Here is a 47,287-nt window from a genome sequence, read left to right as displayed (position 1 = left end):
CATTCATGGGCTTTCTAAAAGGTAAGAGCAGTATCATGATCTATGAACGATGGGGAGACATGAAATTTAAATATAGGGGAAGGCAGTTTTGGTGCCGAGGCTATTACGTCGATACAGCGGGAAAAAACGCTAAAAAGATTCAGGAATACATTCAAAATCAGCTGAAAGAAGATCAAATAAGTGAGCAACTAACCTTTGACACGACGAACCCCTTTAAGGGGTAGCCGAGTAATGTTAGCACGGGCAGACCACCGACGCCCTTCAGGCGCAGCTAGTAATGCAGGCCCTTTGGGCCGAAAAAGGAAAACCCCCGGCTACGCCGGGGGATGTTTATTTTGTGTACGGATCTTGTCATGAAACTGTCATCTTTTTGTAGTCTTTAGGCAATAGACGGTGGCGGATTCTCTGTTATAATAAACCTCGTGCTCAAAAGAGTTACAAAATAGTAACGAAAGAAGCCTCGAGCTTCAAATCCATAGAGAAAGCGAGACATTCATGAACAAGATCAGACGAACAATTAATGTAGGCGCCCTGGCGGCAGTGATGGCGGCAGGCATGGTGCATAGCCCGGTAGTTGCTGCATCGGTAGCGGCGGAAAATCCCACGCCCATGGCTGCGGAAGCGGAAAAAGCCGCAGAGGCCGTGAAGGTCAGCGTCGGCGATGCAGTCTTTTACTTAAAAAACGCCGCCGATTACGACGCCCTCATGGCGAAATTAGAAAACCATTTTAAGGCAAAAGGCGCCACCGTGCGCCGCATGGCCATTGAACCTGAAATCAAGGCCGAAGCCGTGAAGACCGAAGAGAAGATCCTCACCGTAGATGAAGCCTTCAAGCTTCTCTTAACCGGCGGCCGGGAAGAGGCGGTTTATGTAGCCGAGGAAACGGAATCTTTGGCGTCCGTGGCCGAGAAATTCAACATGACCGTCGATGAAATCAAGGCCTTAAACGCCAATTGGCAAGATCCCCTGCACAAGGGATCGAAAATCACCGTCTTGAAACCGGCGCCTATGATCACCGTCACCTTAGAGCAGGAAATGAAGGCCCAATCACCGGTTGCTTTTAAAACCGTGACGAAGGAAGATCCCAATCAAGTGAAGAGCGTGAAAAAGGTGGCACAGGCGGGCAAAGCCGGGCTCTTAGAGACCACCACCTGCGTGAAATCGGAAAACGGTAAAATCACCTCTTCCGTCACCGAATCCAGCCGTCTGATTCAGGAGCCCGTCGATGAAATCGTCGCCGTAGGCACGAAAGAAGGCCTGGCTACGGGCAGCTTCATGACCCCCACCGTCGGTCGCCTCACCTCCCCCTTCGGTCCCCGCTGGGGCCGCTTCCACTACGGCGTCGACCTGGCCAATGCCACGGGCACCAATGTCGTGGCCGCAGACGGCGGCGTCGTCACCCGCGTGGGCATGGCGGGAAGCTACGGCAACCTCATCATCATCGATCATCAAAACGGCACCTCCACCCGCTACGCTCACTTAAGCGCCTATAACGTGAAAGTCGGCGACGTGGTGCAAAAAGGCCAATCCATCGGAATAATCGGCTCCACCGGCCGTTCCACCGGTCCCCACCTGCACTTCGAAGTGCGCGTCGGCGGCGTGGCGAAAAATCCCTTGGACTTTATCAAGCTGTAAACCGGGGCATATTGAAAAACGACCTTTTAAAACAGGAATAAATCCTGTATAATAGATTCGTTAAGTCAATATGCGAGGAGCGGTATCGAAGTGGTCATAACGGGGCTGACTCGAAATCAGTTTGCCTTCACGGGCACGTGGGTTCGAATCCCACCCGCTCCGCCAAATGAAAACGACGCGTTGCCAAAAAAGCAAGCGTCGTTTTTTGTTACTCCTGAGAAAGAGGATTGCAAAAACGTACAAGATCTTGTACAATGAACGAAAGAGGTGATAAGATGTTGGCAGTTAATTACAGCGATTTGCGCAACAATCTTAAGGAGTATTGCGACAAGGCGGTCAACGACATGGAGACGGTGCTCGTGACGCGGAAAGAGGATCGTCACGTGGTGATGATCAGCCTGGAAGCCTACAATAATCTCGTCGAAAACGATCATATTATGAAAGATCCGGTTCACTACAAGGAGTTAATTCGCCGAGCCGAAGAGGTGGAACGGGGACTTTTTAAGGAACAGAAGTTATTGGACGAGTAGATGAAGATTGCATTTCACGACGGGGCCTTTGAAGAATATATTTCGTGGCAAACAAAGGACAAAAAAACGCTGAAGCGAATCAATTTGCTTATTAAGGACATTCTTCGGACGCCTTTTGAGGGCATCGGTAAGCCGGAGCCATTAAAGTATGAATTGACAGGCTATTGGTCTCGGCGCATCAATACGGAAGACCGGTTGATTTATAAGGTGGAGGAGGAGTGGTTGATTATCCTGTCCTGCGCCCATCATTATGAGAACAAATAAAAGCACCCATTTGGGTGCTTTTGTCGTTATTGATGAAAAGGAAGCTTGTCGTAAAGGATCTTCGCGCCTTTGGCGGCTTCGGCGCCGAGCTTGTTCAGCCCCGGGCCCATGTCGTCCCAGGCCCAGGTGGCGGGGACTTTTCTGAATTTGTAGTCGCCGAGAATTTTCATCAGGCCCATGTGGCCCGTCTTGATGTAACCCGCCACCCCGGCCATGTCTCGCCAGCCGTCGAGAAAGTGGCAATTGGTGTCCGATTGAAAGAACACCTTCGGCACATCTTCGCCGAGGCTGTCCAAATAATAGAGGTAGGGGGTTTCGAAGCCCAGGTGGGTGTAAAGCTCCGTCTCCGGGGAGAAGGATGCGCTCACGCCGGTGATGTAGACTTTTCTCGTAAATTCATCGCGCTTAAAGTGGGCGTGGAAAATGCCGCGAAAGCCCGATGCCTTTAAGCGGGGATGGACGAGGCCGATGAGCTCGGGAATCCATTTCTGTTTCAAATAAGTGGCCTCTCCGACAAATTCGGGGTACTGCCGCAGCACCTGCGCCGTGACAAAGCCCGAAAGTTCGCCGGCTTCCGCGTAGTAGAGGGAGGCGGTGTAATTGTCACAGGCCTCGCCGGGCACGTAGCGCTCGGCGTAGAAATCCGCCGGTTCGATTTTCTCGAGGGCACGGGAAAAGGCAGCGGCGCTTTGGATGTATTGAATCGGCGCCTCTTTTTTTCCGTGGCGGGATTTGATTAAGCAGGGAAAGCCCAGGGTCGTGGCGATGTCGATGACTAATTGATCCGGCGCTTTATTAAGGCCTTTTTCCGGGGGCATAAGTTCGCGAAAAAGAGCGGTAAGGCCGGCGGAGGACAGGGCCTCGGCCGTCGGGGCGGGGAAGCGGAAGTGGTCTTTTAGCAGGGAAAAATGCCGCGCCATAAAATCCACATGGGCGGAAGATGTGGGAAAGAGCACCGGTCGGCCGTCTGAAAGGGCGAGGAGGGCCTCTAAAAGGGCGTCGTCGCCGGGATGTTTTGTCAGCACGGCATCTTTTACGTAGCGGCTGATGCCGTAGTCGGAAGGCGCCGCGTCCAGGGTGCGAAAAACCACGCCGCGGCGGCCCAGGTTTCGGATGACGGCCAAGGCTGCGGGGGTGTGCCCGTCGAAGACGAGGGCGGTAGCTTGTAGGGTCATAATGCCTCCTTTATCTCCTTACTATCATACCGCATCGTCGGGCATTTGGCGCAAAAGACGGAAAAAATAAAATCTCCGGCAGATTTTCTGTTAGTTTCCCGAATTTTAGGATATACATAAGATATATGATTTATGAACTTTAGGAGGTACATCATGTCCAGAGAAAATATTACATTCGGCGGAAACGCCATCAACATTTTAGGTAAAGAAATTAAAGTCGGCGACACTGCGCCGGATTTTGTAGCGGTAAACAACGATTTAAGCCCCTTTGAATCCAAGGAATTAAACGGCACCGTACGCATTTATTCCGTCGTACCGTCCATCGACACCGGCGTTTGCTCCATTCAAACAGGCAACTTCAATCAAATGGCCACCGATCTCGGCGACAATGTGCACGTCATCACCATTTCCAACGACCTGCCCTTCGCACAAGAACGCTTCGGCGCCGCTGAAGGCATCGACCGCGCCAAACTCGTCAGCGACTATCAAATCTGCGATTTCGGCAACAAATACGGCTTCTTAATCGAAGGCCTGCGCCTCTTAACCCGCGGCATCGTTATCGTCGGCGCAGATGACAAGGTAAAATACGTGGAATACGTCCAAGAAGTGACCAATCACCCGGATTACGACAAAGCCCTTGAAGCAGTGAAGGCGCTGATCTAAGGTGCAACTAAAGGTTCTGGCCCTGGGAAAATTAAAAGATCCCGCCCTGAGCGCCTTGGTTTCGGAGTATGTGAAGCGCCTGCGGCCCTATACGCCCACAGAGGTGGTGGAGCTGAAAGACGAGCGTGCGCCGGAAAGTTTATCTGAAAAAGAGGCACAAGGGGTGCTTGAGCGGGAGGGCGAGGCCCTTTTGGCAAAAATAAATCCGCGGGATACGGTAATCGTGTTGGCCGTGGAGGGAAAGCAGGTGGATTCACCGGCCTTTTCCGAAAAATTATACGATTTTATTGAAACAACCGCCGGGGACGTGGTCTTCGTCATCGGAAGCAGCATGGGTCTTTCTCCCGCCGTGAAGGCGCGGGCGAATTGGCTCTTGTCCTTTTCGAAAATGACTTTGCCACATACATTGATGCGCGTCGTTTTAATGGAACAGATTTATCGAGCTGCGCGAATTCACGCCGGCCATGTGTATCACAAATAGGAGGCTATAGTGGCTAACAAAGAAGAAAAAGCAAAAGCAAGAAGAGAACAAGAAAATCAAAACGACAAACACGCTCCGGCATCGGACATCTACGGTAAGGTAGCCGGAAAAGATCCGGAAACCGGCGTTGAAATCCCGACGGATGAAGCGGTAAAAGAATCCATGAAATGGATCAACGAAAACGCAAAATAAGCGTTCAATGCATGAGGTACCGGCCAACGTCGGTACCTTTTCTATTTACAAATGGGGGATGGCATGGGCGAGAGAAATCGGGCCTATTATTTACACACGGATCAGCTGCCGGATGAGACGGGCTTTTTGCCCGTGGAGGCGGCTTATTTGGCGCGCTTGAAAGCGGGAGACGGCCTATGGCTCATGGGCGATGGGCGGCGCTTTTATTTGGTCGACGGCATCACCGATAGGGGCGTCTATTTATCGGAGGCCGAGGGAAGTTTTGCCGAGGGCGGGGATGTGAATCTCCCTGCCATGCGCACCCCCGGCGTCCTTTTGCCCGCGGACAAAAAGCCCTTGGTCGTGGAAGTGGAACACGCCGATGTCACAGGCCCCGGGGAAATGGTCATCGAGCTCTACGGAAAAGACGAGGGCGGGCTGTTTAAAACCGCGGGAAACGAAGAAGACGCCGCTTTGGCGGAGTCCCTCAAAGGCCTATTGCGTATGCAGATTAAAACCATGGAATCCACGGCGGAAATCGGCAATTTGTGGATTCGCCGACTGAAAGAGAAACAGAGGAGGAAGTAATGGCAGATAAAACCCTTTTTGATAGACCATTAAACCACGTGACCATTCGGGAATTTACCGATGCGCCGGTGGATCCGGCATTGGTGGAGACCTTCAAAGACGTCGCCAATCGCACGGCCACCTCTACGGGGATGCAGTCTTATTCCATTATTCGCATCGTCGATGAGGCGAAGAAAAAGGCCCTGGCCGACATCGGCGGGCAGGAATACATCGCCCGGGCGCCGGAGCTGTGGGTCTTTGTCGCCGACGTCTACAGAAATAGCCGCATCGCCCGGGAACAAGGGGTGGAACTTCCAGCCGAGGCAGACAGCGATCGCTTCTTCCAAGGCGTCACCGATGCGGTTCTCGCGGCACAAAATGTCACCAACGCCATTGAGGCGGCGGGGCTTGGCGCCGTGTATCTGGGAAGTATTTTAAACGACGCCCGCGCCGTCATCGAGCTGTTAAATCTGCCCAAGCTCACCTTCCCCGTTTTCGGTTTAGGTTTCGGCCATCCCAATCAATCGCCGCAGCTGAAGCCCCGCATGTCCATGGATCTTAAGTGCTTCACAGACAGCTACGTGGTTTTGGACAATTACATGGAAGCCATTAAGGATTACGACGAAGAAATGCAGACCTACTACGACCTCAGGGATGCCAATCGCCGGGTAGATTCTTTTTCCAAGCAAGTGGTTTCTCGCCTAAAAGGCGCCACGGCGAATCGGGCGGCTCTTATAGAAATCGCCGAAGAACAAGGCTTTTGCCTAACGAAGGAGAAATAGTATGTTTCACTTACGAGAAGGCATAAAAGAAATTTCCGTGGACGCCCTGGAATTCGAGTACGAGCCGGGCTGGGGCGTGGGTACGGGTTTCAGTGCCGATTATTTAATCTGCAAGATTCAGGGCACAGACGGCGAGGTGGACTTTGAGGCGGAAGACAGCTTCTTTAAATTCGAAGAGCTCGTGGCCATTTACGACGAGTGCATCCGCATCTTAGACGGGGACAGCTACGGCTTTGAAGCCGTCATCGAAAACAAACAGCTGGCCTTTTATGTAGAAATCGAAGAGGGCATGCTCTCGGTTACCTTTAATTACCTCCTCGACGACCTCTTTTCCGTCAACGAAAAGCAGACGCCGGTGGAATTTCGTGAAATGACCAGGGAAATTTACGACACCCTTCGTCAATTTATGGATCTGTAAAAATTTGGTGGGCAATAGATAAAGAACCCTTGACGGAATCGGCAATTCATGTGATAATATACCTATCGATGGGCGAACGTGCCGACTTACTCCTAGCTATAAGTTTTATTACTTAGAGTTGTTTCTTACTTACTGTTGCTTACCAAAAATCGGAATGGCATACCATCGAGACGGCTTGAAAAAGCCGGAAAAGTGGCCCGCGGGTCACTTTTTTTTTGAAAAATTTACGAGGTGATCCATGCAATCCAATCGAAGCGTCTTGCGCACCGCCCTGCCTTTGTACTTTACTTACTTTATTCACGGCATCGGCGTATCTATCTTGTCTCAGTACAAAACCGCCCTGCAAAGCGCCTGGGGCGCGGCGGATATTTCTGCCGTCATCCAGGTTATCGCCGCCCTGGGCTTGGGCCGACTCGTGGCCCTGCCCCTTTCGGGCTACGTCTCCGACAAATGGGGGCGAAAGACATCGGGCCTCGTGGGCGTCTTCCTGTACGCCCTGTATTTTTTCGGCATCGCCTTTTGCACCTCCGCCTCCGCCGCCTACGCCGCGGCCATTATCGGCGGCATGGCCAATTCCTTTTTAGACACCTGCGTCACGCCGACGATTCTCGAGCTCTTTAAGGAAAAAGGCGCCAAGGCCAATATGTTTACGAAATTCGCCATGTCCTTGGGCCAATTCGTCCTGCCCTTCATGATCGGCTTTGCCGCGGCCCGCACCTTCTCCTACACAGCGGTATTCGCCTTTTTGGGCGCCCTCATCGCCGCCGACGGCCTCTTGATCTTCACGGCCCCTTTCCCCGCCATGGAAAAAGCCGATGGGAAGGCGAAGTCATCGGCGGGCATTCGCCGAGGCATCGCGCCCGTGGTGCTCATGGGCTTTACCGCCACCGCCACCTTTACCCTGTGGCTCAATTGCAATCAGGAGCTGGGAAGCCTTTACGGCATGAATGATCCTTCCATGATTCAATCCGTCTACGCCGCGGGCACCATCGTCGCCATTTTGGCCACGGCCTTTGTGGTGCTTAAGAAAATCGACACGGAAGATGTCCTCGTCCTTTACCCGACCATTTGTTTTGCGGCCCTGGCCTTTACCTACGTGGTGAAAAGCCCCGTCTCGCCCTTAATCGGCGGCTTTTTCATCGGCTACGGCGGCGCCGGCGGCGTCTTGCAGCTGGTGGTGGCCGAAGCCAACGGCCTTTACGAGGAGCATAAGGGGAAAATCACCTCCGTGGTTATGATGGCCTCCTCCCTCGCCAATTACGTGGTCCTCGCCGCGGCGGGGGCTGTGACGGCCACAGGGGGCATGGATGCACCGAGGCACGTCGTCCTTTTAAACATGGCCATCACCGCCGCAAGTGTCGTCCTCGCCCTGTGGATTCGGCAGGGCAAAAAGGCGTAAAACATTTGAATAGAGAACAAAAACGGAACCGACGGAAAAATATCCGCGGTTCCGTTTTATTTCTTCAGGCAGTCCGGGCAAATCCCCTCCAGCTGAAAGCGGTGGCCTGTAATGGCGTAGCCCGTGGCGCGCATAATGTGTTCGTCTAAGGCGTCGATGGGGCAGTCGTCGATGGGGGCGAGCTTGCCGCAGCGGGCGCAGACGATGTAGTGGTGATGATCGCCCTTCATTTCGTAATAGGTGCTTTCTTCCTGCTCCAGAGAAACCTGTAAAATCCCCGCCTCGGTGAGCTGATTTAATATCCGATACACCGTGGACAACGAGGCGCAGATGGCCCTCTGCGTTTCGTTAAACACGTCCATGGCACACATGGGCACACGGGCCTGTTGTAAAATCTTCAGCACTTCCAAGCGGCCCTTCGTGACCTTTAAGCCTTTTTCTCTCAGTAATTTTTCCATGGCATACCTCCTCGCTCCATCATAAGCCATGGGAAGAAAAAAGAAAAGCGGTGAAAAAAATTTATGATAAAACCTCCCAAAAAGCGGGGAGAAGTGGTATACTTAGATCCGTTAAATAACAATGATTTCTATTTAGGAGGATACGATGAAAATAAAACAACTCGTCGCTTTGGCTACAGCCGCCTTGATGCTCACCGCCTGCGGCGCAAAAACCAACAACAACGACAATAACAATAACAATAACAACAACAAAGCAGTGGCCACCGACAGCCAAAAGCCCAAGGGAGAAGGCTTGAAGGTCGTCACCACCACCTACATCCTCAGAGACCTGACCCAAGAAATCGCCGGGGACAAGGCCACGGTTACCTGCTTGATTCCCAAGGGCCAAGGGGTTCACGGCTTCGAACCCTCGCCGAAGGACATGAACCAAGTAAACGAGGCAGACCTCTTTATCTACAACGGCGCCGGCCTGGAATCTTTTACGGATCGCTTTAAAGAAACCACAGAAGGCGACGCCACCTTTGTGGAAGCCTCCGAAGGCATCGAGCTCTTAAAGGGCGGCCACCATCACCACCACGATGAAGACGCCGATCACGACCACGATCACGATGCCGCCGATCACGACCACGATCACGATGCCGCCGATCACGACCACGATCACGACGCCGCTGAACACGACCACGAACACGACGCAGCTGAACACGATCACGAACACGAAGGCATGGATCCCCACGTATGGATGTCTCCGGAAAATGCCGAAGAAATGGCAAAAAATATCTGCGAAGCCCTGTCGGCCAAAGACCCCGACAACGCCGCTTTCTATAAGGCCAATTACGAAAAACTCAGCGAAAAATTCGATGCCTTGAACGATTCCTTCGAAAAGGTGCTTTCCAAAGCCAAATACAAAGACATCGTCGTCAGCCACGAAGCCTACGGTTACCTGGCCAAAGAATTCGGCTTAAATCAAATCCCCATCGAAGGCATTAACTCCGAATCGGAACCGGATCCCAAAGCCATGAAGACCATCGTCGATGAAATGAAAGCCAAGGGCATTAAAACCGTCTTTACGGAACCCCACGAAGATGATAAAATAGCTCAAACCATCGCATCGGAAGCCGGGGCACAAGTAAAAGAACTGGATCCCATGGAATACGAAAGCGATAAAAACTATTTCGAACGCATGGAAAGCAATCTGAAAACACTGGAGTCTGCATTGCAATGAAAGAAATCTATCGGGTCAGTGACCTGCGATTTTCCTACGGGAAAAACGATGTGTTAAAAGGGGTAAATCTCTCTGTTAAACAGGGAGATTTTCTCGCATTTATAGGGGCCAACGGCTCGGGAAAATCCACCTTAATCAAACTCCTTTTGGGCATCGAGAAGCCCACATCGGGCACCATCGAATACGACGGCAAGCCCCTGGGAAAGGACACGGATTTTTCCCGCATCAGCTACGTGCCCCAGCTCATGGTCGCCTCCTACGACTTTCCCATTACTGTGGAAGAGTTGGTGGATTTGGGCCTTTACGGAGAAAAGCTAAATGAAGAGGAGCGCAAAAGCCGCATCGACGATGCCCTGTCCCTCGTGGATTTAGAAGACTTTCGCCATCGCCTCTACGGCGCCTTATCCGGCGGGCAAAGGCAGCGGGTGTTAATCGCCAAGGCCCTGATCTCCATGACCGACGTGCTGATTTTAGATGAGCCCACCACAGGCATCGACTTTAAGGCGCGGGAAGAGCTCTTCCACATCTTGCGCCACCTTCACGACGTGCACGGCATTACCATTTTAATGATTACCCACGAATTGCATTTGGTGGAAGAAATAATCGACGGCATTTACGTCTTAGAAGACGGCGTTTTGGAAAAGAGGTGAGTCAATGGCGCTATTTCAATACGATTACATGATACGGGCCATGGTCGTAGGCCTTCTCCTTTCCATCGTCATTCCCGCCATGGGCGTGGTGATTGTGAATCGGCGCTTGGCCATGATCGGCGACGCCCTTTCCCACGTGTCTTTGGCCGGGGTCATGTTCGGGCTTTTAATCGGGATCAATCCCATATTAGGCGCCATCATTACCTGCGCCGCCGCGGCACTTTCCATGGAATGGATTCGCCGCCGCTTCCCCTCCTACGGGGAAATTTCCACGGCGGTCATTATGTCCACCGGCGTGGGCCTGGCATCGATCCTCTCGGGCTTCGTCAAAGGCGGGGCCAATTTCGAATCCTTCCTCTTCGGTACCATCGTGGCCATTACGGATTTCGAATTCTACATGATCCTTGCCGTCTCCTGTGGCGTAGTGCTCTTTCTTATCTATAATTACAGAAGACTTCTCTACCTCTCCTTCGACAGCATCTCCGCCCGCCTGGCAGGCATCCATGTGGATCGACTGAGCGGCATCTTCGTCCTCTTAACCGGCCTTACCGTGGCCATTTCCGCCCGCACCGTCGGGGTCTTAATCATCTCCTCCCTTTTGGTGCTTCCCGTCTCCTGCGCCCTGCAGTTGAAACTCAGCTACAAAAAAACCCACGTCGCCGCCATTTTCTTCGGCATCCTATTTACCGAAGGCGGCCTCGCCCTCTCCTACTACCTGGGCCTTAAGCCCGGCGGGAGCATCGTCCTCTTCGGCGTGGCCATGCTCGTGATCCTGTTGGCAAAAAATCAGCTTACAGGTGCCGAAAAATAAAAAAGCTCCAATGGCGCGGCCCTCGTTGACTTTAAACGCCGTAACACGTAATATAATGACAAACGGAAATTTCCTGCAGGGAGATTCCGGCGGAAAAAGAGAAAAATCAACGCCATAAGGAGCGACTCATGATAAAATTATTTACCGACGACGGTGCGGATATTAATTTCACCATCACCGGGCGATACGACATCGTCCAGCTGCCCATCGCCGTCTCCGACGGAGAAAACGAATTTGAAACGGGCCATGCCATGGACATTTCAAACTTCTACGACAACATGCGGGCAGGCACCACCTACAGCACCTCCCGCGTCATGCCCCAAGTCATGGAAGAGGCCTTTCGAAAGGCCCTGGAAGAGGGAGACGAGGTCTTATACATTAGCCTCTCCTCCGGCCTTTCCGGTTCCTACGAAGGGGCGGAGATGGTAAAAGCCGCCTTGGAGAAGGAGTATCCGGGAAAAATCGAAGTGGTGGATTCGAAAACCGCCACCTTCGGCGAAGGGATTTTGGTTTTGAAGGCCGCCCTCCTCAGGGACCGCGGGGAAAGCCTTAAGGCCATTGCCGATTACTTAAACAAAATCAAAACCACCTCCTACGAATTCTTTACCGTAGGCAGTTTGGAATACCTCCATCGCGGCGGCCGCGTGTCCAAGACGGCGAAAATCGCCGGTGGCGTGCTGCAACTTTGCCCCATTCTCGACGTCAACAAAGCAGAGGGCACCTTGGCCCTTTTAGACGTGTACCGGGGACAGAAAGCCTTTTTGAAAAAGCTGAAGAAATACCTGAACGAGAAATCCGTCGGCGGTACGTTCAATCCCAACCAACGGGTCTATGTCTATTCCGGCGACTGGCCCGAGCGGGTCTTGCTGGTCAAAGACTTTTTAATCAAAGAGATGGGTATGGAAGAGAAAAACATCGACATCGACCAACGGGTGGGCTGCGTCATCGGCGCCCACACAGGTCCGGAAGTCTGCGTCGTCACCTTTAGCGGCGATCCCGACGAACGTTCCCTCATGAACGAATAAATTTTCGCACAAAAAAACCGGCTGTCATGGCCGGTTTTTTGCATTAAGAAAGACTTTCTTCCGTCGGTTTCGGTTGCTTCAAAATGTGTTTGTAGTACACTTTTTCCACGAGCATGGAAATGGCGTTGTCGCCGGCTACGTTGGCGGCGGTACCGAAGGAGTCTTGGGTTAAATAAAGGGAAATCAAAATCGATGCCATCGGCGAGTTGGTAGCCACGCCGACGATGGGCAAGAAGGGCAGTGCGCTCATAACCGCGCCGCCGGGTGCGCCCGGTGCGGCGACCATGGCCACGCCTAAGACGGCGATAAATTGAATAATCAAGCCGAAGCCGTGGGGCATGTTGTACATATAGAGCAAGGTGTAGACACAAGCCGTTAAGGTAATCATGGAGCCGGGCAAGTGGACCGTGGCGCAAAGGGGAATACAGAATTCCCGAATTTGGCGGCTGACGCCCATTTGCTTATTGCATTCCACATTGACGGGAATGGTGGCGGCGGACGATTGGGTACCTACGGCGGTGAAATAAGCCGGGAACATCTTCGTAAAGGTCTTGAAGGGATTGCGCTTCGTCGCCGTGCAGGCCACGAGGAACATGGCGAAGACGTAAAGCAGGTGCAGAACCAAAATGCAGCCGAAGATCCGAATAAAGACGGAGAGAATGGCGAAGACGCTGCCGGAGTAGGCCATGTTGGCGAAGTTACCGAAAATGAAGAAGGGAAGCAAAGGAATAATTGCCTTGGATAAAACCAGATTAATCATTTCGTTAAATTCGTTAATGAGCTTGTAGAACGTGTCGCCGCTGTTTTTTTGACGTAAAATCGACACGCAAAGGCCCACCATAAAGGCAAGGATCAAGGCGCCGGTTACGTCGATGGCGGGATCCAGAGGGATCTCAAAGAGGGCGCTTAAATTCTTTTCGGAGGCCGATTTGATCTGCTCGACCATTTCCGTGGAAATGAACGAGGGGAAGATGCCATGGGCCATGGTGTAGGACAAACTCCCGGCGATTAAAGTGGAGCAGTAAGCCATGCCCACCGTGGCGAGGAGCAATTTGCCCGCGCCTTCCGACAAGTCGGCGATGCCCTTGGACACAAAGGCGATAATCATCAGGGGAATGACGAAGTTCAAAAACTTACCGAAGTTTGCCGAGAACGTGACGGCGATTTTCGTCACCACTTCCGGCAGGTAGGAGCCTACCAAAATACCCAGAACAATGGCAATGATAAGCTTGGGGATGAGGCCCAGAGTAAAGGCCTTTTTCTCAGACATAAAAACCTCCTTGAATAAAAAATGATTGGATTGGTGCTATTATATCAAAATGGAGCGAAAAAGGGGGAAAAAGCCTAAGAAAGCGTGTCAAATCGGTGAAAAGATTCTTTTCAAGGGCGGGCGGTTGTGATACTATTTCTATAAATAGAAGCAACCCCTTAGATTGGAGGAATATCGTGAATAACGACAAGCGCAATTATCTTACATCCATCAGCTTCGGTGTTGCGACGGTGTGGTTCTCCACCCACTGCGGCGCAGGTTTCGCATCGGGGACGCAAGAACTTCAATTCTTCGCAAACCACGGATGGTTCGGCACCCTAATGCCGATTCTTACTTTTATCCTGATCGCCATTACTTATTATGTCGGCCTTGAAACGGCGCGGCAAACGGATAAATGGGGCTACGATGCCTGGTCCAAGGAAGCCTACGGCAAATACGCCAAAATCTTTACCCCGGCCATGGACGTCAGTGTCATCATCACCACCATCGCCGCATCGGCTGCCACCATCGCATCCGGCGGGCTTTTGGTGAATCAATACCTGGGGCTGCCCGTTCTCGTCGGCTCCGTCTTTATGGTGGTCGTCGTCACCTTGCTGGTTATTTTCGGCGAAGAGCTGGTTCGTAAAAATGCCACGATTATGACCATTATGATCTTAGCCATTATCTCTATTGTTATTATCTCCGGCTTGATTAAATTCGGACCGGACATCGCCCGCCTCTTCTCTGAAGGCTATGTGAATCCGAAGGCTACCAAGTGGGGCATTTCCGCATCGGATGCCACCGTCCCCGGCAACATCGGCAACTCCCTCTTGTGGGCATTGACCTATGCCGGCTTCCAAATCAGCGCCATCGGCGGCATTACCGCATCCTTTAAAGGCGGTCAATACAAAAATGAAGCCAAAGGCGCCATGATCATCGGCTGCATCATGAACATTCTCATGCTCGTGGGCATCACCCTTTTGATCTTCTCTCAAATGCCCGACATTTATTTAGACGAAGCCTCCAGAGCGCTGCCCACCATCGCCGTCGTCAATAAATTGGACATTTCGATCCTCTCCGTCCTTTATCCGATCCTGCTCTTCCTGGCACTGATCACCACCGCCGTCGGCTTTATCTTCGGCATCGTGACCCGCATGGAACCCCACGTCATGAAGAACGAAACCAATTTGGTCAAGAAAAAAGCCATTATCGCCGTGGTTTCTTTGGTGGTTTGCTACCTGGTTTCCACCTTGGGCTTAATGTGGATCGTGCAAAATGCCTACAAATACCTGGGTATTTTCAACTGGGCACTGATTATTCTGCCCCTGTGGATCTTAGGCTATAAGAACATTAAACGAAGAGACAGAGAAGCCGCCGGCAAATAATCACTAAATCGCAAGCTTATACTTCAGGGATTCGCTTTTATTAAAAAAGACGAAAAGAATGGTCACATGGCCATTCTTTTCGTGCGTTAAGAAGGAGACTGAATGTGCACAAAGAAATAAAATCTTTTACAGGGCTTCGGGCGCTGGCCCTGTGGGGCGTCATACTCTACCACCTCTATCCCCACAAAATCGTCGGCGGCTACCTGGGCGTGGTTATGTTTTTCCTCCTCTCCGGCTACCTGCTCATGGGCCAACACTTATCGGAGAAAAATCATGCCCCCCTTAAGAAATTTGCCAAACAATACAAAAAGCTTACGCCGCCTTTGGTCTTTGTCGTGGCCGTGGTGGTCTTCATCGCCGCCATTGCCTTTCATGGGGAATTTCGCGACGTGGCCGCTTCGGGGATCAGCGCCATTTTCGGTGTAAACAACTACCAGCAAATCCTCCGGGGCTTCTCCTACTTCGATCTCCACGGAAAATTTTTGCCCTTTACCCACTTCTGGGCCCTGTCGGCACAACTGCAGTTTTATCTTATTTGGGCAATTTTGAGAACCTTCTGCGGAAAAAATCGGGGCAAGCTCGCCCTTTCCCTCGTCGTTACCGGGGGGATCTCCCTTCTCCTCATGCCCCTGATGACGCCCTTTACAAAAGACATTACCCGCATTTACTACGGCACGGACACCCGCTACTTCGCCTTCGCCATGGGCGCCTTGGCCGGGCTCATCGGCGAGAAGGGCAGCTTCAAGGGCAGTCAAAAGGCGAAAACACTGCCCGCCGCGGGGCTCTTGCTTCTCATGCTCCTCTCCTTCGCCTTCTTCAGAACCTCCGCCTTCCTCTACTACGGCGGCATGGCCCTCTTCAGCATCGTGGGCGCGGCCCTCTTGCTCTATACGGCAAAAGACGATAACGCGACTGCCAAGGCCCTGGGCAATCCCCTGCTTCGCTACTTCGGCACCCGCAGCTATGAGCTCTACCTGTGGCAGTACCCGGTGATGCTTGTCTTTCAACAGGCCTTCTCCCATAGTGAGCTGTCTTACTTTGTCGTGGTGCTCCTTCAATTGCCCGTCCTCTTCATTTTGGGCGAAGTGACCTACCGCCTCTTTAAGCGCCCGGTGAAAAAGCGCATCTGGACCGTCTCCGCCGCCGCCCTCGCCCTTATGACACTCATCGGCACCTTTGCCTTTAGTCCCGCCCGCATGGCGGCAAAAGAAAAGGCCGAGGCGAAAAAAATCGAGGCACAGGAAAAAGAAGCGGCCAAGGCCGAGGCCCCCGAGCCCATCGACGACGAAAACCTCTCCGACGAAATCAAGGAAATCAACCGCCGCTGGCCCCAAGTGGCCCTCGGGGAAAAAGAGGTGAACGCCCTGGCCGCGCGGGACGGCCTTATGATCGGCGACAGCCTTACGGAAATGGAAGCGGAATACATTAAACTGCTTCTGCCGAAATTTACCGTCGACGGCATGAAAAATCGCCAAATGAAGAAGGGCTTGGAGGTTCTTCAAAGCCACGATTTAAGTGCCCTCTCAGAGGACGCCCCCATCGTCATTCAACTGGGCACCAATTACGACTTCAATACCAAGGTGCTGGATGAAATCATCGCCGCCACGGGAGAGCATCCCGTGTACTTGGTCAACACGGTCATGCCCGATCCCTGGGAAGAGCCGGTGAATGAGAAGCTCGCCAATGCTGCGAAGGCGTCGAAGCGGGTACACCTTATCGACTGGCACAAAATCGCCAAGGAAGAAGACGAACTCTTTATATCCGACCACACCCACCCGAAAAATTTGGGCCTCTACCTTTTCCCTCAAGTGGTGGCCAAGGGCATTATGCCCTCGGTGAAGCCGGTGAAGGCAAAGCCGAAGGAAGACAAGGCGCCGGATAAAAAGGCGGGGGAAGACAAAAAAGAAGCGGGCAGGGAAAAGCCCGCAGAGGAAGAATAGATTCTTCCTCATTCATACTTGCGTCTCATCCCGCGGGGGTGTATAGTGTTTTTCTACTATCGCAAAGAAAAGGGGAATAGATTATGTATATGCCGAATTACCATCTGTCCAAAGACGGATACGACGAATTGCCCGACGTGCTGGCGTCGAGGGGCTTTAAAAAAGTCGCCCTCATCGGCGGCGAGCGCGCCTTAAAGGCCGCCTCTGGAAAAATTAACGACGCCCTGAAAGGAACCGACGTGGAAATCACCGGCACCTTCGTCTACGGCGTGGAGTGCACCAACGCCAACATCGAGCGGCTGAAAAATGAGCCCGCCGTGAAAGAAGCCGACGTACTCTTCGGCATCGGCGGGGGCAAGGCCCTGGACACGACGAAAGTCCTTTCCCTCCGCGCCGACAAGCCCGCCTTTTCTTTTCCCACCATCTGTTCCAACTGCGCGGCCATGACCGCCATTGCCGTGGTCTACGACGAGTCGGGCCGGGTGAAAGGCTACGAATTTCCCAAGTCTCCCTCGGATATTTTTATCGACCTGAAAATCATCGCCGAAGCCCCTGAGATTTACTTCTGGGCCGGCATCGGCGACGGCATCAGCAAACAGGCGGAAGTCCTTTCCGCATCGAAGGGCGACGACTTGAGCCACATGGCCCGCCTGGGCGTAGGCATTGCCAAAACCTGCGAAGAGCCCTTCCTGAAGTGGGGCAAAGAAGGCCTTGAGGATGTGAAGAACAACCGCGTCTCCCGCGCCGTGGAAGAAATCGCTCTGGACGTCTTGGTCTCCACAGGCTATGTGAGCAACCTCACCAATCAGCCGGATTTCTACTACAATTCCTACATCGCCCACATCTTCTTCGACGCCGCCTGCTTGATCCCGAGAGAAGGAGAGTACCTTCACGGCGAAGTGGTCTCCTTCGGCGTCATGGTCCTTCACGCTTACGACGACAACGAGGCGGAGCTGGAAAAAATCGCCCGCTTCAATCAGTCTTTGGGCCTGCCCATTACATTGGAAGACGTGGGCCTCACGGCAGACGATCTGGACGAAATGATGACCTTCGTTCCCGAAACCACGGAATACAAGCGCTCGAGCAAACCCATTTCCGTGGAAAAAATAAAAGCCGCCGCCTTAAAGGCCGATGCCTTTGGCCGCAGCTTGAAATAAGCGCAAAACAAAACCCTGTCCGCCGACAGGGTTTTTTGTATGCTGGGCTTCTTCGCTAGACGATGACAATGAGTCAGGCGAGCCGTTACCATTTTTAAAAAGTAGACTGCCCCAACTCAAAATCTTTCTTACGCAACACAGCCCGGTAGGAATCAAATGCCGTCAGGCATTTGCACTGCTAAAAGGCGTTTGTGGGTGGATGGGGATGGGGCCCCGGGGAAGGGGCAGAGGGCGAATCGCAACGCCCTAGCCCCTTCCCCGGGTTTAAAAGCCGTGAAAGAATGAATTTTAAAGCGAAGAAAGTTTCTTGAATTTCTAACGTCAGCTAGGCTTCAATTAATCGATTACCACAGAATTGACGCCTTTTCCCCATCCCAGGGCCTCAAAACCATGTAAGAATGGATTTTTATTCAAAATAGAAAATCGGATTTTAATCAGTTGGCTATGCAATTAAACAAGGGTCTTGGGAGGAATCTTCAGGAAAAATTTAAAATTCGCCGTTTAAGGTCCGGTAGGAAATCCATCCGTCGCCGATATTGCACCAGGTCCTGACGGAATCCGAGCGGGTGTCGATGATGTAGACTTCGGCGCCGCGGGTCAAGGTGTAGGCCACGGGATAATTTTTCCCCGGGCCCGTGCGCACATTGGCCTCGCCGGCGGTGACGTATTGCACGGTGTAAAGAATGCGGTTCGCTTCCGAGGCCCGCTTGGCACTTTTTTGCGCTGATTCCGCGGCCTTGGCGGCTTCCGATTCGGCGGTGGCGGTGCGGATTTTTTCCTCGCTTAAATTTTGCGCCCCATTCTTAATTTCCTTCTTTAAAAAATTCAGGCGGCTGTTGTCCGGTGCAATGGCGATGAGCCCGTTGACCATGTCCATGGCACTGTCGTAGTCGTCGGCCTCGATAAGGGCCTCAACCTTTTGACTTACCGCCTCAAGCACATCAAAAGCACCGTCTCTCGCCTTGTCGGAAAGATTGTTTTCGTGGTTCTGAATGGCGGTGTACATACGCAAGGCGTCTGCATAATTGCCGCTTTGGAATGCATCCTTGGCCTCGTCCAAAAGATCCACGTCCTTGGCCATGGTCTTGGCCTCCGTCGCCCGATCCTTGTAGACGCTGCGACCCATCATGTCGTAGAGCTTTTCGTACTGCTCCCGGGCCTTGTCGTAATTTTCATCTTCAATGGCGGCGGCAGCGGATTTTTCCAAACTGATCCGCCGGCTCGTGCGGTAGATAAACACCGAGAGCACAAGAAGCACGATGATGGCGGCCACGGAAGCGGCGATGATGACGCCCTTCTTTTTGTCCACGGGCTTTTTCTCCTCGACCTCGTCGTAGCCATAGGCCGGGTTCGCATCGTAAGCGTCCACCGGTTTTATGACGGCCGTGTCCTCTACGATTTCACTCTCCAACGGTTGACCGCAGGATTTACAAAATTTTGCATCGGCTGCATTGTCTGCGCCGCAATGTAAACATTTCATCATATATCACCTAAAACGGGCGCCATAAATAGGTTTAAGCCCGACACAAGTGTTAAGAAAATCCAGAACGTGCCGAAGATCAATTGAATGATAAAGCAGATAAATCCGGCGCGATTCCACGTGTCCTGTACTTGGGAAAATTCTTCCATGTCGCGGTAGCGGTTGTTTTCATAGGCCCAAGCGTTGCCCTTAAAGCCCGCAACAAAAGGCATAATAATGTTGACGATGGGAACGAGGCACAATAGGGTTATGTAGCATCGATTGCCGATTCCCCAAATCAACGTCATGGAAAAGGCGCCCCAATTAAATCGGCCGGGCACTTGGCGGCGATTATTTTCCGGGAAGCGGTCGTAGGTAGAAGATGCCCCTTCCGGTATAGGGGCGGGTCGGTAGGAAAGGGTTTCTTCCTCCGACGCGGGGCCGTCGTCTACAAGCGCGCCGCATCCGGTACAAAACTTATCTTCAGGGGACAATTCGTGTCCGCAGTGAGTACAAAACATAATTACCTCCTTTATAAACCATGATAAATTCTTTTGAAAACAATTTCAATACAAAAAGAAAGGAAAAGAAAAAACGCCTCCCGAGGAGACGCTTTTCATAGCCTTTTGATGCACCGCCGATGGAAATTGGTGCAGAGAGGCGGCTCGTAATTTAGCGGGCAGATACCTTGGAGGCGTGATGGGGGAGAGAAAACTGAAAATCCGCCGTTTTCGGGTGGGCATTTTCCGCCGGTACCCCCACCACCGTCGTGTTGTCCGCCACGGGATCCAGCACCACGGCACCGGCCCCGACCTTGGCCCCTTCGCCGATGGTAATGGGGCCCAAAACCGTGGCCCTCGCGCCGATCATGGCGCCGTCTTTCACCGTGGGATGGCGCTTGGTTTTGCTCAGGCCGCGGCCGCCTAACGTGACCCCGTGATACAACGTGACGTCGTCGCCGATTTCCGCCGTCTCGCCGATGACCACGCCCATGCCGTGGTCGATAAACAACCGCTCGCCGATGATAGCCCCCGGGTGGATCTCGATCCCCGTTTTTCTGCGGGCCCGGTGGGAAAGAAAGCGGGCCAGGGTGGTGTGGCCCTTTTTATACAGCCGATGGGCGCGGCGATGGCTCAACAGCGCCGCCACCATGGGGTAGAGAAACATGGCTTCAAACAAATTTCTGCAGGCCGGGTCCTTTTCTAATATCACTCGGCCGATTTTTATGCGCTCCTTAAATAACATAGCCTAAAAAAGCTCCGTGGACATGTACCGTTCGGCGGCATCGGGCAGCACGGTGACGATAGTTCCTTCGAAGCGCTCCGAAAGCTTCAGGGCGGCCGCCACATTGGCGCCGGAAGAAATGCCCACGCTCAGGCCCTCTTCTGCGCTTAATCGCTTCGCCATGGCAATGGCCTCATCGCCTTCGATGGTCATGACCTCGTCCACCACCTCGGGATCGTAATTGCCGGGAATGAAATTGGCGCCGATGCCTTGAATCTTGTGGGTGCCCGCTTTATTTTCCGTAATCAACGGGCTTTCCGCCGGCTCAATGCCCACGATATACGTGGCGGGATTTTCCGCCTTTAAGGCGCGACCCACGCCGGTGACCGTGCCGCCGGTGCCGATGCCCGCTACAAACACCGCCACATCGCCGTCAAGGGCCGACAAAATCTCCGGCCCCGTGGTGAGCTCGTGAATGCGGGGGTTGGCCGGGTTGTTAAATTGATCCGGCAAGAAATACTCGCCGGTGGCCGCCATTTCCTTGGCCTTGTCCACGGCCCCTTGCATGCCCCCCTCTTCGATTAAAATCAGCTCCGCGCCGAAAGAGCGAATCAACGCCTTGCGCTCGTCGCTCATGGAGGCGGGCATGACGATGGCCACATCATAGCCCAATTGCTTGCCCACCAACGCCAGGGCGATCCCCGTGTTGCCCGACGTGGGCTCCACAATCTTCATGCCCGGCGTGAGCACGCCGCGGTTCACCGCATCTTCGATCATGTGATAAGCCACCCGATCCTTAATGGATGCGGCGGGATTATTCTTTTCCAACTTGGCGTAAATGCGGCCGCCACCCATGGTTAATTGCACGAGGGGCGTCTTTCCGACTGTATCTAAAATATTCACTGCAAAACCAACCTTTCTGCTTCGAATTGCTTTGGTCATTGTATCGCGTAGAAAGGGGGTTGTAAACCATATTTGCTTTAAAATATTGAGGACAAAATATTCCTCCTGCTTGCGAATGCGCAAGCAAGAGGAATAGGAAAAGAGTTTTTGTTTTTTTATTCTCTGAATTTGTGATTTGCATATGATTATTTTCAATTCTTTTTCTCATTTCTTGTTCTTGGTTTTCAGTGGCCCACTATTTGCAAGTAAATTTATTCAATTTCTTTCACACCATAGCTTCATCAACGACTTCCGGGGGAGGGAAAAAGGGCGTTAATTCAGTGGTGATAGATTTTTAAAAGCGTAGCTAATGTTAGAAATTCAAGAAACTTTCTTCGCTTGAATATTCATTCTTACATGGCTTTGAGACCCGGGGAAGGGGCTAGGGCGTTGCGATTCGCCCTCTGCCCCTTCCCCGGGGCCCCATCCCCATCCACCCACAAACGCCTTTTAGCAGTGCAAATGCCTGACGGCATTTGATTTGTATTGGGCTTCTTCGTTTTTGAATCATTTTGATTTGGGCAAGCAATTTTCGTTGACTAATTTGTTTCTTCGCCCACCTCACATTCTTCTTCCCGCGACGCATCCCAATTAGTAGAAAATGGCGCAGGCATTTTCTTACAACTTAGGCGCGGCCAAAAAAAGGTGGGGACGGGGAAAATGCGGCCTTCCGCAAAGAAAAAAGTCGCTTGAATTCATCTCTTCGGCTATGGAAATAAAACCGCGCAAGGTGTAGAGTTTAATCAGAAGCTTATGGGAAAAATCGCCCATTGCAAATAGATTCACACATGATGACCTGAGGAGATGTCATGAAATACTATGTTTACAACCATGATCAAATGTACAGCGTAAGGACTGAGGATTTATCAGAGAATGACACCTGCCGATGGGTTCATCTCATCGACCCGACGGAGGAGGAGATTCGGTCCTTGTCACAAAAATACAAAGTGCCCGAAAGCGTCCTCTCTTCCGTCGCCGACCCCGGGGAGGTGGCCCGAAGCGACGGCCGGGAGAGTTCGACCTACGATTTATTTATTCTCCGCTATCCGGTGGAGGTGGCGAAAGGCATTTACGAAACCCGGCCCTTGGCGATGATTAACACTGAGGAGGTGGTCATCACTGTAAAATACCAAGATGATCGGGCCTTCTCCGGCTTTTTAGAGAACAAAGGGCATCGCCTGATCAAAGACGAAAATTTTCCGAAAGAGAAAACCCTCGTCGACCTGGCTTACCATATCTGTAAATCCTATATTGATCTGACAAAAGACATTAACGCGCGCATCGAAGTGCTGGAGGGGGACATGGCCCGCTCGACGAAGAGCGAGACCATTCAACAACTCATCAAACTGTCGAGAAGTTTGATCCGCTTTTCCATGGCCACGGAGAATAACGAGTTCGTCTTACACGATTTGTTTCACCTGGATTCGCTGAACAGCTCCCCTTCCAGAAACCAACTGCTCAATGGTTTAAAAGTTGAAAGTACACAAGCGCGGGTCATGGTAAAAGAAGCATCGGTGACAGTAGAAAAACTGTCCGATCTCTATTCCAGTCTCGTGGGCAATAATTTAAATGACGTCATGAAGACCCTCACCTCCATTACCATCCTCTTGACCGTCCCCACCATTATCGGCGGTTACTGGGGCATGAACACCTCGCTGCCCTTTTCAGAAGAGCCCCACGCTTTTTGGTGGCTTTTGGGGCTTACCTTTGCCGTTATTATCTTGATGTACTTTTATTTGAAAAGGAGAGACTATCTGTAATTTTCCTTTACTCGGCGAGTATTTGCAGTCAAATAGGCACACGTGTTGTGATTAGCGAACCAAATTTCTCTTTCTTAGCTGATATCTTCGCGATTCTTTCCGGGGAAGGGGCAGAGGGCGAATCGCAACGCCCTGGCCCCTTCCCCGGGTTTCAGAACCGTGTAATACTGTAATTTAAGCGAAAAATAAATCAACGCGTCTTTCAGTCGGCTACGTATATCAACTATTTGTCATCCGCAGAATCCTTCCAATTTTAAAAAAGAAACAAAGAGAAATAAAAAAAGCGCCCTGCCGAAGCAAGGTGCTTTATAAATTAAATTCTGCAGTTTACTTTATTGACCAATACGGGGACCTTGGCCGCATTCAATACCCTGTCCGATACGGAGCCTAAAAGAGTTCTGGAGAAGCCGCCTAAGCCGCGACTGCCGATGACGATGAGATCCACATCTTTTTCTTCGGAGCATTTGACGATTTCTTCCGATGCCCGGCCCACGCGAACGCAGGTTTCCACCTCACCCTTGGTTTCGATGGTGTTCAAAGCCTTGTCCAGGATTTGCTCGCCGCGCAGGGCTTGCGCTTTTTTAAAATCCGTGGAAAGGAAATTGCCGGGATAATGTTCGATCACATTGGCGTCTGTTAAAACAGTAAGAATGATCAGCTTCGAACCGAAATTTTCAGCCAACAATTCCGCCTCTTTCAGCGCACAGTAAGAGTCTTGAGAACCGTCGACGGGGACTAAAATTTTCTTAAACATAGATACGCCTCCTTTGTATTTATATACCATAGTCGCCCTTTCTTTAAACAAATTACATCGAAATATCCGCCAAATAAAAAAATAATTTCAGGGTATCAATAAAAAGCAAGCAAAATAAGCAACAGAAAGAGAAAGGAACTGCGATGATTCGAAAAATTAAGCGCGTGGTTCGCGGCGAAGCAGGCGTCGACGGCGCCGGCGTGCACCTGACCCACGTCTTGAGCCGCCACACCATGCACGACACCGATCCCTTGCTTTTATTAGATGCCTTCGATGCCACCGATCTCGCCGATTACGTGGCGGGCTTTCCCATGCATCCCCACCGCGGCATCGAGACCATCTCCTATGTAGTGGAAGGCAGCATGGTGCATCGAGATTCCCTGGGCAATGAAGACGCCGTTACAGACGGCGGCATTCAATGGATGACGGCAGGGGGCGGCATCCTCCACGAGGAAAAACTCCCGCCGGTGAAGCGCCTCTTCGGCGTGCAGCTCTGGCTGAATATGAAGAAAGAAGATAAATTCGCTCCGCCCGCCTACCTGGCCATCGAAAAAGACAGCATTCCGGAAATCCCCTTCGACGGCGGCTATGTGCGCCTTTTGGCGGGAAGCTACGAAGGCCGCGAAGGCCATCTCTCCGACTATGTGCCCGTAAATTACTACGACGTCCACATCGAGCCCGGCGGCACATTCCATACCAAAGTGAGCGAGCGGGCGAACATTACCCTCTTCGCCCTCGTGGGAAGCCCCACTGTGGAAGGGGAGCCCGTAGATCACTTCGATGCCGCCATACTCGCAGGCGGCGATGAAATCCGCATCGCCAACGATACGGAAGAGGAAATCGCCGTGCTGGTCTTTATGGCCGAGCCCATTGACGAGCCCATCGCCTGGTGGCCCGGGCCCATCGTCATGAACACGGAAGAGGAACTGAAAGAAGCCTACGACGAAATCAAAGCCGGCACCTTCATCAAAGATGCCATTCACATGCGTAGGGAATAAATTCAGAAAAGCTGCAAGATAATATGATTTTCCCCGAAATCGGAGGCCATCCGGTTTCGGGGATTTTTTTGTGGTCGTTTTGTAAAATTCCGGTGGGGCGCGCAAGAAGAATGTGTTTCCTCTCTTTTCCCCGGCGAAGAGTTTGCTATAATAGGCTGTGGAGGAAACTATGAAATTTTGTGCACTGGCCAGTGGCAGCAGCGGCAACTGCCAATATATAGAAACGAACGAAAAAAAGATTTTAATCGACGCGGGTTTAAGCGGCAAGGCCATCGAGGAAAATTTACGGGCCGTGGGTGTGGAGCCTTCGGAACTGGACGGCATTTTCGTCACCCACGAGCACAGCGATCACGTAAAGGGCGTGGGGATTTTGGCCCGCCGCTGGGGCCTGGATGTCTTCGCCAATGAAAACACCTGGCAGGCCATGGCGAAGACGGTGAAGCGCATTGACGATCACAAGCGCCACGTCTTTCTCACCCAGCAGCCTTTTTCTTACGGGGACATTGACATTGTGCCCATGGGGCTCTTTCACGACGCCGCCGAGGGCACGGGCTTTGTGATCCGCTCCGGGGGCAAGAAGCTTTCCGTGCTCACGGACACGGGCTGGGTGAATACGTCCATGCTGGAGAAGATGAGCGGCAGTGATCTCTATTACATCGAGAGCAATCACGACGCGGATATGCTGGAAAACGGGCCCTATTCCCGCATGTTGAAGGATCGAATCGCATCGACCCGGGGCCATTTGTCCAACGAGCACTGCGGGGAGCTTTTGACGGGGCTGTTGGAGAAGAAGGGCGAGTTTGTGATCTTGGCCCATTTGTCTGAGGAGAATAATCGCCCCCTGTTGGCGGCGAGAGCCACCCGGGAAATTTTGGCGGAACACGCCATTTACGAAGGCAGGGATTTTATTTTGGAAGTGGCCAAGGCCAAGGTGCCTTCCCGCTTCATCGAGCTCTAAGGAGGAAGCATGAAAATTCTTTTAACCAACGACGACGGGTATTTTGCGCCGGGTATACAAGCTTTGGCCAAGGTGTTGGCCGAGGAACACGAGGTGGTAGTGATTGCACCGGAGGAAGAGCATTCCGGCCAAAGCCACGCCATTACCATTAAGCATTCTCTGATCGTAAAACCTGTGGAAATCGAAGGGGTGGACGTGGCGGCCTATAGCGTGAGCGGCACGCCGGCGGACTGTGTGCGGGCGGGGCTCGATAAGATTGTGCCCTTCAAGCCCGATGTGATTTTCTCCGGTTGCAATGCGGGCTACAATGCGGGCATGGACATTATTTATTCCGGAACGGTGAGCGCCGCCTTGGAAGGGGTGCTTTTGGGGATTCCCTCCGTGGCCGTCAGCGCCCGCTGGGTCAAGGGCCAATGCCGCTACGACACGGCAGCGGCTGTGGCGAAAAAGATTTTCGACAAGGTGAAGAAGCCTTTCCTTTCTTCGGCGAAGCCCATGGTGTTGAATATTAATGTGCCTTATTTAGACGAGGAGGATTTAAAGGGCCTTTGCGTGGCGGAAATCGGCTCCAATGCCTACGACTATTATTTTGAAGAGGAAATCGAAGGGGAGCGCCGCCTCACCTTAAAGGGCAGAAGCACCATGGAACACCTTTCGGGCACGGATCGCTACTATTTGGAGCGGGATTATGTCACGGTGACACCGGTGGTCTACGGCATGGCGGATCCGGAGGAGATGGACCGGCTGAAGAGTTGGTTAGATGACTAGGGCGCTCTCGAAAAAGGCACGGGCCAATCTCATGCTTCTCGCTCTGGCCATGATTTGGGGCGGCTGTTTCGTGGCGGCGAAAATCGCCATGGAAAGTTTCGACGCCTATTTCATTATGGTGCTGCGTTTTTTTGCAGGGGCGGCGGCCCTGTGTTTGCTCTTTCCTAAGGAGCGGAAAAAGATCGACAGGATCACGGTAATCGGGGCATCGGAAGTGAGCCTTTTAATGGCGGTGAGCACGGCCTTTCAAATGGAGGGCTTGAAATTTACGACGCCTGCCAATCAAACCTTTATTCTCGTCATCTACGTGGTGCTCGTGCCCCTTATTCGCTTCGTCATCGCCGGGATTCGTCCGGGCAAGCACATGGTGGTGGCGGCCATACTTACGGTCATCGGCGTGGGCTTTTTGACCCTGGGTCCCTCCCTCGTACTCAACCGCGGAGACGCCCTGAGCTTTATTATGGCCCTTCTTTTTTCCATCGAAATTATTCGCATCGACCACTACATGCCCAAAGTTCAAAGCGCCATCGCCTTTACCATGGTGCAACTTTTCGTGGCGGGGCTCGCCTCGATCGTGATCTTTTTCATTTTCGGCGAGGGCACGGTCATCGCCCCCGTGACCCACAAGACGTTCCTGGCCATGGGCTACATCGTGCTCTTGAACACGGTGGTGGCTTTTTACCTGCAAAACGGCGCCCAACGGGACGCAAACCCCGAGGAGAGCGCCTTGATTATGAGCACGGAATCCCTTTTTGGCACCTTCGCCGCCTATTTTTTCGCCGGCGAGGTCTTTTATCCGAAGAAGATTTTGGGCTGCGTCCTGATCCTCACCGGGCAATTCGTGTCCCAGGCTTTGCCCGCCATTCGAAAAATCAACGGCAAACGACGAATTTCTGCGTAAAAAATCGTGGGATGTCTCCCTGTCTTGGGTATAAGTAAAGGCAAACCCTATTCAACATCCGAAAGGAGCTGCTTATGAAAAAAACAACCATGGAAATTTACAAAGCCATGTTCCCCAGTTTACTTATTTATCTTTTAATCGTCGCGGGATTCACCCAAATTTTTAATATGATGGGTTTGGGAACCGACGCCTTTATGACACCGGGGGCAAACCCCGCCATGCCCATGCCGGAATTTCACTTCGGCGCCATGGCAGGCGTGTCCCTTCTCGTTCACACGATTTATTTAATCGCCGTGGGCCTCGTGGGCTACGGCCTGATTCTCATGATCTATCGCATGGCTCGCTACGACACAACACCGGAATTTGTCGACGCTTTTTACTTTTTTAACCCGAAGCTTGTCTCTTCGATTGGCACTTATATTATCGAAAAAATTCTCACCGTCGTTTTTTTCTTCTTGCTCATTGTGCCGGCGATCATCTTTTCTCTGGCCATGGTGCCCCTAGGTGCCGTCATCGGCATCGACGGCATTCGCGGGCGAGAAGGCGCCTTTACGCCCATTAGAGAATCCTGGCAAATCACCAAGGGCCACAAGGGCATGATCTTCGGCCGCATGGCCATCGTCGTCATCATCGTTCTCGTGTTTTCCGGGGGCATCGGCTTGGCCGCTGCGGCATCGGGCATGACCCAGGGCGCGTTGATGAAGGTGATGAATGTCGTGAGCACGGTCATCTTCGGCCTCATCAGCTACGTCGCTGTAGTGGACGTTATTCGGGAACTCGTGGCCCGCGGCGCCTTCGATGCCATCGACCCGATTCATGAAGACATTGAGGATGATATGGAAGGGGAGGTTCTATGAGTTATTTAAAAGTTGAAATTTTCATACCGGAAGATTTCGTCGTGGAGCTCGCCAATGATTTAAACGAAGCGGATATTTTCCGCGAAGGCAATTACGATTACACCTTCAGCCTGACGAAGGTGGAAGGCCACTGGCGGCCCCTGGAGGGCGCCGATCCCTACGACGGCGTCATCGGTCAGGTGCAGACGCGGGAGGAAATGAAAATGGAATTTCGCATCGCCGAAGAGGATCGGGAAGAAGTACAGCGGATCATCGACCGCATCCACCCCTACGAAGTGCCGGTGGTAAACTACATTCCCCTAGCTTAGTTAAGTTCGTGCGAAAAGAGTGCCTGCGGGCACTTTTTTCTTGTGCCTTTTGAGGGTTTAAGAAGGAAAGGAAATTACTATGCTTAGGATCGGCTACCACACGTCGACGACTTCGGGCTTTGTCAAGGCCATGGAAGAGGTGAAGACCTATGGCGCGAATACATTTCAATTTTTCACCAGGAATCCCCGAGGCTCCAAGGCCCGGGCGCTGGATGTGGCGGACATGGAAAAGTTTATTCGCATGAAAAAAGAATTCGGCCCCATCGTCGCCCACGCCGCCTACACCATGAACCTGGCCTCGAGCCGGGAAGATGTGAGGGAAAAAAGCTTCGAGATCTTCACTTCAGACATGGATCTTCTCGCCCACTACCCGGAGGATACGGTCTACGTCTTTCATCCGGGAAGCCACACGAAAGACGGTGGGTCAGTGGGCATCCGCCGAATCATCGACGCCATGGATAAGGCGAAGGAATTATTTCCCCACCGGGCCATTTGCCTCGAGACCATGAGCGGCAAGGGCACGGAAATCGGCTGTCGCCTGGAGGAGATCGCAGAAATCATCGACGCCCTGGCATCGGAGGATGTGGGCGTGGTCTTGGACACCTGCCATTTGTTCAGCGCCGGCTACGATTTGTCGGATCCCGAGAAATTTTTTCATACCTTCGACGAATTAATCGGCATTGAAAAAATAAAGGCCGTCCACGTGAACGACTCCCTCACCCCATTCGGCGCAAAAAAAGATCGCCACGCACCGGTGGGTGCGGGCGAAATCGGTTTGGACGTCATCGGGCGGTTTCTCTACGCCGATCCCGTGAAGGGCCTTCCCATGATTTTGGAAACCCCGGGGGAGGGGGCGGATCACGAAAAAGAAATTCAGCGCCTAAACGCCTTCGGTCAATCCATGTGATTGGCCATGGTGACGGCGACGGCTTTTTTCCAGCGGGCGCGCTCCGCCGTGAGGTCGGCGTCTGAGGGGGCGAGCACTTGGGCCTTGGAGGCCCGTTTTTTTATGTCCGAAAGGTTCTTGTAAAGGCCACAGCCCATGCCCGCCATAAAGGCGGCGCCCAGCGCCGTAGTTTCCACCAGCGCCGGCCGGTGGACGGAGCGGTGAATGGCATCGGCCAAGGTCTTCATGAGGTAGTCGTTGTGGCTCACGCCGCCGTCGACGAGAATGCGGTCGTGGCTCGCTTGCAAATCTTTTTCCATGGCGTCGATAACATCGGCACTCATGTAGGCGATGGCATCCAGGGCCGCCTTCACTAAATGGGCTTTGGTGGTGGAGCGGCTGATGCCGAAAAGGGTGCCCCGGGCTTCCGGATCCCAATAGGGGGTGCCCAGGCCCGTAAAGGCGGGGACGAAGAGCATGGGATTTTTCTCCTTCACGCTTTCGGCCAAGGCCGCCGTCTCTTCCGGCGTGGCCACGAGGCCCAAGTCGTCTTTCAGCCACTGAATCACGCTGCCGCAGGCGAAAATGCTTCCCTCCATGGCGTAGATCGGCCCCTCGCCGATGTCCCAGGCGCAGGAGGAGAGGAGGCCGTGTTCGCTGATAATGGGTTTGTGCCCCGTATTCATCAGAACAAAGGCGCCGGTGCCGAAGGTGCTTTTCACTTCGCCCACCTCAAAGCATTGCTCGCCGAAGAGGGCGGATTGTTGATCGCCGATCATGCCCGTAATGGGAATGGCGATGCCGAAGTGTTCCGCCAAGGTGTTTCCGAAATGGGCCGCCGTAGGCAACACTTCCGGCAAACAGGCACGAGGAATGTTGAAAAGTTTTAACAACTCCTCGTCCCAATCCAAGGTGTGGATATTAAAGAGCATGGTGCGGGAGGCGTTGGAAATGTCCGTGCGGTGCACGCCGCCGGTTAAGTGGTAGAGGAGAAAGCTGTCTACGGTGCCGAAAAGGACCTCGCCTTTTTCCGCCTTCTCCCGCGCCCCTTCCACGTGGTCGAGGATGTAGGCAATTTTCGTGGCGGAAAAATAGGCGTCCACCTCAAGGCCTGTCTTTTCGCGGATCATATCGCCGTAGCCCGCCTCCTTCACGGCCTCCGCCCGATCGGCGGTGCGGCGGCATTGCCACACAATGGCCGGGGCGATGGCCCTGCCTGTTTTCTTGTCCCAAAGAATGGTGGTCTCCCGCTGATTGGTAATGCCCATGGCCACAATGTCTTTTCGATCCACCTGGGCCTGGGCGATGGCTTCGGCGCAGACGCCGACGGTGGTGGCTAAAATTTCCGCGGGATCCTGTTCCACCCAGCCCGGTTGGGGAAAGAATTGGCGGAAGGATTTTTGCGCCACGGAGATAACCCGGGCATCTTCGTCAAAGAGAATGGCCCGATTGGACGTGGTGCCCGCGTCGATGGCCAGAATGTATTTCATGATTCACCTCGGTTGAAAAATTCCCCGCAAGGGGGTGCAGTCTAGGATACAAGGGGCAAGGCCAGTTTCAGAACGATGCCTAAGACGGCGCCCAACATAATGAGTTTGATAAGATCCATTTTCTTCCAGTAGAGTACGCCACCGACGAAGGTGGCGCTGTGTCCTTTTAAGCAATTTGTAAAAAATTATACAATTTAATCTTCCAGGATTAACTCAAAATTATCTTTTTATTCCAAAATACATATTATCTATTTTTTATATGCATATCCATACGAAAATAGTGCTGATGATTTCTCACCAACACTATTTATTATAGAGCCAAATTTTTATTTATTTATTAGCTTCCAAACTTCTTCCAAAGAATTTTCATGGACTCTTGTACATATATGAGCATTAGATGCTTCTACTATATCATAATATGCCCAGTAAGTCTTATCCTTTAAATCTTTAAACTCCTTTATAACTAAATCTTTAAGGCCGTCTTGCCCTACATGTCTTTCAAACAGCCTGTTTAACATTGCCGCTGTTTCCGCCCTGGTTATTTCAGCATCCGGTTTAAAGGTATTGTCAGGATATCCCATGATTCTCTTGTTGCCGTAGCTTTGGTCTATGGCTTTTTTAAATTTGTAACCCTCTATATCGGTAAAAGGAGCCTTTGCATCATTCTTTTTATCGATGTGGCTAATAATTTGTGCCAGCTCGCCCCTGGTTATCTTTTCATCAGGCCTAAAAGCTTCTCCTGCTTTTTCCTCTAAAATTCCTTGCCTATAGGCAGCTTCGATATAGGGAGCACACCACTTATCTTTTCCTACGTCCTTGTAAAGGCCTTGGCCTTCAATTAAAGGATAGCCCTTTAACCTCACAACCATAGTCACCACTTCTGCCCTTGTCACCTTGCCTTCGGGCCTTACTGTTTTGTCAGGATAGCCTTTAATATAGGCTAGGTGGACTTCTTCTTTGGACTCGACTGGTTTCTTCTTATTCTTAGGTGTTACGGTTATTCCTGTTACGGTAGGATGTACGTCGGGAGCCTTCTCTTTTACCGTTACCGTGGCTTCTCCGAAGACCTTGTTGTCCGTATTGGATGTCGCTCTCACTTTGAGCGTCTTTGCGTTCTCGTCTTTAGCTACCGTAAGCGTTCCGTCAGCTGCGATCGACGTTCCTTCGTGCCCGCCTATAACGCTCCACGTAACCGTCTTATCGAAGTCTCCCGTTCCGCTGACAGTGGCTGCAAATGCCTGCGTCTTGCCCTTTCCTACGGTCGCATTCTTAGGTGTTACGGTTATTCTCGTTACGGTAGGCTCTACGACGGGAGCATTCTCTTTTACCGTTACCGTGGCTTCTCCGAAGACCTTGTTGTCCGCATTGGACGTTGCCCTTACCGTGAGCGTCTTTGCCGTTTCGTTCTTTCCTACTGTGAGAAGTCCGTTTGCATCGACCGACGTTCCTGCGCCGCCGCCGATCACGCTCCACGTAACGGTCCTGTCAAACTCGCCCTGTCCTACGACAGTGGCTGTGAACTGCTGCGTTTTGCCCTTTTCTACGGTCGCCGTTTCCGGAGTTACCATTACGCCTGCCAGGCTCACGATATTTATTTTACCGCTGAAGTGGACGTAGACTTCTCCCGTCAAGAATTTATAGGCATCGGCAGCAAATTCAACGGAGCCCGGCTTGTTCGGGTCGATCAGCTCGAACTCATCTCCGTTCAATCTGACGTTAACGAAGTTTTTCAGGTGCTTCTCATCGTTAAGTAAAGCGCCGTCGTAGTCTTTTATGATGCTGGATACTTTGCCGTTCTTTGCAAATCTCGTGATAGTTTGATCAGAGGCCCGGTAAAAACGCGGGACCTCAACGATTTCACCGGTCGTTGAGTTGATCTGTCCCACCCTGGAAAGATCGCTTATATGATTTCCCGTCAATATCAAGTTTTCCACATTTTTCATGTGATTGAATACGCTCGGGTCGGTGATGTCGTTATTCGATACGTCGATATTGTTGATGTTCATGTCGCTGAACACGGCGATATCTTCATCGGTAAGATGATTGCCGGAAGCGCTTAAGTACTCCCACTCCGTGCGCTTTGTCTTGAGCGGTGAAAGATCTCTTATACCCGTGTTGTTGATTTCGAGGTCAATCAAATCAATTTCCCCGTTTTCGATGAACGAGAGATCCTTGATCTTTGCTCCGTTGAGGTTGAGCCTTTTTAAATTTTTAAGGTTGGACAAAGCTGACGCATCCTCTATAGGGTTCCCCGCAAAATTCGCCCCTTTCAAATTCGTGCAATACTGCAGACCTTCGAGAGTGCGTATGCCTTTATTCATCCAGCCGTCACCGGTATATACTATACGCGAAAGTTCCTCAGGGGGAAGGTTGTAATCCGCCGGTTTACCGTAACGTTCATTCATCAGCTCTCGCAAAATAGGATCTTTGATCCTATACTCCTCCGCGAAAGCCTTTTGGGAAATCAGCGTCGGCGCCATCATCACGAACGCCAGGATCACCGCAAGGATGATCGAAAAATGCTTTCTTTTCATATGCGTCTCCTCCTTGATTTATAAATAATTTCGGATAGATACCGTTCGGGAAAAAGTGTTTGTACAAGAAGACCCGAACAATTGTCATGTACAAATAAAAACCATTTTGATAACTTTTTTTATTTTATTTCTCTCATTGATTTTTGTCAAGTTACATATCGAGATAGCTAAGAAAATATTATAAATCCACGGAGATAACCCGGGCGTCTTCGTCAAAGAGAATGGCCCGATTGGACGTGGTGCCCGCGTCGATGGCCAGAATGTATTTCATGATTCACCTCGGTTGAAAAATTCCCCGCAAGGGGGTGCAGTCTAGGATACAAGGGGCAAGGCCAGTTTCAGAACGATGCCTAAGACGGCGCCCAGCATAATAAGCTTGATAAGATCCATTTTTTTCGCATAGAGCACGCCGCCGACGACAAAGGTAATGAGGGCCACGATCTCCAGGCCGCCCCCTTCCGGCCACAGGGCGTTTTTAAACATGTCGTAGGAAGCGATAAAGATCAGGCCGATAATCCCCGCCTTGATTCCCCGAAGAAGCATGTCCATCAGGCGGAAGGAGCGTTTTTTCGTAAAGAGGAAGTAGGCCAAAGTCAGGATGATGATGGTTTGCGGCGCGGTGACCCCCGCCGTCGCCACCACGGAGCCTACGGGCCCGGCCACTTGGGCGCCGACAAAGGTGGCGCTGTTAATGGCAATGGGGCCCGGGGTCATTTGGCTGATGGTCACCAGATCCGTAAACTGGGTCATGGTAAGCCAGCCTTCCCGCTCCACGATAAATTGTTGGATCAGGGGAATGGTGGCGTAGCCGCCGCCGAAGGAGAAGAGGCCGATCTTAAAGAATTCATAAAATAATTTCGCAAGTAACATGGCCATCTCCTAAATATCCAGTCGCATGTCTCCGTCGGCGATCCAGCCCCGCTTTTTCATGGCGCGGTAGACGATGTAGCTGATGAGGGCGGGAAGGATGACGTGGAGCATGACGATGATGAGGATGAGCTTCGCAAAGGGCATGGCCCCTTCCATGGCTTGAATGGTGCCGATTTGTCCCACGAGGCCGCTGGTGCCCATGCCGCTTCCCAGGGGCGTGTTTTCCAGTTTAAAGACCACGGTGGAAAGGGGCGCGATCACGGCGCCGGCCACGGTGGGCGGAATCCAAATTCTGGGGTTTTTCACGATGTTGGGCATTTGAAGCATGCTTGTCCCGAGGCCTTGGGCGAAGAGGCCGTCGAAGCCGTTGTCCTTAAAGGAGATGACGGCAAAGCCGATCATTTGCGCCGAGCAGCCGATGGTGGCCGCTCCGCCGGCGAGGCCCGCCAGGGAAAGCATCATGCAAATGGCGGCGCTCGAAATGGGCAGGGTGAGGGCGATGCCTACGATGGTGGCGACCAGAATCCCCATGACGAAGGGTTGTTGTTCCGTGGCGGCCATAATGAGTTTGCCCACGCTTTCCATAAGCCATTGGATGGAAGGGCCCACCAAGACGGCGATCAATGTCCCGGTGAGGACGGTTACCGCCGGGGTGACGAGAATGTCCACCCGGGTTTCCTTACTGATGAGCTTGCCCGCTTCCGCCGCCACAATGGCCGCGATGTAGACGGCCACCGGGCCGCCGATTTTGTAGCTCGCCGCCCCCACGACAGAGGAGGCGAAGAGCACCAAGGGCGGCGCATCCAATGCAAAGGCGATGGACATGGCGATGGCGGGGCCTGTGGCCGCCTGGGCCATGGGCCAAAGGGTCTCCGTTAAAAAGGGAATGTTCAGCTGGGTGCCGATGGTGTTTAAAATGGTGCCGATCAGCAACGTGGCGAAGAGGCCGTAGGCCATGGCGCCCAAGGCGTCGATGCCGTAGGTCTTTAAATTCGGGTGCACGTTTTTCTTGTGCAAAAACTCTTTCATCAGTGTCCTTCTTTCGTGTAATCTTCAAATTTCGTGATGCAAATGCCGCTGAAACCTAAAAGCAAAATAATCAGTGCCGTGTTAATATCCGTAAACATCCCCAGGGCCGTGGCCACGAGAATCATCAACACGGAAAAGCCCCGGTCGTCCTTTATGGCCCGCTTGCCCATGCGGTAGGTGGTGAGAAAGAGTACGGCGGAAATAATGCCGCTGATCCCTACCAAAGCCGCGTTCACGTAAAAATTCGAGCGGAATTGGCGGTAGGCCATATTAATGGAGAGAATAATCACCAAACAGGGCAGTACGCTTGCGATGAGACACACCGCCGCCCCCGCCGGTCCCCGCAATTTGTATCCCGTTAAGAGGGAGGCGGAGATGGCCATGGCGCCGGGCCCCGACTGAGCCAGAGCCACAATGTCCAACATATCGTCTTCGCTGATTAAAGGCTGGTGCTCTACAAACTCGTCCCGAATAATGGGCACGATGGTGTAGCCGCCGCCGAATGTAAAGGTATTGATCTTTAGAAAAGTAAAAAATAATTTTTTCATAGAAATCGTCTTATCCATGCATGACCTCCTGTTCAATAGTATACTGTAAGGAGAATAGTGCTTCAAGAAAGGAAGGGATGCAAATGAACATCGGCATCATCGGTCTCGGCAACATGGGCCGCGCCCTTTACGATGTGTTTTTAAAAGAAGGTCACGATCTTTTCGTCGGCTGTCCCCGCGAAAAGGACATCGCCACCTTCCAAACCCGGGACAACAGCGCCGTCGTGGATCATTCCGACATTTTGTTTATCGCCACCAAGCCCTACATGGTGGAGGCGGTGATGAAAGAGATCGCGCCGAAGGTGGAAGGGCAGATCATCGTGTCCATGGCCGCAGGGGTGAGCCTTAACAGGCTTCAAAAAATGGCGCCTACGGAAAAAATCATCCGCATCTTGCCCAACACCCCCGTCGCCGTGGGACGCGGCGTCATCGCCTACACCCCGGGCTACGCCATGAGCGACGAGGAAAAAGCATCCTTTGAAGCGCTTTTAAAGGGCGCGGGAGACATCGTCGAGGTGGACGAAAAAGATCTGGACATCGTCACCGCCTTAACCGGCGCCACCCCGGCCTTTGTGGCCATGGCAATCGAAGGCTTCGTCGACGGCGCCTGCGCCTGCGGCATGAAGCGGGATTTGGCCTACACCTTGGCGGCGAAAGCCGTGGCGGGCACCTGCGATCTTATGACGGAAAAGGACTTGCATCCCGGTCAGCTGAAAGACGGAGTCACCTCTCCTGCCGGTGCCACCATCGAAGGGGTTATGGTTTTGGAATCCATGGCCATGCGCTACGCCTTTGCCCAATCCATTATTAAAACCGTAGAAAAGGGAAAGAAGCTGTAAAATTCAGCCGTTTCTGTGGGAATATTCCCCGGCTTGTGTTAAGATAGGTCATCGTGTCATTGAGAAAAGAAAGGGAGGGACTATGAAGCGAGAAAATGTCAATCTAACCGAAGGCGTCATTTGGAAACGACTCCTTACCTTCACGCTGCCCCTTCTGCTCTCCGCTTTACTGCAGCAGCTCTATAATACGGTGGACCTTTTAATCGTCGGCCGCTTCGCCGGAAAAATCGACATGGCCGCCATCGGCGCATCCGGCGCCATCACCGTCCTCGTCGTCGCCCTGTTTATGGGCCTTTCCACCGGGACGTCCGTCTTGGTGGCCCAATACTACGGCGCGAAAGATCGGGCCAATCTGGGAAAAGTGGTACATACCAATTCCGCCATCGCCCTTTACGGCGGCTTGGCCCTTACTATAATTACCGTCGCCTTTACGCCGCAGTTTCTTGCCTGGATCGATACGCCGGCGGAAGTTATGGGCCCGGCCATTCGCTACATGCGCATTCTTTTTGCGGGGTTGATTCCCGTCATGGTCTATAATATGGGCTCGGCGGTCTTAAGAAGCGTCGGCGACAGCGTACGCCCCTTCAATTTCCTCGCCATTGCCGCAGGACTGAACATCCTTCTCGATTTGATTTTCGTCGGCGTGCTGAAAATGGGCGCCGTCGGGGCAGGGATCGCCACGGCCTTGGCCCAATCCGTCTCGGGCATCCTCGTTATGCTGAGCCTTTTAAAGACCACGGACATTTACCGCCTGCGTCTGAAGCGCATTCGCTTCCACAAGGCATCCTTGGAACGCATCGTGGCCATCGGCTTGCCCGCCGCCATCTCCGGGGGCCTCATCGCCTTATCCAATGTCATCATTCAGGCACAAATCAATGTTTTCGGTGCCCAGGCCATCGCCGGGGTGGCCGCGGCGAGCCGGGTCGACGGCTTTGTCTTCACATCCCTTGAGGCCTTCGCCCTGGCCATTACCACCTTCGTGGGGCAAAACATTGGCGCGAAACAGCACAAGCGTCTGAAATCCGGCATCGTCACCGCCCTGGCCATGACCCTCATCTTCGTGGCCTCCGTCTCCTCCATCCTCGTGATCTTCCGCACGCCCCTTATGAAAATTTTCACCATGGAAAAAGACGTCATCTTCTACGGGGCGAAAATGATCGTGATCTTGGCGCCCTTCTACGTGATCTTTTCCACGACGGAAGTCCTCTCCGGGGCCATTCGGGGAAGCGGCACCGCCGTGCCCATTATGGTCATCACCTTAATCGGCATGTTCATCATTCGCCTGAGCTGGATCTTTATCGCCATGCCCATGTACAAAACCATCGACATTATCTGCTGGAGCTACCCCATTAGCTGGGTCTTCACCTGGATTTTGACCATGATTTATTACTTCAAGGGCAAGTGGCGCGTGAACATGGATGCGTAGAAAGCAAAAAAATAAAAGGTTGTCGCAAATGCGGCAGCCTTTTTATTTTACCGTGCATAAATTTCCGTCACGATGGTAATTCAATTCGCTTCCGTCCAACAAGCCCTCCCACCAGGCGGCGATAAGAGCGTCGTAAAGACCGGCTTCGTCGTAGTATTCGCCGTGGACGTCTCGCGTGATGCGCCAGGCGACGCCTTCTTCCGCCTCTTCGGGCATGTGAACGCGGTCGCAGGGCATGCCGTTTAAAAAGCGGCGATCGTAGAGGATGAAGGCCTCATCGGCGCTTCCTGAAAAAGCTTCCTTCCTGCCGAAGTCTTTGACGGCATCCATTAGCCCGGCACGGTCCTTTTTCGCCAGGGCGCAGGCCGCAAAAGCCAAGCGCTTTTCCGCCAGCACCACACGCTCGGCGAGCCAGCCGTGAATGTTTCCCTCATCGATTACCGCTTCCAGGGGCTCTTTTTCGATGGCGGGGAAATTTTCCTCCAGAGCCCGGGCCGCGAATGGATCTTTTTCAGCCAGTGCGGTGGCCAAATCGTCGGTGTAGTGAATTTTATCGTACATTATTTGGTGAATCGGTGCTAAAAATAAACTCATAAATCCTCCTCGTCGGTTTCTTTTCTTCTATAATAAGGCCCCCGGGGTTTTGATGCGGTAACTTTCGTTACGAAGTAATAAAAGAGACAGCAGCCGCAGAAGAAAAGCAGGTGGTCCGCCGGAGAAAAGGCAGCGTGAAAAAACAGGGGCAGGGCATTATGTAGGCTGTGAAGAAAAATCGCCGTGGCGAGGCCGGAAAAATCGTAGATGCCGTCGATTAAAAGGCTTAGAGCGGCGGCGTGAATGATTTGTATGGCCCCGTAGCCCGACGTCGGGTGAAAGGGCACGTGCCAAATGCCCCAGAGCAGGCCCAAAAAGAGGGTGGGGAAGAAGCCCGAGCCCAATCGCTTCCGCAAGACCTCCCGCAGAAACACCTCCTCCGATGCCACGAAGATGAGGTTCACAAAGGCGTAGGAGAAAGCGGCCCTCGCAGATGCGTAAGAAAAGGTGCCGCGAAAGGCCAAGAGCCCGCCTTGAAGAAGGATGAGAAAGAAGATGGCGGGCAGATAAAGGGGTCGCTTCATTCGGGGCAGGCCATAGGCGAGGAGCAAAATCGAGGCGGCGAGGGCTGCAGGTGCTCCGTCGATGCCGAGAAGGGCAAGGGCGAGGGCGAAAAGAAAAAAGGCGAGGGCTGCGATTTTTATCGCCGGCCGCTTTTTTAATGCCCACAAAAGCCCGGGCACGAGCAGGGCCACGCTTTGCATCGTCGAAAAAACAACGGGCCCGAGAAAATAAAGAAAAATCACAGAGATAAAAGGGTCCCCAAGCCCGGTTCCGCCGCCAAAGCATCGGCCACATCGGCCAAGGCCTCTTCCAGTCTCTCCATGCCCTTGTGTTCCAAGCGGCTCGTGGGGCCGGAGAGGCTCACCCCGGCGATGAGCTTGCCGTTAAAATACACGCCCTTGGCCATGCAGGTCAGGCCGTATTCATACTCTTCCCGGTCGTGGGCCGTGCCCGTTTCCACCACCTCACGCAAATCCGCGGCAAGGGCCTCCTTCGTCGTCAGCGTGGAAATGGTGCGGGGGGCGAGTTCGTGGCGAGCGAGGTAGCGATCCAAAGCCTCTTCTTCGTACTCGGCGAGAAAAATCTTGCCGATGGCGGAGCAATACAGGGGCGCCACGGGAATTAAGTGGCGCATAATATAGAAATCTTCCCCGGCCACCGTGTCCAAAACCACGATGGTGTCGTCGGCGCAAATCCCCAGATTCAAACTTTCCCCCATGGTGGCCACGGCCCGCTCCATAATGGGCCGCGTCACCGTGGTGAAATCCCAACGATTGCGCACCTCGGCGTCGTAGGGAATAAAGCCCAGGCCCAATCGGTAGCGATCCTCCCTGTCCTTGGCCACGAAATGCTCCCGCTCCAAAGTGTAGAGAATTTTAAACACGCTGGCCTTGGGCAGATTCAGGCGATTTGCAATGTCGCCCGTGCCGTGGGCGCCGCCGTTTTCCAAGAGAAAACGCAAAATTTGCAGTGCCTTCTCCACCATGGGCACTGTATAGTCCGATTTTTTTGCCATTCCGCGAAGCCTCCTTTATAATAGAACCATTCCTAAACCGATCACAAAGATTCTTGCAATAATTTTAGTATAGCAGAAAACGAAGCCACAGAGGAGGAAGCATGAAGAAGCCCTTAATTTCGAAAAAATATGCAGCCCAAGGAAGCGGTGCTTTGGCGGCCGGCGCCGATTTAGCCAAAGCCCATCCCGATGTGGTGGACTTCACCTTAGGCGATCCCGACCTTACCACGCCTGTAGCCATCATCGATGCCGCCGCGGCAGATGCCCGCGCCGGCCACACCCACTACACCAATAGCCGAGGCGACGAAGCGCTCATCGCCGCCATTGTGGATTTTCAAAAAGAGGCATACGGCGTCGATCTTTCGCCTGACAATGTCTTCGTCACCACCTCCGCCTGCCACGGCATGTGGCTCGTCCTCGAAACCATGCTCGATGAAGGCGACGAAGTCATGATTATCGAGCCCTACTTCGCCCCCTACGCCGATCAGGTGAAAATGGCAGGGGGCGTGCCCGTGTTTATTCCCACCGATCCCGAGGCGGGCTTTCGCCCGAACATCGATGTGATTCGCGAAAAAGTCACGGACAAAACCAAGGCCCTTATCGTCAACACGCCAAACAATCCCTCGGGCCTGTGCTTGAAAAAAGAAGAGCTCGAAGCCCTGGGCCGCTTGGCGGAAGAAAAAGACTTCTATCTAATAGCCGACGATATTTACACCGCCTTTTCCTACGACGGGCCCTTTGTGCCCATGGCATCCTTGGATGCGTGCAAAGACCGCACCATTACCCTGCGCTCCTTCTCCAAAAACTTCGCCATGACCGGCTGGCGCATCGGCTACATCTTAGGGGAGAGAGACTTCATCGTCGCGGCGAAATCCGTGAACGAAAACAATGTCTACACCGCCCCGGCCATTTCCCAGCGCGCCGCCCTCTACGCCCTCACCCATCGCGAAGAAGTGCAGCCTGCGGTGGTGGAAGAATTTAAAAAGCGCACCTTCCACGCCTACGAACGGCTCAAACGCCTCAAAAACATTCGCATCGCCTACCCCACAGGCACCTTCTACCTCTTCGTGGACATTCGCCCCACGGGCCTCACCGAAGACGAGGTGTGGCAAAAGCTTATAGACGAAGCCCACGTCCTCACCGTGAAAGGCTCCGCCTTCGGCGAAAGCGGCCGCGGCTTCTTGCGCCTTGCCGTCACCGTCGGCGTGGATGAAATCGACAAAGCCTTCGACCGCATCGAAAAAATGGAAATCTTTCAATAAAAAGAAGCAATAAAAAAGACGCCCCTCCGAAGAGGGGCGTCTTTCGCTCTATTAAACAAAGGAGCACCATCAGACATAGATGAATGGATGTAGGATTCCCTACGCCTTTATTTTAGCAGAAAGAAAGCCCGATGTCACAATATTTACCAAGTATTTACTATTCAATTGAAATTATTCCCTGAAGAAAAGCAATTTGCCAGAGAAAATAGAAGCAAAATAACCCGAATGTTAGTATCGGAAAAACAAAAATCCCTGTTGACAGAAGCCGTCTTCGATGCTAATATACATTAGTCGCCTCGAAAGAGAGAAAGATGTCGAGAAAAAAGTTGAAAAACATCTTGACAGTGTAGATCTCGAGAGGTATGATATAAAAGTTGTCGCGCAAGGCGTGCGGAAAAGAATTTTTACAAAATGTTAAAAAGTTCTTGACAAAGCATTCCCTGCGAGATATACTAAATAAGCTGTTTCGAAAGACACAGCGCTGAACCAAGTTAATTAAATGGTATAAGAGATTAAACCATAACAATCTATAAGCTTAAAGCGGAACACAGTCAGTGGATCCGAGCTAAGCAAACTCAAAGTTTTTATTGAGAGTTTGATCCTGGCTCAGGACGAACGCTGGCGGCGCGCCTAACACATGCAAGTCGAGCGATGAAAGTCGTTCTGATCCTTCGGGTGACGAACTTCTGGATTAGCGGCGAACGGGTGAGTAACGCGTGAGGAACCTGCCTCTTACAACGGGATAGCCTCGGGAAACCGGGATTAATACCGTATAAGACTCCGACATCTCATGATGATGAAGTCAAAGCGTTAGCGGTAAGAGATGGCCTCGCGTCTGATTAGCTGGTTGGCGGGGTAACGGCCCACCAAGGCGACGATCAGTAACCGGCCTGAGAGGGTGAACGGTCACATTGGAACTGAGACACGGTCCAAACTCCTACGGGAGGCAGCAGTGGGGAATCTTGCACAATGGGGGCAACCCTGATGCAGCGACGCCGCGTGAGCGATGAAGGTTTTCGAATCGTAAAGCTCTGTCCTATGGGAAGATAATGACGGTACCATAGGAGGAAGCCCCGGCTAACTACGTGCCAGCAGCCGCGGTAATACGTAGGGGGCGAGCGTTGTCCGGAATTACTGGGCGTAAAGGGTTCGCAGGCGGCATGGCAAGTCCGATGTAAAAGGCGAAGGCTCAACCTTCGTAAGCATCGGAAACTGTCAAGCTTGAGTGAAGGAGAGGCAAGTGGAATTCCTAGTGTAGCGGTGGAATGCGTAGATATTAGGAGGAATACCGGTGGCGAAGGCGACTTGCTGGACTTCAACTGACGCTGAGGAACGAAAGCGTGGGTAGCAAACAGGATTAGATACCCTGGTAGTCCACGCCGTAAACGATGAGTGCTAGGTGTCGGGGGTCAAACCTCGGTGCCGCCGTTAACACAATAAGCACTCCGCCTGGGGAGTACGTGCGCAAGCATGAAACTCAAAGGAATTGACGGGGACCCGCACAAGCAGCGGAGCATGTGGTTTAATTCGAAGCAACGCGAAGAACCTTACCAGGACTTGAAATACTAGCGCCCGCTTTAGAGATAAAGTTTTTTCTTCGGAAACGCTAATACAGGTGGTGCATGGTTGTCGTCAGCTCGTGTCGTGAGATGTTGGGTTAAGTCCCGCAACGAGCGCAACCCTTACTTTTAGTTGCCAGCACGTAATGGTGGGAACTCTAAAGGGACTGCCGATGATAAATCGGAGGAAGGTGGGGATGACGTCAAATCATCATGCCCTTTATGTCCTGGGCTACACACGTGCTACAATGGTCGGTACAGAGGGCAGCGAACGAGCGATCGCAAGCGAATCTCAAAAAGCCGATCCCAGTTCGGATTGCAGGCTGCAACTCGCCTGCATGAAGTCGGAGTTGCTAGTAATCGCAGATCAGAATGCTGCGGTGAATGCGTTCCCGGGTCTTGTACACACCGCCCGTCACACCATGGGAGTTGGCAATACCCGAAGCCAGCGAGCCAACCGCAAGGAGGCAGCTGTCGAAGGTAGGGTTAATGACTGGGGTGAAGTCGTAACAAGGTAGCCGTATCGGAAGGTGCGGCTGGATCACCTCCTTTCTAAGGAAATGCGCACTCCCCTGCGGGGGAGAGCGAAAGATGGACAAATCTCTTATACCTTTAATTATATATGGGGGTGTAGCTCAGTTGGGAGAGCACCTGCCTTGCAAGCAGGGGGTCAGGAGTTCGAATCTCCTCATCTCCACCACCGCATCGTATGATGCGCATTGAACCAAGAAAATTGCATATACAATCAAAAAACGAGAACATCGTAAAAATCAAATCTTCAAATTTAAATTTAAGATTACAATTTCAACGAATAGATCGTAAGGTCAAGTTAGAAAGAGCATCCGGTGGATGCCTTGGCACCAAGAGCCGATGAAGGACGCGATAAGCTGCGAAAAGCTGTGGGGAGTGGCAAATACACATCGATCCACAGATATCCGAATGGGGAAACCCGCTGAGACAAACTCTCAGCATTCATGCGTAAATTCATAGCGTATGAAAGGAATACCGGGGGAACTGAAACATCTAAGTACCCCGAGGAAAAGAAAGAAACCTCGATACTCCAAGTAGCGGCGAGCGAACGGGGTAGAGCCCAACTTGAGATACGGCATATGTAGCGAGCAGAACGATTTGGAACAATCGACCATAGTGGGTAACAGTCCCGTATGCGAAGTGAAGGTATGCTACTCTAAACGAGTACCACAGGGCACGTGAAACCCGGTGGGAATATAGGGGGACCACCCCCTAAGGCTAAATACTCCTTGGTGACCGATAGTGCATAAGTACCGTGAGGGAAAGGTGAAAAGAACCCCGGGAGGGGAGTGAAATAGAATCTGAAACCGGATGTTTACAAGCAGCGAAAGTGGTTTCGTACCACGATCGTGTACTTTTTGTAGAACGGGCCAGCGAGTTATGATTTTCAGCAAGGTTAAGATGTTATGCATCGAAGCCGCAGCGAAAGCGAGTCTGAACAGGGCGAAGAGTTGTAGGTCATAGACCCGAAACCGCGTGATCTATCCATGGGCAGAGTGAAGTTGAAGTAAAATTCAATGGAGGCTCGAACCGGGTAACGTTTAAAAGTTATCGGATGACCTGTGGATAGGGGTGAAAAGCCAAACGAACGCGGAGATAGCTGGTTCTCCTCGAAATAGCTTTAGGGCTAGCCTGGAAGGCAATGTCTCGGGGGTAGAGCACTGAATGGTCAAGGGACTTTACCAAGTTACCGCGACCTATCAAACTCCGAATACCGAAGACAGTATCCTCCGGAGTCAGACTATGTGGGATGAGCTTCATAGTCGAAAGGGAAACAGCCCAGACCACCGGCTAAGGTCCCAAAATTCGTGTTAAGTGGAAAAGGATGTGGAGTTACTGAGACAACTAGGATGTTGGCTTAGAAGCAGCCATACATTGAAAGAGTGCGTAATAGCTCACTAGTCAAGTGACTCTGCGCCGAAGATAACCGGGGCTAAACACGATACCGAAGCCGTGGAATCCGTAAGGATTGGTAGAGGAGCATTGTGTACGCGACGAAGCAAAAACCGTAAGGTATTGTGGAGTGTACAGAAGAGAGAATGCTGGCATGAGTAGCGAGAGGTGAGTGAGAATCTCACCCGTCGAAAACCCAAGGTTTCCTGAGGAAGGCTCGTCCACTCAGGGTAAGTCGGGACCTAAGGCGAGGCCGAAAGGCGTAGTCGATGGACAACAGGTGGAGATTCCTGTACCGGCAAACGCAATGAAGATGTGGGGACGCAGAAGGATAAGCGTAGCGCCCGGTTGGTGAGGCGTGCAAGCACCAAGGATGAGAAGTAGGCAAATCCGCTTCTCGTGAAGTCTGACGTGTGATGCGGATCGAAAATAAGTAGAGAAGGAGCCGAATCCATACTGCCAAGAAAAGCCACTATTCGCGTATTGTCGCCCGTACCGTAAACCGACACAGGTAGGTGAGGAGAGAATCCTAAGACGAGCGGAAAAACCTTTGTTAAGGAACTCGGCAAAATGACCCCGTAACTTCGGGAGAAGGGGAGCCATGGAAACATGGCCGCAGTGAAAAGGCCCAAGCGACTGTTTACCAAAAACACAAGTCTCTGCGAAGTCGAAAGACGAAGTATAGGGGCTGACACCTGCCCGGTGCTGGAAGGTTAAGGGAAAAAGTTAGCGCAAGCGAAGCTTAGAACTGAAGCCCCAGTAAACGGCGGCCGTAACTATAACGGTCCTAAGGTAGCGAAATTCCTTGTCGGGTAAGTTCCGACCCGCACGAAAGGTGTAACGATTTGGGCACTGTCTCAACAAAGGATCCGGTGAAATTGTAGTAGCGGTAAAGATGCCGCTTACCCACGACAGGACGGAAAGACCCCATGGAGCTTTACTGCAGGCTGATATTGGATTTCGGAATGGACTGTACAGGATAGGTGGGAGACGAAGAACGAAGCACGCCAGTGTTTCGGGAGTCGCCCTTGGGATACCACTCTATTCATTCTGGAATTCTAACCTACTTCCGTGAATCCGGAAGAGGGACACTGTCAGTTGGGCAGTTTGACTGGGGCGGTCGCCTCCCAAAAAGTAACGGAGGCGTTCAAAGGTTTCCTCAGCACGGACGGAAATCGTGCGAAGAGTGCAAAGGCAAAAGGAAGCTTAACTGCGACACCGACAAGTGGAGCAGATGCGAAAGCAGGACTTAGTGATCCGGTGGTACCGCGTGGAAGGGCCATCGCTCAACGGATAAAAGCTACCCTGGGGATAACAGGCTTATCTCCCCCAAGAGTCCACATCGACGGGGAGGTTTGGCACCTCGATGTCGGCTCGTCTCATCCTGGGGCTGAAGCATGTCCCAAGGGTTGGGCTGTTCGCCCATTAAAGAGGCACGCGAGCTGGGTTCAGAACGTCGTGAGACAGTTCGGTCCCTATCCGTCGTGGGCGTAGGAAATTTGAGAGGATCTGTCCTTAGTACGAGAGGACCGGGATGGACAAACCGCTGGTGCATCAGTTGTCATGCCAATGGCATAGCTGAGTAGCTAAGTTTGGAAGGGATAAGCGCTGAAAGCATCTAAGCACGAAGCCCCCCTCGAGATGAGATTTCCCTCATATGATAAGACCCCTTGTAGCCTACGAGGTAGATAGGTCTCAGGTGGAAGTACAGCAATGTATGCAGCTAAGAGATACTAATCGGTCGAAGACTTGACCAAAGAGATTGTATATGCACTTGGTTCGTCCGGTGACGATAGCAAGAGGGACACACCTGTACCCATGCCGAACACAGAAGTTAAGCCTCTTAACGCCGATGGTACTTGGTTGGTAACGACCTGGGAGAGTAGGAAATTGCCGG

At 52.4% G+C, this 47,287-nt stretch carries 45 protein-coding genes, 2 tRNA genes and 3 rRNA genes; 34 read left to right on the top strand and 16 right to left on the bottom strand.

The window, feature by feature from the left end; genetic code table 11:
* From KO087_RS07325 to KO087_RS07305, 5 genes are all read left to right on the top strand, one after another.
* On the top strand, positions 1-224 hold a 224-nt coding region (locus KO087_RS07325; RefSeq protein ID WP_215508624.1), incomplete at its 5' end, for a transposase.
* A 271-nt stretch (positions 225-495) separates the two neighbouring features.
* Complete coding sequence (locus KO087_RS09545; protein WP_215508623.1) at positions 496-1,635, top strand: peptidoglycan DD-metalloendopeptidase family protein; 1,140 nt, start codon at positions 496-498, stop codon at positions 1,633-1,635.
* 76 nt (positions 1,636-1,711) lie between these two features.
* Positions 1,712-1,800, top strand: a tRNA-Ser gene (locus KO087_RS07315).
* Positions 1,801-1,910: 110 nt separating this feature from the next.
* On the top strand, positions 1,911-2,165 hold the full coding sequence (locus KO087_RS07310) for a type II toxin-antitoxin system Phd/YefM family antitoxin (protein ID WP_215508622.1): 255 nt from the start codon (positions 1,911-1,913) through the stop codon (positions 2,163-2,165).
* Entirely contained in the window at positions 2,166-2,429 is a 264-nt protein-coding gene (locus tag KO087_RS07305; protein WP_215508621.1) for a Txe/YoeB family addiction module toxin, read from the top strand.
* Positions 2,430-2,455: 26 nt separating this feature from the next.
* On the opposite strand, the gene KO087_RS07300 is transcribed toward KO087_RS07305, so the two are convergent.
* Positions 2,456-3,604: a hypothetical protein gene (locus tag KO087_RS07300; protein WP_215508620.1), complete on the bottom strand. Its 1,149-nt coding sequence runs from the start codon at positions 3,602-3,604 to the stop codon at positions 2,456-2,458.
* Positions 3,605-3,757: 153 nt separating this feature from the next.
* Here KO087_RS07300 and tpx point away from each other — a divergent pair, with 153 nt between their 5' ends.
* The 7 genes from tpx to KO087_RS07265 all read left to right on the top strand — a co-directional run bounded on the left by tpx (position 3,758) and on the right by KO087_RS07265 (position 8,085).
* Positions 3,758-4,267: a thiol peroxidase gene (tpx, locus tag KO087_RS07295; protein WP_215508619.1), complete on the top strand. Its 510-nt coding sequence runs from the start codon at positions 3,758-3,760 to the stop codon at positions 4,265-4,267.
* Between the two features lies 1 nt (position 4,268).
* A complete protein-coding gene (rlmH, locus tag KO087_RS07290) occupies positions 4,269-4,748 on the top strand; it encodes a 23S rRNA (pseudouridine(1915)-N(3))-methyltransferase RlmH (protein ID WP_215508618.1) in 480 nt (159 codons plus the stop codon).
* A gap of 9 nt (positions 4,749-4,757) precedes the next feature.
* A complete protein-coding gene (locus tag KO087_RS07285) occupies positions 4,758-4,940 on the top strand; it encodes a CDIF630_02480 family spore surface protein (RefSeq protein WP_251374962.1) in 183 nt (60 codons plus the stop codon).
* Positions 4,941-5,003: 63 nt separating this feature from the next.
* Positions 5,004-5,507, top strand: coding sequence for a hypothetical protein (locus KO087_RS07280; RefSeq protein ID WP_215508617.1), 504 nt, complete (start codon positions 5,004-5,006; stop codon positions 5,505-5,507).
* Positions 5,507-6,268, top strand: coding sequence for an NADPH-dependent oxidoreductase (locus KO087_RS07275; protein WP_215508616.1), 762 nt, complete (start codon positions 5,507-5,509; stop codon positions 6,266-6,268). Before KO087_RS07280 ends, KO087_RS07275 begins: the two co-directional genes overlap by 1 nt.
* 1 nt (position 6,269) lies before the next feature.
* On the top strand, positions 6,270-6,686 hold the full coding sequence (locus KO087_RS07270) for a hypothetical protein (protein WP_215508615.1): 417 nt from the start codon (positions 6,270-6,272) through the stop codon (positions 6,684-6,686).
* Positions 6,687-6,924: 238 nt separating this feature from the next.
* A complete protein-coding gene (locus KO087_RS07265; RefSeq protein WP_215508614.1) occupies positions 6,925-8,085 on the top strand; it encodes an MFS transporter in 1,161 nt (386 codons plus the stop codon).
* A 56-nt stretch (positions 8,086-8,141) separates the two neighbouring features.
* Here the strand turns inward: KO087_RS07265 and KO087_RS07260 are convergent, their stop codons facing one another.
* The gene (locus KO087_RS07260; RefSeq protein ID WP_215508613.1) at positions 8,142-8,543 is read right to left on the bottom strand and encodes a Fur family transcriptional regulator; all 402 of its coding nucleotides are present in this window, start codon (positions 8,541-8,543) and stop codon (positions 8,142-8,144) included.
* A 145-nt stretch (positions 8,544-8,688) separates the two neighbouring features.
* Between KO087_RS07260 and KO087_RS07255 the strand changes: the two genes are divergently transcribed.
* The 4 genes from KO087_RS07255 (at position 8,689) to KO087_RS07240 (ending at position 12,251) form a co-directional block, all read left to right on the top strand.
* Positions 8,689-9,765 (top strand): metal ABC transporter substrate-binding protein, encoded by a 1,077-nt coding sequence (locus tag KO087_RS07255; RefSeq protein ID WP_215508612.1) that lies wholly within the window; start codon positions 8,689-8,691, stop codon positions 9,763-9,765.
* On the top strand, positions 9,762-10,415 hold the full coding sequence (locus KO087_RS07250; protein WP_215508611.1) for a metal ABC transporter ATP-binding protein: 654 nt from the start codon (positions 9,762-9,764) through the stop codon (positions 10,413-10,415). The genes KO087_RS07255 and KO087_RS07250 overlap by 4 nt, the downstream gene beginning before the upstream one ends.
* 4 nt (positions 10,416-10,419) lie before the next feature.
* The gene (locus KO087_RS07245) at positions 10,420-11,226 is read left to right on the top strand and encodes a metal ABC transporter permease (protein ID WP_215508610.1); all 807 of its coding nucleotides are present in this window, start codon (positions 10,420-10,422) and stop codon (positions 11,224-11,226) included.
* 128 nt (positions 11,227-11,354) lie between these two features.
* Positions 11,355-12,251, top strand: coding sequence for a DegV family protein (locus KO087_RS07240; RefSeq protein ID WP_215508609.1), 897 nt, complete (start codon positions 11,355-11,357; stop codon positions 12,249-12,251).
* Between the two features lie 43 nt (positions 12,252-12,294).
* Here KO087_RS07240 and KO087_RS07235 read toward each other — a convergent pair whose 3' ends face one another.
* Positions 12,295-13,521, bottom strand: coding sequence for a dicarboxylate/amino acid:cation symporter (locus KO087_RS07235; RefSeq protein ID WP_215508608.1), 1,227 nt, complete (start codon positions 13,519-13,521; stop codon positions 12,295-12,297).
* 176 nt (positions 13,522-13,697) lie between these two features.
* Here KO087_RS07235 and KO087_RS07230 point away from each other — a divergent pair, with 176 nt between their 5' ends.
* The 3 genes from KO087_RS07230 (at position 13,698) to KO087_RS07220 (ending at position 17,982) form a co-directional block, all read left to right on the top strand.
* Positions 13,698-14,885: a hypothetical protein gene (locus tag KO087_RS07230; protein WP_215508607.1), complete on the top strand. Its 1,188-nt coding sequence runs from the start codon at positions 13,698-13,700 to the stop codon at positions 14,883-14,885.
* 104 nt (positions 14,886-14,989) lie between these two features.
* A complete protein-coding gene (locus KO087_RS07225) occupies positions 14,990-16,825 on the top strand; it encodes an acyltransferase family protein (protein WP_215508606.1) in 1,836 nt (611 codons plus the stop codon).
* A gap of 83 nt (positions 16,826-16,908) precedes the next feature.
* The gene (locus KO087_RS07220; protein WP_215508605.1) at positions 16,909-17,982 is read left to right on the top strand and encodes an iron-containing alcohol dehydrogenase family protein; all 1,074 of its coding nucleotides are present in this window, start codon (positions 16,909-16,911) and stop codon (positions 17,980-17,982) included.
* Positions 17,983-18,469: 487 nt separating this feature from the next.
* Here the strand turns inward: KO087_RS07220 and KO087_RS07215 are convergent, their stop codons facing one another.
* The 4 genes from KO087_RS07215 to cysK all read right to left on the bottom strand — a co-directional run bounded on the left by KO087_RS07215 (position 18,470) and on the right by cysK (position 21,607).
* Positions 18,470-19,462: an SH3 domain-containing protein gene (locus tag KO087_RS07215; RefSeq protein ID WP_215508604.1), complete on the bottom strand. Its 993-nt coding sequence runs from the start codon at positions 19,460-19,462 to the stop codon at positions 18,470-18,472.
* Entirely contained in the window at positions 19,462-19,962 is a 501-nt protein-coding gene (locus KO087_RS07210; protein WP_215508603.1) for a zinc ribbon domain-containing protein, read from the bottom strand. The genes KO087_RS07215 and KO087_RS07210 overlap by 1 nt, the downstream gene beginning before the upstream one ends.
* A 151-nt stretch (positions 19,963-20,113) precedes the next feature.
* Positions 20,114-20,686, bottom strand: a complete 573-nt coding sequence (gene cysE, locus KO087_RS07205) for a serine O-acetyltransferase (RefSeq protein ID WP_215508602.1) — start codon at positions 20,684-20,686, stop codon at positions 20,114-20,116.
* A 3-nt stretch (positions 20,687-20,689) separates the two neighbouring features.
* Positions 20,690-21,607, bottom strand: a complete 918-nt coding sequence (gene cysK, locus KO087_RS07200) for a cysteine synthase A (protein WP_215508601.1) — start codon at positions 21,605-21,607, stop codon at positions 20,690-20,692.
* Positions 21,608-22,416: 809 nt separating this feature from the next.
* On the opposite strand from cysK, the gene KO087_RS07195 reads away from it, so the two are divergent.
* Positions 22,417-23,367, top strand: coding sequence for a magnesium transporter CorA family protein (locus tag KO087_RS07195; protein ID WP_215508600.1), 951 nt, complete (start codon positions 22,417-22,419; stop codon positions 23,365-23,367).
* 313 nt (positions 23,368-23,680) lie between these two features.
* Here the strand turns inward: KO087_RS07195 and KO087_RS07190 are convergent, their stop codons facing one another.
* Positions 23,681-24,121 carry a universal stress protein gene (locus KO087_RS07190; protein ID WP_215508599.1) on the bottom strand — a complete coding sequence of 147 codons (441 nt, stop codon included), beginning with the start codon at positions 24,119-24,121 and terminating at the stop codon, positions 23,681-23,683.
* 143 nt (positions 24,122-24,264) lie between these two features.
* Between KO087_RS07190 and KO087_RS07185 the strand changes: the two genes are divergently transcribed.
* The 7 genes from KO087_RS07185 to KO087_RS07155 all read left to right on the top strand — a co-directional run bounded on the left by KO087_RS07185 (position 24,265) and on the right by KO087_RS07155 (position 29,818).
* Positions 24,265-25,119: a pirin family protein gene (locus KO087_RS07185; RefSeq protein ID WP_215508598.1), complete on the top strand. Its 855-nt coding sequence runs from the start codon at positions 24,265-24,267 to the stop codon at positions 25,117-25,119.
* Between the two features lie 169 nt (positions 25,120-25,288).
* A complete protein-coding gene (locus tag KO087_RS07180) occupies positions 25,289-26,077 on the top strand; it encodes an MBL fold metallo-hydrolase (RefSeq protein WP_215508597.1) in 789 nt (262 codons plus the stop codon).
* A 9-nt stretch (positions 26,078-26,086) separates the two neighbouring features.
* Positions 26,087-26,845, top strand: a complete 759-nt coding sequence (surE, locus tag KO087_RS07175) for a 5'/3'-nucleotidase SurE (RefSeq protein ID WP_215508596.1) — start codon at positions 26,087-26,089, stop codon at positions 26,843-26,845.
* On the top strand, positions 26,838-27,746 hold the full coding sequence (locus KO087_RS07170; RefSeq protein ID WP_215508595.1) for a DMT family transporter: 909 nt from the start codon (positions 26,838-26,840) through the stop codon (positions 27,744-27,746). The genes surE and KO087_RS07170 overlap by 8 nt, the downstream gene beginning before the upstream one ends.
* Positions 27,747-27,820: 74 nt before the next feature.
* Entirely contained in the window at positions 27,821-28,603 is a 783-nt protein-coding gene (locus tag KO087_RS07165; RefSeq protein ID WP_215508594.1) for a hypothetical protein, read from the top strand.
* Entirely contained in the window at positions 28,600-28,911 is a 312-nt protein-coding gene (cutA, locus tag KO087_RS07160; protein WP_215508593.1) for a divalent cation tolerance protein CutA, read from the top strand. Before KO087_RS07165 ends, cutA begins: the two co-directional genes overlap by 4 nt.
* Before the next feature lie 79 nt (positions 28,912-28,990).
* Complete coding sequence (locus KO087_RS07155) at positions 28,991-29,818, top strand: deoxyribonuclease IV (RefSeq protein ID WP_215508592.1); 828 nt, start codon at positions 28,991-28,993, stop codon at positions 29,816-29,818.
* On the opposite strand, the gene glpK is transcribed toward KO087_RS07155, so the two are convergent.
* The 5 genes from glpK to KO087_RS07130 form a co-directional block, all read right to left on the bottom strand.
* Complete coding sequence (glpK, locus tag KO087_RS07150; RefSeq protein ID WP_215508591.1) at positions 29,806-31,287, bottom strand: glycerol kinase GlpK; 1,482 nt, start codon at positions 31,285-31,287, stop codon at positions 29,806-29,808. The two genes, KO087_RS07155 and glpK, sit on opposite strands and share 13 nt — an antisense overlap.
* Positions 31,288-31,613: 326 nt before the next feature.
* Positions 31,614-33,821 carry an S-layer homology domain-containing protein gene (locus tag KO087_RS07145; protein WP_215508590.1) on the bottom strand — a complete coding sequence of 736 codons (2,208 nt, stop codon included), beginning with the start codon at positions 33,819-33,821 and terminating at the stop codon, positions 31,614-31,616.
* A gap of 312 nt (positions 33,822-34,133) precedes the next feature.
* A complete protein-coding gene (locus KO087_RS07140) occupies positions 34,134-34,691 on the bottom strand; it encodes a chromate transporter (protein ID WP_251374961.1) in 558 nt (185 codons plus the stop codon).
* A gap of 9 nt (positions 34,692-34,700) precedes the next feature.
* Positions 34,701-35,720 carry a PTS sugar transporter subunit IIC gene (locus KO087_RS07135; protein ID WP_215508588.1) on the bottom strand — a complete coding sequence of 340 codons (1,020 nt, stop codon included), beginning with the start codon at positions 35,718-35,720 and terminating at the stop codon, positions 34,701-34,703.
* The gene (locus KO087_RS07130) at positions 35,720-36,286 is read right to left on the bottom strand and encodes a chromate transporter (protein ID WP_215508587.1); all 567 of its coding nucleotides are present in this window, start codon (positions 36,284-36,286) and stop codon (positions 35,720-35,722) included. Before KO087_RS07130 ends, KO087_RS07135 begins: the two co-directional genes overlap by 1 nt.
* Positions 36,287-36,351: 65 nt before the next feature.
* On the opposite strand from KO087_RS07130, the gene proC reads away from it, so the two are divergent.
* Both proC and KO087_RS07120 read left to right on the top strand, forming a co-directional pair.
* Positions 36,352-37,107 (top strand): pyrroline-5-carboxylate reductase, encoded by a 756-nt coding sequence (gene proC, locus KO087_RS07125; protein WP_215508586.1) that lies wholly within the window; start codon positions 36,352-36,354, stop codon positions 37,105-37,107.
* A gap of 82 nt (positions 37,108-37,189) precedes the next feature.
* Complete coding sequence (locus KO087_RS07120; RefSeq protein WP_215508585.1) at positions 37,190-38,533, top strand: MATE family efflux transporter; 1,344 nt, start codon at positions 37,190-37,192, stop codon at positions 38,531-38,533.
* A 42-nt stretch (positions 38,534-38,575) separates the two neighbouring features.
* On the opposite strand, the gene KO087_RS07115 is transcribed toward KO087_RS07120, so the two are convergent.
* From KO087_RS07115 to KO087_RS07105, 3 genes are read right to left on the bottom strand one after another with little or no spacing between them, the layout of a single operon-like run.
* A complete protein-coding gene (locus KO087_RS07115; protein ID WP_215508584.1) occupies positions 38,576-39,127 on the bottom strand; it encodes a hypothetical protein in 552 nt (183 codons plus the stop codon).
* Positions 39,124-39,873, bottom strand: coding sequence for a CPBP family glutamic-type intramembrane protease (locus KO087_RS07110; RefSeq protein ID WP_215508583.1), 750 nt, complete (start codon positions 39,871-39,873; stop codon positions 39,124-39,126). Before KO087_RS07110 ends, KO087_RS07115 begins: the two co-directional genes overlap by 4 nt.
* Entirely contained in the window at positions 39,870-40,646 is a 777-nt protein-coding gene (locus KO087_RS07105) for an IclR family transcriptional regulator (RefSeq protein WP_215508582.1), read from the bottom strand. The genes KO087_RS07110 and KO087_RS07105 overlap by 4 nt, the downstream gene beginning before the upstream one ends.
* 101 nt (positions 40,647-40,747) lie before the next feature.
* Here KO087_RS07105 and KO087_RS07100 point away from each other — a divergent pair, with 101 nt between their 5' ends.
* From KO087_RS07100 to rrf, 5 genes are all read left to right on the top strand, one after another.
* Positions 40,748-41,908, top strand: a complete 1,161-nt coding sequence (locus tag KO087_RS07100; RefSeq protein WP_215508581.1) for an aminotransferase class I/II-fold pyridoxal phosphate-dependent enzyme — start codon at positions 40,748-40,750, stop codon at positions 41,906-41,908.
* Positions 41,909-42,491: 583 nt separating this feature from the next.
* A 16S ribosomal RNA gene (locus KO087_RS07095) occupies positions 42,492-44,019 on the top strand.
* Between the two features lie 72 nt (positions 44,020-44,091).
* A tRNA-Ala gene (locus tag KO087_RS07090) sits at positions 44,092-44,167 on the top strand.
* Positions 44,168-44,289: 122 nt separating this feature from the next.
* Positions 44,290-47,147: ribosomal RNA gene (locus KO087_RS07085) — 23S ribosomal RNA — on the top strand.
* Positions 47,148-47,172: 25 nt separating this feature from the next.
* A 5S ribosomal RNA gene (gene rrf, locus KO087_RS07080) occupies positions 47,173-47,287 on the top strand; the annotation flags it as partial.

The organism is Peptoniphilus rachelemmaiella (assembly GCF_943169845.1).
GTDB lineage: Bacteria > Bacillota > Clostridia > Tissierellales > Peptoniphilaceae > Aedoeadaptatus > Aedoeadaptatus rachelemmaiella.
The sequence above is the reverse complement of the archived record's forward strand: the minus strand, read 5'-3'. Positions and strand labels throughout refer to the sequence as shown.

What these genes read in the sequence shown, in the direction of transcription:
- KO087_RS07145 (WP_215508590.1), bottom strand. Translation starts at nt 33,821, where the DNA reads ATGAAAAGAAAGCATTTTTCGATCATCCTTGCGGTGATCCTGGCGTTC.
- cysE (WP_215508602.1), bottom strand. Translation starts at nt 20,686, where the DNA reads ATGTTATTTAAGGAGCGCATAAAAATCGGCCGAGTGATATTAGAAAAG.
- KO087_RS07250 (WP_215508611.1), top strand. Translation starts at nt 9,762, where the DNA reads ATGAAAGAAATCTATCGGGTCAGTGACCTGCGATTTTCCTACGGGAAA.
- KO087_RS07170 (WP_215508595.1), top strand. Translation starts at nt 26,838, where the DNA reads ATGACTAGGGCGCTCTCGAAAAAGGCACGGGCCAATCTCATGCTTCTC.
- KO087_RS07165 (WP_215508594.1), top strand. Translation starts at nt 27,821, where the DNA reads ATGAAAAAAACAACCATGGAAATTTACAAAGCCATGTTCCCCAGTTTA.
- KO087_RS07155 (WP_215508592.1), top strand. Translation starts at nt 28,991, where the DNA reads ATGCTTAGGATCGGCTACCACACGTCGACGACTTCGGGCTTTGTCAAG.
- KO087_RS07115 (WP_215508584.1), bottom strand. Translation starts at nt 39,127, where the DNA reads ATGAGTTTATTTTTAGCACCGATTCACCAAATAATGTACGATAAAATT.
- glpK (WP_215508591.1), bottom strand. Translation starts at nt 31,287, where the DNA reads ATGAAATACATTCTGGCCATCGACGCGGGCACCACGTCCAATCGGGCC.
- surE (WP_215508596.1), top strand. Translation starts at nt 26,087, where the DNA reads ATGAAAATTCTTTTAACCAACGACGACGGGTATTTTGCGCCGGGTATA.
- KO087_RS07105 (WP_215508582.1), bottom strand. Translation starts at nt 40,646, where the DNA reads ATGGCAAAAAAATCGGACTATACAGTGCCCATGGTGGAGAAGGCACTG.
- KO087_RS07305 (WP_215508621.1), top strand. Translation starts at nt 2,166, where the DNA reads ATGAAGATTGCATTTCACGACGGGGCCTTTGAAGAATATATTTCGTGG.
- KO087_RS07185 (WP_215508598.1), top strand. Translation starts at nt 24,265, where the DNA reads ATGATTCGAAAAATTAAGCGCGTGGTTCGCGGCGAAGCAGGCGTCGAC.
- cysK (WP_215508601.1), bottom strand. Translation starts at nt 21,607, where the DNA reads ATGACCAAAGCAATTCGAAGCAGAAAGGTTGGTTTTGCAGTGAATATT.
- KO087_RS07215 (WP_215508604.1), bottom strand. Translation starts at nt 19,462, where the DNA reads ATGAAATGTTTACATTGCGGCGCAGACAATGCAGCCGATGCAAAATTT.
- KO087_RS07240 (WP_215508609.1), top strand. Translation starts at nt 11,355, where the DNA reads ATGATAAAATTATTTACCGACGACGGTGCGGATATTAATTTCACCATC.
- proC (WP_215508586.1), top strand. Translation starts at nt 36,352, where the DNA reads ATGAACATCGGCATCATCGGTCTCGGCAACATGGGCCGCGCCCTTTAC.
- KO087_RS07130 (WP_215508587.1), bottom strand. Translation starts at nt 36,286, where the DNA reads ATGGATAAGACGATTTCTATGAAAAAATTATTTTTTACTTTTCTAAAG.
- KO087_RS07275 (WP_215508616.1), top strand. Translation starts at nt 5,507, where the DNA reads ATGGCAGATAAAACCCTTTTTGATAGACCATTAAACCACGTGACCATT.
- KO087_RS07300 (WP_215508620.1), bottom strand. Translation starts at nt 3,604, where the DNA reads ATGACCCTACAAGCTACCGCCCTCGTCTTCGACGGGCACACCCCCGCA.
- KO087_RS07210 (WP_215508603.1), bottom strand. Translation starts at nt 19,962, where the DNA reads ATGTTTTGTACTCACTGCGGACACGAATTGTCCCCTGAAGATAAGTTT.
- KO087_RS07265 (WP_215508614.1), top strand. Translation starts at nt 6,925, where the DNA reads ATGCAATCCAATCGAAGCGTCTTGCGCACCGCCCTGCCTTTGTACTTT.
- KO087_RS07195 (WP_215508600.1), top strand. Translation starts at nt 22,417, where the DNA reads ATGAAATACTATGTTTACAACCATGATCAAATGTACAGCGTAAGGACT.
- KO087_RS07220 (WP_215508605.1), top strand. Translation starts at nt 16,909, where the DNA reads ATGTATATGCCGAATTACCATCTGTCCAAAGACGGATACGACGAATTG.
- KO087_RS07270 (WP_215508615.1), top strand. Translation starts at nt 6,270, where the DNA reads ATGTTTCACTTACGAGAAGGCATAAAAGAAATTTCCGTGGACGCCCTG.
- KO087_RS07245 (WP_215508610.1), top strand. Translation starts at nt 10,420, where the DNA reads ATGGCGCTATTTCAATACGATTACATGATACGGGCCATGGTCGTAGGC.
- KO087_RS07310 (WP_215508622.1), top strand. Translation starts at nt 1,911, where the DNA reads ATGTTGGCAGTTAATTACAGCGATTTGCGCAACAATCTTAAGGAGTAT.
- KO087_RS07180 (WP_215508597.1), top strand. Translation starts at nt 25,289, where the DNA reads ATGAAATTTTGTGCACTGGCCAGTGGCAGCAGCGGCAACTGCCAATAT.
- KO087_RS07260 (WP_215508613.1), bottom strand. Translation starts at nt 8,543, where the DNA reads ATGGAAAAATTACTGAGAGAAAAAGGCTTAAAGGTCACGAAGGGCCGC.
- KO087_RS07100 (WP_215508581.1), top strand. Translation starts at nt 40,748, where the DNA reads ATGAAGAAGCCCTTAATTTCGAAAAAATATGCAGCCCAAGGAAGCGGT.
- KO087_RS07255 (WP_215508612.1), top strand. Translation starts at nt 8,689, where the DNA reads ATGAAAATAAAACAACTCGTCGCTTTGGCTACAGCCGCCTTGATGCTC.
- tpx (WP_215508619.1), top strand. Translation starts at nt 3,758, where the DNA reads ATGTCCAGAGAAAATATTACATTCGGCGGAAACGCCATCAACATTTTA.
- cutA (WP_215508593.1), top strand. Translation starts at nt 28,600, where the DNA reads ATGAGTTATTTAAAAGTTGAAATTTTCATACCGGAAGATTTCGTCGTG.
- KO087_RS07280 (WP_215508617.1), top strand. Translation starts at nt 5,004, where the DNA reads ATGGGCGAGAGAAATCGGGCCTATTATTTACACACGGATCAGCTGCCG.
- KO087_RS07235 (WP_215508608.1), bottom strand. Translation starts at nt 13,521, where the DNA reads ATGTCTGAGAAAAAGGCCTTTACTCTGGGCCTCATCCCCAAGCTTATC.
- KO087_RS07140 (WP_251374961.1), bottom strand. Translation starts at nt 34,691, where the DNA reads ATGTTACTTGCGAAATTATTTTATGAATTCTTTAAGATCGGCCTCTTC.
- KO087_RS07120 (WP_215508585.1), top strand. Translation starts at nt 37,190, where the DNA reads ATGAAGCGAGAAAATGTCAATCTAACCGAAGGCGTCATTTGGAAACGA.
- KO087_RS07135 (WP_215508588.1), bottom strand. Translation starts at nt 35,720, where the DNA reads ATGAAAGAGTTTTTGCACAAGAAAAACGTGCACCCGAATTTAAAGACC.
- KO087_RS09545 (WP_215508623.1), top strand. Translation starts at nt 496, where the DNA reads ATGAACAAGATCAGACGAACAATTAATGTAGGCGCCCTGGCGGCAGTG.
- KO087_RS07190 (WP_215508599.1), bottom strand. Translation starts at nt 24,121, where the DNA reads ATGTTTAAGAAAATTTTAGTCCCCGTCGACGGTTCTCAAGACTCTTAC.